The organism is Kaistia sp. MMO-174 (genome assembly GCF_037147815.1).
GTDB classification, from domain to species: domain Bacteria; phylum Pseudomonadota; class Alphaproteobacteria; order Rhizobiales; family Kaistiaceae; genus Kaistia; species Kaistia nematophila.
In genome coordinates this window covers 507,493-563,934 of record NZ_JBBCUO010000004.1, presented here as the reverse complement: position 1 = coordinate 563,934, position 56,442 = coordinate 507,493, and the positions used below count along the sequence as shown (strand labels likewise).

Here is a 56,442-nt window from a genome sequence, read left to right as displayed (position 1 = left end):
CTTCAGGCACCATGGCGATGATCGCGGTGCGCGAGTAGGGCACCGAGAAATCGAACACTTCCTGGCGCGCCGGTGTGATGTTGACGCCCGAGCAGATCATGTCGGTACGGCCGGCGGTGATGGAGGGAAGCAGGCCTTCCCAGGCGAGCACGTTGAGATCGAGCTTCACGCCGAGCTTGTCGGCGATGAGCTGGCACATGTCGACTTCAAAGCCGATCGGCTTGCCGGACGTGTCCATCGAGACGTTCGGCTTGTCGTTGCCTGTCGTCAGCGCGCGCATCGTGCCGGCGGCTTTGATGGCGGCGAGGTCGGCGGCGGAAGCCGGCATGGCTCCGGCAATGACTGCCAGGGCGGCAGCCGCTACAGTCCTGCGGAATTTTGTCATGAACCCTGTTCCCCGAATGGTGTGCCTGAGCGATTTGCCGGGCGCTGCGTGTGGCGTCATTCGCTTCCAACCCTGGCCCGGAACCGCGTGCCTTCTTTGAGCCGCTGGATCTTCTCGCCGGGAACGCATCTACGATCTGATAATATCAGTTGAAGTGTCAAGTGATATATCTATGCTCATGGGCGGCAGCGATGGCCACGCAGCATGGAGAACCCGGATGTTTTTGGTGACGTCGACCTACACGGCAACGCCGGAGGCGATCGCGGCGGCATTGCCCGCGCACCGCGACTGGGTCGCAACCCTCTATGATCGCGGCATCTTCTTTCTTTCTGGCCGCCTCGTTCCGCCGACCGGCGGTTTCATGATGGCGACCGGCGTCACAAGGGGCGAACTGGATCAGATTCTGACGGGTGATCCGTTCCGTCAGCTGGATCTGCTCACCCATGACATCGTGGAAATGAAGCCGACGCGCTGGGCGGCCGGGCTGGACGATGTGAAGGGGATATTCTGATGCGCGTCGCTCTTTTCGGCTTCGGCAACCTCGGTCGGGCATTGTTCGCGGCGCTTCAGGCGAGCCCGGACTTCGAGATCGTGACGATTATTGACGATGCGCCGGATCTTGTCGGCCATCCGGTCGCCGACGTGGTGCCGGGCACATCCTGCGACCTCTCGATCCAGGCGACCCTGCCGCCGGCAGCCGGTCCGACGATCCTTTTTCACGCGTCGACGTCCGCGCCGGATCGGGCTACCGCGCAGATCCTGGCTGGGCTGAAGGCCGGCTATTCGGTCTTGTCGGCCGCTGAGTGGCTGTTTCACCCCTGGCTCCGATATGGGGCGGAATTCGAGGCACTGGATGGGGCGGCGCGCGCCTCCGGTACCACGGTTATGGGTTGCGGCATCAATCCCGGCTTCTGCTTCGAGACTCTGCCGATCCTTTTGTCGCGCACGCTCGTCGAGGTGACGAAGCTCGATATCCTGCGCGTCTCGAATGTCGGCGGCGTCGGCCCGGCGGATTTCGCCCATCTGGGCTTCGGGCTTTCGCCTGAGACCTTCGCCGGCCGGGTCGCTGACGGGTCCATCGAGGGCCATATGGGCTTCCCGGAATCCGTCGCGGCGGTCGCGGAATGCGTCGGCATCCCGATCGACACCATCACGGACAGCCTGGAGCCGACCTTCGCAACCACCCCGATCGTGCTGTCGCACCGCACCGTTGGGATCGGCGAGGTCGCCGGTATCACGCAGACGGCAACCGGATCGCTGGGCGGCGTCACCAGCATCGTGATGAGGCTGGAAATGTTCCTTGATCCCGCCGCCTATGGCCGCAAGCCGCAGGAGGCCGTCTCGGTCGAGGGAAGCCGGGATTTCTCACTGTCCCTCAGCCCCGCCGCGCCGCCGGTGCCGGGCGCCGCGGCGATGATGCTCCACGCGGCGCGCGGCCTGGCCGGAATGCCGCATGGCTTCGTCAGTCTGCTCGACATGCCGATCAGCGGCGGCCGCCTGTCCCGGACGCTGCGCGCCGGTCCGGCAAAGCGCAGCACTCGCGGAAGTCAGTTTGGCGTGCTCGCCGCTGACCTTCAGGGAGCCCGCCTTTCGTGATCCCGCACTGCGTGGCCATTGGCGCTCGCCCGTGGATATCGATGGGTTGAGGGCGCGCTAGCGACCTTCCATCCGTGTGAAGTCTGCATTTGCCTGCATTAATTCATTGGCGATCCGAGTGATGTCCGCGACGATCGCCGGATCCGACGCGCTCTCGAAGAACGGGCCGATCGGGCCGGTATCGGCGATCCCTGCCAAGCGGATCGCGTCATGCACGACGGGAATGGCGGAATGGGCGGCGCGGGCCGCGTCGAAATCCACGAAGGGCCGGCTGAGGCTCTCGATCGCGGCGCGGTCGCCGCGCTTCACCGCCTCCAGCAACGCCATCGAGATGTGCGGCGCCAGCAGCCCGGTGCCGGAAGTATAGCCCTGGATGCCGAACTTCGAGCTCTCGACGATGGTCAGTTCACCCGCGCCGTCGATCAGCCGCTCGGCCGAGCCGACGAGATCGAGCAGCGTGGTCAGGTGCGGCGACTCGCCGTTTTCATCCGGCACCACGCCATATTCGACGCCGCAGAGCGCGCCATCTTTCAGGAGCGCCGCGACGTCCTGCGGGTCTAGATAGTCGAGCGCCTTGAAGAACACCATCAGCGGCTTGCCATAGGCATCGGCGAGCTTGCGGATGCCGGTTGCCACGCCCTTCGGCTGCACCAGCCAGAACGGCAGCAGGATCGCCGTCGGGAAATCCCGCTCACGCAGCATCGCCACCTGGTCGATCGCCTTGCCATAGTCGCCGCCGATCGCCGGGATCATCCAGGCGTCATCGGAAGGCGCCACCGCTTCGATCAGGTCGAGCACCGCGCCATACTCGCTGAGCCTCGCATTGAACAGGTTGGCGATGCCGCCATACATGAACGAGCTGACGCCGGCCGAAGCGAGCCAGTCGACGATCTTTTGGCTTTCGCCGGGGTTGATGCCGCCGTCCGGGTTCCGGGCGATGGGCGGCAGGGCAATGATCGAGGCGACGAGATCGGCGGGCGTTACGGGCGTGGTCTTCATCGAGGAAACTCCGGATGCGGGGGAGGGATTCCGCCGGGCGTGGCCGGCGGGGAGGAAAGGGACGGGCGCGCGAAAGCGCGTCGCGCGCGCCGGGGCGCCGCGAAAGCAGGGGTGATCGCGGAAGCGTGGCGCGTGGCTAGTTGGCGTAGGCCTTGAGCACGAGGCGTTCGACCAGCCCGATCAGCGCATAGAGGAGGATGGAGAAGGCCGTCGTCAGCGCGACGCGGGCCCAGAGTCCTTCGTAGTCCGAGACGGCGGCGGTGGTGACGATGGCGTAGCCGAGCCCCTTGCCCGTCGCGAGCCAGGCCGCGAGTAGCGCGCCGGTGATCGCGAGCGGCGCGGCGGTGCGCAGCGAGGTGAACAGTGCCGGCAGGGCGCTGGGTATCTGCACCGTCATCAGCGTCCGGAAGCGCGAGGCGCCGAACACCCGCATCAGGTCGCGCGAGCGGGCCGGCGTCTGCGCCAGCGCCAGCGTCATGTTCACCAGCGTCGGGAAGAAGGTGACGATCGCACCGATCATGACGACCGCCAGCATGTTGCGGCCGAAGACCAGCGTCACCAGCGGCGCCATGGCGACGAGCGGGATCGAGCGTAGCGCGATGGCGACGCCCATGAACGCCCGTTCGACGCCGCCCCAGAGGTTGAAGGCGACCGCGACGACGATGGCGGCGACCGTGCCGACGACCAGCCCGGCGGCGCTGTCGCGGATCGTCACTATAGCTTCGCGCATCAGCTGAATACGGTTCTGCGCGCCCATCAGCGGATCGACAAGATAGTTCCACACCTCCAGCGGCCCCTTGCCGAAGAAGGGCGGCACGGAGAAGCCGCGCAGGATCGCCCACCATACGACGAGCACAAGTCCGAGCGAACCGAGCGCCGAGGCGATCGCCATCGCCCAGCCGCCGGCGCCGCCCGAATTCGCATGCAGGCCGCTGCCGATGTCGGCGGACATTTCCCGCGCCCAGGGCGTCAGCAGGCGGGCGGCCACGCTGGTCGCGGCATAGGCGATGGCGGCCAGCACGCTGGCGACGACCGCGATCGCCCAGGTTCTCGGGATTTCCATCGCCTGCTGCGAATTGACCAGCATCAGCCCGAGGCCGGTTTCGGTGCCGCCCATATATTCGCCGACGATGGCGCCGAGGACGGCGGCGGGCGCCGCGATGCGGAGCGCGGCGAAGAGATGCGGCAGGGCGGATATCAGCCGGACCTTGAACAGCTTGTGCCGGGTGCCGCCGCCGAAGCCGTGCACGAGGTCGAGCATGGTGCGGTCGACATGGCGCAGACCGGTCACGGTTCCGATCAGCGTGGTGAAGAAGACGGACAGGCCGGCCAGCACCACTTTGGGCGTATCGCCGGAGAACAGGATCATCATCAGCGGGCCGATCGCGACGATCGGCAGGCAGTAGGAGACGATGCCGAGCTGCAGGATCGGCCGCTCCAGAAACGGAATGGCGACGGCGACGAGGGCAAGCGTGATCGCGAGGCCATTGCCCCAGAGCCAGCCCCGCAAGGCGGCCGACACCGTGTAGGAGGCCGCGTCGGCATAGAAGCGGAAGCCGTCCGCCTGCATCTGGCGGGCAATCTGCAGCGGCGACGGGATTGTGCCGTTGCCGGACGAGATGAAGGCGACAGCGAGCTGCCAGAGCAGCAGGACCACGACAAGCCCGGCCGCGCCATGGAGGAAGCCGGAACCGTTCAGGGCGCGGAGACGGTCGAGCGGGCGAAGCGCGAGCGCGGTCATGACGCCCCCTCCAGTTCCTCGATCTTCGATCCGAACAGGAGCTCGCTGAAGCGATCGCAGAGGCGGTGGAACTCCGGCGTGCGCATCATTTCCGGTGTGCGGGGGCGCGGCAGGTCGATCGCCAGCGTCTCGACGATCCGCCCCGGCCGCGCGGTCATCACTGCAACCATGTCGGACAGGAACACCGCTTCCGGGATCGAGTGCGTCACAAGCACGGTGGTCGTGCGTCTCTCCATCCAGATCCGCTGCAGCCCGAGATTGAGCCGCTGGCGCATCATGTCGTCGAGCGCGCCGAACGGCTCGTCCAGCAGCAGCGCCTTCGGCTGGTTGACGAGCGAGCGGGCAATGGCGACGCGTTGGCGCATGCCGCCGGAAAGCTGCGCCGGCCTTGCCTTCTCGAAGCCCTGCAGGCCGACCAGCGCGATCAGGTCGCGGATGGCGGCGTCCTGCCCCTTCATGCCGCTGATCTCGAGCGGCAGGCGGATATTGTCCTCGACCGAGCGCCAGGCGAGCAGGGAGGCGTCCTGGAAGGCAATACCGATCTCGTGGTTGGCGCGCGAGACGCCGGGCGACTTGCCATGGATGAGCGCGCTGCCATCGGTCGGCACGTCGAGATCCGCGAGGATGCGCAGGATCGTCGACTTGCCGCAGCCCGAAGGGCCGAGCAGCGACACGAAGGAGCCCGCCGGCGTGCGCAGATCCGCATCGTGCAGCGCCGTGACGGTGCGGCCCTGCAGCGAGAAGGTCTTGGAGAGGCCATAGAGCACGATGCCGCTGGCATCCCCGGCCGGACGCGACGAGGGGGTCGCATTCGGCTTCAGCTCGGACTTCACGTTGGACATCTCCATCGGAGGGTGCCTTTCGGTCGGCGGATGGCGCGGCGGCGGATGCCGGACGCGCCATGCCAGAATCAGGCCGGAGTCTTGGTGCGGAGCGTGTTCAGATAGTCGAGGTACTTGCTGTCGACACCTTCGAGCATGTTTTCGAGATCGCCGCCGCCGGCAGTCGTCCAGTGCTCCGGACCGCGGCCGAGCTCGACGCCGCGACGGGTGTGATAGTCCACCATGAAATCCTGGATCTCGAACTGCCGCTCGCCGCGCGACGTCACCTCGATCGCCCATTGCGCCAGCTGCGGCGCGGTTCGGTCCTTCTTGTTGGTGACGATGATGCGGATCGCCTGGACCGCGTAGATCCAGCGCTCGGTGCGATCGGCATAGCGCTGCCGCTGGGCATTCAGCGCCTCGATGATGGCGGGCGCCGTCACCAGGCCGAAGCCGACTTCCTCGGTGGCGATGATCTCGATCCGCCGCCAGAGCAGTTCTTCCGTCTCGAGGCCGCTCAGGTGCAGCTCGTAGGCGGCGAGGATCGCCTCTTCCAGCCAGCCGCGCCGGACGGACTTCTGGAAGACGGAGCGGACCTCGTCGACGGGATAGCCGTTGATGGTCTTGGTGCGGGACCAGACGTCCGCGCTCTGGTAGTTCTGGGTCATGCTGGGTTCCTGTCGAACGAAGGCCGTCGCTCCCCGGACAGGCAGGTCCGGGGCTTCGATCGTGGGCGGCCTGGCCGCCGCCGTGTCCTGGGGGAGGGTCCGGGGCGTTCCGGCATGCGCCGGACCGCCCCGGAACAAGGGTCTCAGAGCGTGGTCTTGCCCTGGAAGGCCTCTTCGAGGATCTCGTTGGTGAAGAGATCCTTCTTGGCGACGATGCCCGCCGTCGCCAGCGTGGCGATGGTCTCGTCGACAGCCTTGTCCGTCATCCAGAACAGGCCGTGCTTCTCGGTATCGGGCGTGACCATCAACTCGTTGGTCGCCGCGGCGGATTTCTCCTGCGCCGCCTGGTCGAGGCCGTTGCCCTTGCCATAGACGTCGACGGTCAGCTGCGCCGACAGCGCCGGGTTCTTGACCGCTTCCTGCCAGCCGCGGATGGCGCCGCGCATGAAGGCGACGACCTGGGCGCGCTTCTCCTTGTCCTTCAGCGTCTCCTCGGTCACGAGGTAGTTGCAGTTGAACATCGGGTAGCCGTAGTCGGCCATCAGCAGGTAGCTGACGTCCTGGCCCTTTTGACGCAACTGCACGACGTCGTCATTGGAGAAGCCGAAGAACGCGTCGAGTTCGCCGGAAACCAGCGGCGTGAAATCGTGCTGGGCGGGGACCGTGTTGACGCTGGCGGGATCGATGCCGTTGATCTTCAGGAAGGCGTTCCAGACGACCTGGTTGTTGGCCTGGATGCCGACCGTCTTGCCGACCAGGTCCTTCGGCGCCTTGAGGCCGGTCTTGGTCAGCGAGATGATGGAGGACGGCGACTTCTGGTAGTTGGTGCCGATGATCTTCAGCGGCGCACCCTTGGCAACCGCATTCGCCGTGTTGTCGGTGCTGTTCTGCCCGACCAGCGCCTTGCCGGAGATGACGATCGGCTCGGCCGAGACGCTGGGGCCGCCGGCGAGCAGGTCGACCGCGATGCCTTCCTGCTCGAAATACTTGTTGGCATCGGCGATGTATTCGCCGGCGAACTGGAAGTTCTTCACCCAGCCGAGCTGATAGGCGATCTTGCCAAGCTTCGGTGTATCGGCCAGGGCTCGCGATGTCACAAGGGCCGGAGCCGCCAGAGCGGCAGCGCCGATCTTGATGAAAGTCCGTCTATCCATTTCCACAGGCTCCGAAGGATGATGTGCGTTCGACGAGGAGTAGTCAGGGGTAGAGAAGATGGGCTTCATCGCCCGGAAATCAGCCCGTTCCGGCCGGCAATGAACATCCTGTTACAGAAAGACTGTCACGGCGTTCTAATTTGTACAATTGGGTCGGCTGCTGAAATGGTCGTCACGCGGAGCGTGGAAAACCCAAGCGAAAACAATGATCGTAGTCGCGCTGCCTAGCGAGGCGAGGCGCGGCTGATCATTCAGGCATCACTGTCTGTCGGGGCTGCGGGCGGGCTATTGGCCCGGGCGCTCCAGCCAGGGCAGTTCTAGCGTCGTATATTGTTCCGCGAGTTCCACGGCCCGCTTGGTGCGGTGGGCGACGGCGGCGACCAGCGCCTCGATCAGCGTGATGGCGGCGGCATTCGACATCGAGCCGAACTGGCGTTCGGCCCGGCAGAACAGGTTGATGTCGGCCAGCGGCGCAAGGGGCGACTGGTGGCTGTCGGTGATCGCCAGCACCTTCGTGCCGTGCGCGCGGGCAAGGCTCGCCAGCTGGATCACGTCGCGGATATAGTTCGGAAAGGCGATGGCGATCGCGAGATCGTCGCGGCCGAGCTCGGTGAACTGCCGCGCCACGCCGATCGCGCCGCCATAATTGGCGATCGAGGTGACGTTGCCGCGCAGCCGTTGCAACTCGTTGCACAGGATCGCCGCGCAGCTGGCGCCATTGTCGAGCCCGAACACGATGACGTTCCTGGCGGCAAGCACGGCATCGACCGCCTGGTTGGCGCGCTCGTCGCTGAGCCCGTCCATGGTGGTCTGGACGTTGGCGATGTCCTCGTTCATCGAGGCGCGGAACACGTCGAGGCTGGTCGAGGTGCGCGACACCTGCACCTGCAGCCGCTTGACCGGGTCGAAGGCCGGTTCGAAGCTGCGGATCAGTTCGGTGCGGAATTCGGCATAGCCGGAATAGCCGATGGCGCGTGCGAAGCGGTTCGCCGAGGCGACGGAAACATCAAGGTCCTTGACCGCCTCATGGATGCTGATCCGCGCGACCTTCACCGGCTCTGCCAGTACGAAATCGGCGAATTTCTGCAGCGCGCCCGTCATGTGCGGGTATTTCGAATGGATCCGTTCGGCGATCGAAATCAAGATGGCTCCATCGCACCTGCAATGCGCTCGCCGGCAGGAGCAAGCGCTACGGGTCCACTGTACGCTGCCGTACAAGGAATCGACCCGTCAATCCGTAGCGACTGACCAAGCAAAATCCAAGCCGGCGCGGATCCAAATCGGATTCGGAGCAGTCGGCCTGAACCCCAGCAAGCGGCGTTTCGTGGTCACCATGTGGTCACCATAATGAACGCACCAATTCAGCGCTGAAGCTGCGTGGTGAAATTATCAATGATTTCAAGGAGGTTGGTGGTGCCGCTTACAGGATTCGAACCTGTGACCCCATCATTACGAATGATGTGCTCTACCAGCTGAGCTAAAGCGGCGTACCCGGGGATTCTGGTGGCCCCGCGAGGGGTGCCGTGAAATCCACGGGGTTCATAGCCACATTCGATCCGGGTTTCAAGCCTCCCCGATCGTTCTCCACCGCCTCACTGCAGACGCAGACGATCGGCCGGTTCGGTGTCGCGGTCCTCAACGCCCGGATCGTCCGGAATCGGCGCCACGACCGTCGCCGCGGGGCCGGCGGGACCGCCGTTCTTCGCCGCTGCCGGCGGGGTCGGCGCGGGCGCCCTGGCTGATTCCGGCGCGGGGGCGGGCGGCGCGGCGGGTTCCGGCGTCGGCGTGGGCGCTGGCACGGGGCTCGCCTCGATGACGAGCGGCTCGGTCGCTTCCGGCTCCTCGACGTCGAGCTCGATCGCCGGGCGCTGGTCGGCGGCGAGCGCCACCGTCGGCGTCCGCCACTCGAAGGCGTCGAGGCGGCCGGTGATGGGCGAAACCGGCGCCCAGGCCGGGAAGACATAGCCGTCGGCGGTCCATTGCGGATCGCGCGGCGCGCGCACGGCGCGCGTCAGCCATTCGCGCACATGGCCGCGATTGCCGTCCGGCCCTTCCTCGATCTCGGCCATCAGCAGGCAGAAGCGCTCGGTGCGGGCGGTATCGGGGATCGCCGCCAGTTCGCGGCGGGCCAGCGCCCAGTCGCGCGCGTCGATCGCGGCGCGCGCCACCGCCAGGCGGCTCTCGACATGGCCGGGACGGAGCGCGGCGAGCTTTTCGGCCCGCTTCAGGCGCTCCTGCGCGGCGTCGCCGGGGCGGACATTGGCGTAGGCCTCGGCGAGTTCCGGATGCGGCTCGAATTTCCAGCTCGTCTCGATGACGCGAGCGGCGCGCTTGACGTCGGCCTGGCGGGCAAAGAGCCGGGCGGCCAGGGTCGCGGCCGGAACCAGGCCGGGCGCCAGCTTGACGGCTTCCTGCGCGGCGGCGCGCGCCTCTTCCGGATCGGAGGCCTCGATCTCCATGCCGCGCGCGGTCAAAAGCACGGCGCGCAGGCGATGCGCCGCGCCGCGCTCGATCAGCTTGGCATGCAGGTTGGAGCCGAGCGTCGAGAGCGCCGCCGACCATTCGCCCTTGGCGGCCTGGTCCTCGAACAGGGCGTTGCCGGCCCAGGCGAGGCTCGGCGCCGCCTTAGCGGCTTCCTCGGCATAGTGGCGAGCGGCCGCGTGCTCGCCGCTCCGCTGCGCCTCGACATAGAGGCCGCGCAGGCCGAGCAGCCGCGTCTCGGGATCGTCCAGCATGGTCTCGAAGGCGGTGCGCGCGCCGGCGCCGTCGCCGGTCAGCTGCGCCGCCTGCGCCGCGAGCAGCAGCGTCAGTGGCTCGTCCTTCAGGATCTTGCGCGATTCGACGGCGAAGCGCTTCGCCCGCTTCACGTCGCCGGCGCCGATCGCGATCATGCCGCGCGACAGCGCCCGGTAGCCGCGATCGCGTTTGCGCCCGGACAGCCAGCCGCCGAACAGCTTTGGCGCACGAAAGACGGTGGCAATGATCCAGAGCAGGATCGCCAGCGCGACGAACAGGGCGGCGAGGCTGACTGCGGCGACCATCAGGCTGGTCTGGTAGTCATAGCCCTGCCAGGTCAGCACGACATCGCCGGGCCGGTCGGCAAGCCAGGCGAAGCCCGCGGCGATCGCGAAGACGAGGGCGACATAGACGAGGATGCGGATCATCGTCGCTCCGTCAGTTGGGAGAATTCGCGGCGCCGAGGCCGGCGAGCGCGGTGTCGATGGTGATGCGGTTGCCGGCCTTGGCCGCCCAGTCGGCGAGCGGCGCCCGGGCGATAGCGTCGAGAGCTTCGCCCTCGCGCAGCGCTTCGGCGAGGTTGCCTTCCTTCACCGCCGCTTCCATGCGCGAGACGATGGCGGTGGCGGAAGGGCCGGCCATCGGGCCCGACGGCTTGACGCTGACCAGCGAGCTTGCCGAAGCCGCGAGCCGGTCGACCAGGCTGGCGCCGGGATCGACCTTGGCGGCGGCGATGCGGATCTGTTCGGCGACGGCCGGGAAGCTCGCGGCAAGCTCCGCCTTCGACGGCGCGCCGGTGGCGGCCAGCGGCTGCAGCGCGGCGAGCCTGCCGTCGTCGCTGCCGAGCGCGATGGCGGCGGCGAGCTCGTCGGTGAACGGGCCGGAACCCGTGGCCGCCTGGCGCAGCGCCGTCACCGCGATGACGCGGGCGGCGGCTTCCGTCTTCGGGTCGGCCGGCGGATGCGCCTCGACGGCGTCGAGGCGGCCGGTCAGGGCATCGAGGCGCGATTGCAGCGGCGACAGGTCGACGGGCGGGGCCGCCGGGGCTGCCGGCGCCGCTTCCGGCCGGGCTTCCAGCGCGGCGAGCCGGCTTTCGAGCGGGCCGAGGTCCGGCGCCGGGGTCGTGGCGACGGGGGCCGGCGCGTTCGCGGCGGCCTCCTTCAGCGCGGCGATTTCCTTTTCGAGACTGGCGAGGCGGGCGGGATCGACGTCGGGAGTCGCCGTCGGTCTGGAGGCGGTTTCGCTGGCGGCCGCCTCGACGCGGTCGAGGCGGGCCGACACGGCGGCGAAGCGCGAATCGAGGCTGGCGCTGGCGACTGGGTCCGTGCCGGTCGAGGAGGAGAGCAGGGCGACGAGCAGGCCGCCGATGACGCCGCCGCCAAGAGCGGCGAGCGCCGGAATGACGAAGCGCGCGCCAGCCGATTCGCGCGGCGTGGATTCGAGCGCGGGCGTCGGTTCGGCAACGCCGACTTCCGGCTCATAGGCAGGTGGCGGAGGCGCGGCGGGCTCGGCCGTCGCGGCAGCGTCCGTGGCCGCCGGCACGTCGGCTTCCGTTTCGGGCGCGGGCTTCGTCGTGCTCGATTCGGCCTCGAGATCGATCGTCACGGGAGGCCGCTTGCGGCGGGGGGCGGACGATGCGCCTGCCGGATTGAAGGTGTCGTCGTCGCTCATGTCACCTCGATCTCGTCGGTCGCTTGGACCCAGTATAGACCAATGCGTTAACGGACGCCTGAAGGCGATGTTCCCATGCCCGGCGGGATCCGCGCCAGCAGGGCGTCGTCGGTCGGTTCGTCGGCAATAAGCACGCTACCGAATGTCAGGACGGAGGCGACGTTTGCCGAAAGCGCATAAATCGACAGGTGGTCGAGCGGCGGCTGTGGATCAAGCCGCGCCACCAGCCCGACGAAGGTCTTCGCCGTGCGCGGCGAATAGAGCAGCACACCGTCGAGCCTGCCTTGATGCAGATCATCCGCGACCGGATCCGGCAGCGCCGCGACCGGATCCATGCGGTAGGTCTCGACGAGGGAGATCGTGAAGCCGGTGGCCGTCAGCTTGTCGGGCCAAAGGCCGGCGCGATCGATGGCGGCCGGGTAGAGCAGCGTCCCGGCGGCGGGATCGAGCGTGGCGATCGCGAGCGACGCCAGCGCCTCGCCGTCGCCATCGGCCGAACGCACGTCTCGGAAGCCTGCCTCCCGCGCCGCCGTGGCGGTACGGTCGCCGACGGCGAGCACGGGTATGTCGAGCCAGGCGCGGAAGTTCGGCCAGCGCAGCAGGCCGCGCAGGCCGTTGCCGCTGGTCAGGAGAATGGCGGCGGGCCGGAAGCCGGGTGGCGGGGGGGCGAGAAAGACGGTCTCCAGCAGCGGCGCCAGCACCGGCTCGTGCCCGAGCGCGCGCAGCCTTTCGGCCGTTCGTGTCGCCTCGGGCTCCGGCCGGGTGACGAGCAGCCGCATGGCGCGCCTCAACCCGTCGCGAAGAAGGTCTTGCCGCCGCGGCCGATCAGTTCGTCGGCGGCGGTGGTGCCGATACGCGCGGCATCGGCAAGCGGCGCGGTCATCCGGGTGGCTTCCGACTGGCGGCCATCCGGCGACAGCACGATGCCGCGGAAGAGCAGCGCGTCGCCCGAAAGCGTCGCAAGGCCGCCGATCGGCGTGCGGCAGGAGCCGTCAAGCCGGGTCAGGAAGGCCCGTTCCGCAACCAGTGCCGTCTCGGTCGCCGGATCGTTGATCGCGGCGAGCAATTCGCGCACGCGAACATCGTCGGCGCGGCCTTCGACCGCGACGGCGCCCTGGCCGACGGCGGGCAGGAAATCGTCGAGATCGAGGATCGAGGTGGCGAGCTCGGCGCGGCCGAGCCGGCGCAGGCCGGCGAGCGCCAGCAGCGTGCCATGCGCGACGCCGTTTTCGAGCTTGGCGAGCCGCGTCTGCACATTGCCGCGAAACTCGACGACGACGAGATCGGGCCGGACGCGCAGCGCCATCGCCCGGCGGCGCAACGACGAGGTGCCGAGCAGCGCGCCCTGCGGCAGGTCGCGGATCGAGCCGGCGACCGGCGACAGGAAGGCGTCGCGTACGTCCTCGCGCGGCAAAAAGGCGATCAGCGTCAGCCCTTCCGGCAGGAAGGTCGGCACGTCCTTCGAGGAATGGACGGCGATGTCGATCGCGCCGCTGAACAGCGCTTCCTCGAGTTCCTTGGTGAACAGGCCCTTGCCGCCGGCCTCCGACAGCGACCGATCCTGGATCCGGTCGCCCGACGTCTTGATGACGACGATCTCCATCGACGCCTCGTCGAGGCCGTGGGCGACGGCGAGCCGGGCGCGCGTCTCATGCGCCTGGGCGAGCGCAAGCGGGCTGCCGCGCGTACCGATGCGGAGGACGGGAGTGGAGGCTTCGGATTGCACGGGGTCGGGTCCGGATGTTAGGGCCTGTCGGATCAATGCCCGTCAGGGCAGAATTCGGCGCCAGTCTAGCCACGACGCGCCCATCCGCAAGCAAGCCGCCCGATACGCGGCGAAAGGCCCCGGTGTGACTGCTACCGTCCTGGTTCTGGGTATTGAGACGAGCTGCGATGAAACGGCGGCCTCCGTCGTGTCGCGCGACGCCGGGGGGCGCGGCGAGATCCTTTCCAATGTCGTGCTGTCGCAGATCGACGACCATGCCGCCTTTGGCGGCGTCGTGCCGGAGATCGCCGCCCGCGCCCATGTCGAGGCGCTCGATCGCATCGTGCAGGCGGCGATGGACGAGGCGGGCGTCGGCTTCGGCGATCTCGACGCCATTTCGGCGACAGCGGGCCCCGGCCTGATCGGCGGCGTCATCGTCGGGCTGACGACGGCCAAGGCGCTGGCGCTCGCCGCCGACAAGCCGCTGGTCGCGATCAACCACCTGGAGGGCCATGCGCTGACGGCGCGGCTCACCGACGGCATCGCCTTTCCCTATCTGCTGCTGCTGGTCTCCGGCGGCCATACCCAGATCCTGCTGGTGCGCGGCGTCGGCGATTATGAGCGCTGGGGCACCACCATTGACGATGCGCTGGGCGAAGCCTTCGACAAGACGGCGAAGCTGCTTGGCCTTCCCTATCCGGGCGGCCCGGCTGTCGAGCGCGCCGCCGCCCGCGGCAATCCCCATCGCTTCTCGCTGCCACGGCCGATGTATGGCCGGCCCGGCGCCGATTTCTCCTTCTCCGGCCTGAAGACGGCGCTGCGCATTGAGGCCGAGGCGATCGCGCCGCTGTCGGAGACCGACGTCGACGATCTCTGCGCCGCCTTCCAGCAGACGGTGACGCTGGTGGTGTGCGACCGCATCGGCCATGCGCTCGACCGGTTCCGGGCCGAGTTCCCGGATCTTGCCGACCCGACCCTGGTGGTGGCCGGCGGCGTCGCCGCCAACAAGGCGCTGCGCGCCGGCCTCGACGCCGAGCTTTCCGCGCGCGGCTTCCGCCTGGTGGCGCCGCCGCATGCGCTCTGCACCGACAATGGCGCGATGATCGCCTGGGCCGGAGCGGAAAGGCTGGCACTCGGCCTGCACGACGATCTCGCTGCGCCGGCGCGGCCGCGCTGGCCGCTCGACCAGATGGCGGCGCCGATGCTCGGCTCCGGCCACAAGGGAGCCAAGGCGTGAGCGACGCCGTCATCCGCAAGAGCAAGGTCGTGCTCTATGCCACCTGGCGCGGCAGGCTGCTCGTCTTCCGCGAGCCGGATTTTCCCGAATATGGCATCCAGGTGCCCGGCGGCACGATGGAGCCGGGCGAGACGCCCGAGCAGGCGGCGCGGCGCGAATTCCTGGAAGAGACCGGGTTGGTCGCGCCGGATGCCATGACGCGGCTCGGCGAGCGCGACTATCGCTACGCGCCGGAGGGCGGCCCGGAGCGGCAGCACCGGCGCTGGTTCTTCCATCTGCCGCTCGAAGGCGACTTCGCCGAAAGCTGGGAGCAGCTGGAAATGCACCCGGATGCCGGCGGCCCGCCGATCCGCTTCGCGCTCTATTGGCTCGACCTGCCGCTCGGCGAGGCGCTGTTCGGCGAACTGGATGCGCTGCTCGACCGATTGCCCGCGCTGGAGATGGCATCATGACGATCGACCATATCGCCGTCGTCGGCGCCGGCGCCTGGGGCTCGGCGCTGGCGCTCGCCGCCCACCGCGCCGGCCGCAGGGTCACGCTCTGGGGCCGCAACGCGGCCGACATGGCGGCGTCGCGCGAGAACGCCGCCCATCTGCCGGGCGTAAAACTGCCGGACGCGATGCTGGTTACGGACCGGGTCGAGGCGGTGCTTTCCGCCGACGCGATCCTGCTGGCGACGCCGGCGCAGACGGTGCGCGAGGTCGCCGGCCGTCTCGAGGCCATCCGCGAGGACACGCCGGTCGTGCTCTGCGCCAAGGGGCTGGAGCGCGGCACCGCCAAGCGGATGACCGAGGTGCTGGCCGAGGCGCTGCCGCCGGCCGCTCCCGCCGTGCTGTCGGGACCGAGCTTCGCCGTCGACGTGGCGCGCGGCCTGCCGACCGCCGTCACCATCGCCGCGACGGAGCTGAAGCTCGCCATGGCGCTCTGTCACGCGCTCGGCTCCGCAAGCTTCCGCCCCTATGCCGAGACCGACATGCTCGGCGTCGAGATCGGCGGCGCCTTCAAGAACGTGCTGGCGATCGCCGCCGGCATCGTCGCCGGCCGCGAATTCGGGGCCAGCGCGAGTGCTGCCGTGATCGCGCGCGGCTTCGCCGAATTGCGCCGGCTCGGCGAGGCGCAGGGCGCGCTGCCGGAAACGCTGATGGGCCTTTCCGGCCTCGGCGACCTCGTCCTCACCTGCTCGTCGGTGCAATCGCGCAATTTCGCCTATGGCCATGCGCTTGGCAGCGGCGCCGCTCTGCCGCCGGCCCTCGCCGAGGGAGCCGCCACCGCGCCGGTGGCGCGCGATCTCGCCCGCCGCCTCGGCGTGCCGATGCCGATCACCGAGGCGGTGGCCGCCATTCTCGACGGTACGCTGTCGATCGACGCGGCGGCGGAAGCGCTGATGCTGCGGCCGCTGAAGCGCGAAGTCGATTGAGGCGCGCCGGCCCGGAGCCGTTCGACCGCTATCCCCTTTCGCGTTGAACACCGCCCTTTACGTGTGCCCGCCCGCCGCCTACCGTGCGGCCCGCATTTGCTGGAGGTCCTCATGCATTTTGTTGCCATCCTGAACGATCGCGATGACGGCCTGCCCGTCCGTCTCGAGAACCGTCCTGCCCATATCGAGTGGCTCAAGGAAGCCGGCATCGCCATCGCCGGTCCGTTCCTGAACGACAAGGGCGACATGTGCGGTTCGCTGCTGATCCTCGAGGCCGAGGACGAAGCGGCGGCGCGCGCCGTGCTCGCCGGCGATCCCTATGCCAAGGCGGGCCTGTTCAAGTCGACCGAAGTCCGGCCGTGGCGCTGGGCAGTCGGCAAGCCGGCCTGACCGGCACACCGGCTTTCATCGTTTCCATCGGAGCGTCCCATGGCCTACTGGCTCTTCAAGTCCGAACCCGACGTGTTCTCCTTCGACGATCTGGCGAAGAAGGGCGCGGCCGGCCAGGAATGGGACGGTGTCCGCAACTACCAGGCGCGCAACAACATGCGCGCCATGCAACTCGGCGATCGCGGCTTCTTCTACCATTCCAATATCGGCAAGGAGATCGTCGGGATCGTCGAGGTGGCAAAGCTCGCCCACCCGGATTCGACCGATGACAGCGGCCGCTGGGAATGCGTCGACCTGCGCGCCGTCCGGCCCGTCCCAAAGCCCTATTCGCTGGAGATGGCCAAGGCCGAGCCGCGGCTTGAGGGCATGGCGCTGGTCGGCAATTCGCGTCTTTCCGTGCAGCCGGTCGGCGACGCGCACTGGAAGCTGATCTGCGAGCTGTGCGGGCTCGATCCGGCCGCGATCTGAGCCCGGATTGATCGCCGATCCCGCGCGCTTCGTCGTCGAGCAGACCCGGCTGGCGCCGGTCGCCTTCGTTCCGGAAATTGAGCTTTATCAAGCGGATGAGGCAACCGCGCTTTGGCATCTGACCGAAGCGGCGCTGGATCGCGCCGACTTGCCGCCACCGTTCTGGGCCTTCGCCTGGGCGGGCGGGCAGGGGCTGGCGCGGCATGTTCTCGACCATCCGGAACTCGTGCGAGGCAGGCGCGTGCTGGATTTCGCCTCCGGTTCCGGGCTGGTTGCGATCGCCGCCGCCAGGGCCGGCGCGAGCCATGTCGCCGCCGTCGACATCGATCTCTTCGCAGTTGCAGCAATTTCTTTGAATGCTGCAGCAAACGGCGCGACGATCGACGCCCGGCAGGCCGATGTGATCGGATCCGCGGCCGGCGATTTCGACGTGCTGCTCGCCGGCGACGTCTTCTACGATTCCGGTTTCGCGGCGCGGCTGATGCCCTGGTTGGCGGCGCTCGCCGCGGCGGGCGTGACGGTCATCGCCGGCGACCCGGACCGGACCTACCGGCCGAGGATCGCGGTGCGCGATCTCGCCGTCTACCAGGTCCCGGTTCATCCCGCGTTGGAGGACGCGGCGGTGAAGCGGGTGCGGGTTCTTGAAGTCGGCTTTTGCGAACCGCTCCAGACTGGCTTGCCGGAAGTGCCGGGATTCGCATAATGCCGCCTGCATAAGGGCGTGCACCGCCACAAGCGGGGCTGCCAGGGAGGAATGAAGATGCACGACAAGATCTATCCGGTCTCGGACGACTGGGCGAAGAGCGCACAGATCGACGAGCCGACCTATCGCGCCATGTATCAGCGCTCGGTCGAGGATCCGGATGGCTTCTGGGCCGAGCAGGCCAAGCGGATCGACTGGATCACGCCGTTCACCAAGGTGAAGAATACCTCGTTCGCGCCGGACAACGTCTCGATCAAATGGTTCGAGGACGGCGCGCTCAACGTCTCGGCGAACTGCGTCGACCGCCACCTCGCCAAGCGCGCCGAGCAGGTGGCGATCCTCTGGGAGGGCGACAATCCCACCGAAAGCCGCTCGATCACCTATCGCGAGCTTTCCGAGCAGGTGAATGTCTTCGCCAATGTGCTGAAGGAGATGGGCGCCAAGAAGGGCGACCGGATCACCATCTACATGCCGATGATCCCGGAGACGGCCTTTGCGATGCTCGCCTGCACGCGCATTGGCGCCGTGCATTCCGTGGTTTTCGGCGGCTTCTCGCCGGACAGCCTCGCCGGCCGTATCGAGGATTGTGGCTCGAAGCTGGTGATCACCGCAGACGAGGGCTTGCGGGCCGGCAAGAAGATCCCGCTGAAGGCCAATGTCGACGCGGCGCTCGCCAAGCTCGGCGGCGACGTGAAGACGCTGGTCGTGCAGCGCACCTTTGCCGATATCCCGATGCAGAACGGCCGCGACGTCTTCTACAACGATCTCGCCAAGACCGTGTCGCAGCACTGCGAGCCGGAGGCGATGAACGCCGAGGACCCGCTGTTCATCCTCTATACGTCGGGTTCGACCGGCAAGCCGAAGGGCGTGCTGCACACCACCGGCGGCTATCTCGTCTATGCCTCGCTGACGCACAGCAAGGTGTTCGACTACCGCGACGGCGATATCTACTGGTGCACGGCCGATGTCGGCTGGGTCACCGGCCATTCCTACATCGTCTATGGCCCGCTTTCGAACGGCGCCACCACGCTGATGTTCGAGGGCGTGCCGAGCTATCCGACCAACTCCCGCTTCTGGGAGGTGATCGACAAGCACAAGGTCAACATCTTCTACACGGCGCCGACGGCGATCCGCGCGCTGATGCAAGCCGGCGACGAGCCGGTCAAGAAAACCTCGCGCGCGTCGCTGCGCCTGCTCGGCTCGGTCGGCGAGCCGATCAATCCGGAAGCGTGGGAGTGGTATCACCGCGTCGTCGGCGACGACCGCTGCCCGATCGTCGACACCTGGTGGCAGACCGAGACCGGCGGCATCCTGATCACCCCGCTGCCGGGCGCCATCGCCCAGAAGCCGGGCTCGGCGACGCTGCCCTTCTTCGGCGTCCAGCCGGCGATCGTCGACGGCGAGGGCAAGGTGCTGGAAGGTGTGGCCGAGGGCAACCTCATCATCACCGACTCGTGGCCGGGCCAGATGCGCACCGTCTATGGCGATCACGACCGCTTCGTGCAGACCTATTTCTCGACCTACAAGAACGCCTATTTCACCGGCGACGGCTGCCGCCGCGACGCGGACGGCTATTACTGGATCACCGGCCGCGTCGACGACGTGCTCAACGTCTCCGGCCACCGCATGGGCACGGCCGAGGTCGAGAGCGCGCTGGTGGCGCATGAGCATGTCTCGGAAGCCGCCGTCGTCGGCTACCCGCACGACATCAAGGGCCAGGGCATCTACGCCTATGTCACGCTGATGGCGGCGGTCGAGCCGACCGACGCGCTGCGCAAGGAACTGGTCGCCTGGGTGCGGATGGAGATCGGCCCGATTGCCTCGCCCGACCTGATCCAGTTCGCGCCCGGCCTGCCGAAGACGCGCTCGGGCAAGATCATGCGCCGCATCCTGCGCAAGATCGCCGAAGGCGAATTCGGCAATCTCGGCGACACCTCGACCCTGGCCGATCCGGCCGTCGTCGACGACCTCGTCGCCAACCGCCAGAACAAGCGGTAGTCGATTTCGGGAGGCCGGCTCAGTAGCCGGCCTTTCTTTGATGTCTCGTCATCTCCTGGCTCGATGGGTGCAACATCCTCGGCGTCATCCCGGGCTTGACCCGGGATCCATCCATCCGCTGTCTCGTTCGTAGTCGTTTGACGAAGGCTCGTCATCGCGCCGACGGCCTCAGGCCACGGCGGCACGGATCCCGGATCTCCGCTTCGCTGCGTCCGGGATGACGGAGCCTGGGGGATTACGGCCTTGGCAGCCGCATCAGAAGTCGCTGGCGATGCCCTTGTTCTCCCAGTCGCCGTAGCGCACCGGTTCCGGGCCGGCGCGGCCGAGGATCTCGCGCGGGCGCCTCGTCGCGGCGTCGATCTCGGCGCGGCGCGCTTCCGCTTCGGCGAGCGCGCGGCGGGCGACGTCGCTGAGCGGGCGGGGCGGGTGTGCGGTTTCGGCTTCGTCGCTCATCGGGGCCTCGAAGATGGGGCGCTGGGGCGCAAATGGCGCGGATTCCCGCGCCCGGGGCCGGCGCCGCAACTTGCAGCTCGACCGGTACCCTCCCATCATATAGGTCGAACCCGCCGGCCGCCGCAACGCGCCCGGCCATCGCGGCCAATCGGGAGTGATCGATGAACGTCATGCGCACCGCCATGCTGATCGCGGCCTTGACCGCCCTGTTCATGGGCGTCGGCTACCTGATCGGCGGATCGAGCGGCATGATGATCGCGTTCGTCATCGCCGCCGGCATGAACATCTTCAGCTACTGGAATTCCGACAAGATGGTGCTGTCGATGTACGGCGCCCACGAGGTCGACGAACGCAGCGCGCCGGAGTACTACGGCATCGTCCGGCAGCTGGCGCAGCGCGCCGATCTCCCCATGCCGAAGGTCTATGTCATCGACTCCGCCCAGCCCAACGCCTTCGCCACCGGCCGCAACCCGCAGAACGCGGCCGTCGCGGCCTCGACCGGGCTGCTGCAGGTGCTGACGCGCGACGAGATCGCCGGCGTGATGGCGCATGAGCTGGCGCATGTGAAGAACCACGACACGCTGACCATGACGATCACGGCGACGCTGGCCGGCGCCATCTCGATGCTGGCGAACTTCGCCTTCCTGTTCAGCGGCAATCGCAACCGGGAAGGCGGCGGCATCGGCATGATCGGGACGATCGTCATGATGATCGTCGCCCCGATGGCGGCCATGCTGGTGCAGATGGCGGTCAGCCGGACGCGCGAATATTCGGCCGATCGCCTCGGCGCCGAAATCTGTGGTTCGCCGCGTTCGCTAGCGAGCGCCCTTGCCAAGATCGCGCGCGGGGCGCACGAGATCCCCAACGAGGCGGCCGAGGCGAATCCCGCCTCCGCGCATCTCTTCATCATCAATCCCCTATCCGGGCAGCGCATGGACAATCTCTTCTCGACTCATCCGGACACGGAAAACCGGATCGCCGCCCTCATGGCCATGGAGGCGGAGCGCGGTGGCTCCGGCGGCGGCGCGCGCCCGGCTGCCCGTGTCGACCTGCCGGGAGGCTTCCGCTCCAACCGGCCCGCCGCGTCGGAGCCGCGCGGTCCCTGGGGCGGCGCCAATCCGGACTCCGGTTCCTCCGGCAGGGGGCCGTGGGGTTGAGCCAGAAGTCGAAGTCCGGCAAGCCGTCGGCAGGCAAGTCATCCACCGGTAAGTCGTCCACCGGCAACCGTCCCGCCCGCAACGCGCCGCGCAAGCCGCGGCTCGCTCCCGGCGTCGCCGCCCGCCTTGCCGCGACCACGGCGTTGATGGCGGTGCTCGCCGATCATCGCGCCCTCGACAGCGCGATCGACGCCACCGACGGTCCGTTCGAGGCCCTCGACCCGCGCGAGCGCGGTCTGGCCCGCGCCATTCTCGGCATCTCGCTGCGCCGGCGCGGCCAGATCGAGGATGCGCTCGGCCGCTTCCTCGACAAGGCGCTGCCGCGCAAGTCGGGTCCGCTGCCGGCGATCCTGCATGTCGCCGCGGCGCAGATCCTGTTCATGGATGTCCCCGACCACGCCGCCGTCTCGATCGCCGTCGACACCGCTGAGGCGGATCGCGACGCGCGTCATTTCAAGGGGCTCGTCAACGCCGTGCTGCGGCGGCTGACCGAGCAGCGCGACGCCATCCTCGCCGCGCAGGACGAGGTTCGCCTGAATACGCCCGACTGGCTCTATGAGCGCTGGGTGATGGACTACGGCGCCGCCACCACGGCGGCGATCGCGGCGGCCCATCTGCTGGAGCCGTCGCTGGACCTTTCGGTAAAGTCCGATCCGGCCGGCTGGGCGGAGAAGCTCGGCGGCATCGTGTTGCCGACCGGCAGCGTCCGGCTGATTGCGCACGGACCGATTGACGCACTGCCGGGCTTCGGCGAGGGCGAGTGGTGGGTGCAGGACGCCGCCGCCGCGCTCCCCGCGAAGCTGCTCGGCAAGGTCGACGGGCTTGACGTCGCCGACCTCTGCGCGGCTCCGGGTGGCAAGACGGCGCAGCTCGCCGTGGCCGGCGCCCGGGTGACGGCGGTGGATGTCAACGAGGCGCGCCTGCTGCGCGTTCGCGAGAATCTCGGCCGCCTCGGGCTGGAGGCCGAAACCGTCGCCGCCGACGTCGCGAGCTGGCAGCCGGACCGTCTGTTCGACGCCATCCTGCTCGATGCGCCCTGCTCCGCGACCGGCACGATCCGCCGCCATCCCGACGTCGCCGTGCTGAAGCGACCGTCCGACATCGACACGCTTGCCGCATTGCAGGCGTCGCTGCTGGCGCGCGCCGCCGCCATGCTGAAGCCGGGCGGGACGCTGGTCTATTGCACCTGTTCGCTCGAGCGGGCCGAGGGCGAGGATCAGGTTGCGCAGGCACTGGCCAGCCTACCGCTGGTTTTGGAGCCGGTCCGGCCGGAAGAGGTCGGCGGCGTCGACGCGATTTGTCGCGACGGCTTTCTGCGCACCCTGCCGTCGGACCTTCCCCATGCGGAGCCGCGGCTTTCCGGCCTCGACGGCTTCTTCGCCGTCCGCTTCCGGCGCCTTTAGGGCGCCGGGAACGGTTTCAATTTGTGCGAATCCGCAATTAGATTGCTCGAATCGCCGGCCGACTGATTCGTTTCGAGCGTTCGAAAATCCGGTCAGCACGAATTCAGCAGTAGATGAGGGAGCGAGAGAGTATGGCGCTCGGAGCAGGATCCGGTCGGGGTCGGCTCGTCCGCTTCGCGCTCGCGTCCGCATGGCGCCGGGTGCGCTATGCGTTCCATGCCAGCCCCCTCTATCGGTGGAAATATTCGGGCCAGGTGCCGGAGCGGCTGCTGATCGCGCCGACCGACCTTCGAACCGCCGACCCGACCATCGCCAACGACATCTATGCCGGCCGCTTCGTCTTCGCCGGCGAGGTGGTCGATGTCACCGGCTTCTCCGTGTTCGAGATCGAGGCGCCGTCTCGCGCCTGGGCCGAGCGGCTACACGGCTTCGGCTGGCTGCGCCACCTGCGCGCCTCCGACCTCGCCGTCTCGCGCTCCAACGCCCGCGCGCTGCTCGACGAATGGATCAAGTTCCAGAAGAGCCATGATCCGGTCGCCCGGGATCCCGACGTCATGGCGCGCCGGATCCTGTCCTGGCTAGCGCAGACGCCGCTGGTGCTGGAAGGCTGCGACCACGGCTTCTACCGCCGCTTCATGCGCTCGCTCACCAAGCAGGTGCGGCATCTGCGCCGCGTTGCGCGCGACGTGCGGCCCGGCCTGCCGCGGCTGCGGGTGATGATGGCGCTCGCCGCCGCCGGCCTGTCGCTGTCCGATCAGCCGCGCCTGGTGCGCCAGGCGTCGCGCTGGCTCGACCAGGAACTGGCGAAGCAGATCCTGCCGGATGGCGGCCATGTCGGCCGCAATCCCGGCACCATGCTGGAAATCCTCGTCGACCTGCTGCCGCTGCGGCAGGCGTTCACCGCGCGCGGCCAGCAGCCTTCCGCCGTGCTGCTCGGCGCGATCGACCGGATGATGCCGATGCTGCGCTTCTTCCGGCACGGCGACGGCTCCTTCGCCCGCTTCAACGGCATGGGCGAAACGCAGCTCGGCCTGCTCGCCACCGTGCTCGCCTATGACGACGCGCGCGGCAACCCGTCGAAGAATGCGCCCTATGTCGGCTACCAGCGGCTCGAGGGCGGCGACACGGTCGTGCTGGTCGACACCGGCCCGCCGCCGGAACCGGTGCTGTCGCTCGACGCGCATGCGGGCTGCCTTTCCTTCGAGATGAGCGCCGGCCGCCAGCCGCTCATCGTCAATTGCGGCGTGCCCGGTCCAGGCGCCACGGCGCTGCGGCGCATGGCGCGCACCACGGCGGCGCATTCGACCGTGACGCTGAACGATTCCTCGTCCTGCCGTTTCCTGACCGGCACCTATCTCGCCGACAAGCTGGGCGAGGCGATCCTTTCCGGCCCGACGCGCGTGGAGGTCCAGCGCCAGGACCATCGCAACGAGACGGTGCTGAGCGCGTCGCATGACGGCTATCTCTCTCGCTTCGGCATCCGCCATGAGCGCCAGCTGGTATTGTCGGCCTATGGCGACAGGCTCGACGGCGTCGATTCCTTCACGGCGCCGAGCGGCAAGCGCGGCGGTCGCGACGCCTTCGCGCTGCGCCTGCATCTGCATCCTTCCGTCGAGGCGACCCGGATCAACCACGGCCATGGCGTCTTCCTGGCGCTGCCCGACGGTTCGGCCTGGCAGTTCGACACGCAGGGGCTGGAAGTACTGCTCGAGGAGAGCATCCGCCTTTCCGACATCAGGGGCAGCCGGCGCACCGAGCAGATCGTCGTCTATGGCCGCGCGCTGCATCAGGATTCGATCGAATGGACCCTGCACCGCGTCGTCGAGCCGGGCGGTCGCCAGCGCCATCATGACGATCCCGGCGACGATCTGCCGCTCGGTGCGTAAAGCGGGCTGCGTCCCCAGAAAAAACGTGGTATCGCGCGGGCCTTCACTTATCGAACCCGCGAGGATGCCATGGCCGTACCGCCGTCAAAGGTCGCCCTTCCCGAACTCGTTCCGATGAAGCGCGCGCTCTTTTCGGTGTCGGACTCAACCGGGCTGATCGACTTCGCCCGGGCGCTGCATGAGCGCGGTGTCGCCCTCGTCGCCACCGGCTCGACCTGCAAGGCGCTGATCGACGCCGGCCTGCCGGCGACCAATGTCGCCGACGTTATCGGCTTCCCCGAGATCCTCGGCGGCCGGGTCAAGACGCTGCATCCGAAGATCCATGGCGGCCTGCTCGGCATCCGCAACGATCCCGTCCACGCGGCCGAGATGGAAGAGCACGGCATCGAGGGTTTCGACCTCGTCGCAGTCAACCTCTATCCGTTCGAGAAGACGATCACCGCGACGGAAGACTACGCAACCGCCGTCGAGAACATCGATATCGGCGGCCCTGCGATGACGCGCGCCGCGGCCAAGAACCATGGCTTCGTCTCGATCGTCGTCGATCCCGCAGACTATGCCTCGGTGCTGGAGACGCTGGACGCGAATGCCGGCTCGACGCCGCTCGCCTTCCGCAAGCGCCTCGCCGGCAAGGCGTTCGCCCGCACGGCGGCCTATGACGCGGCCGTCTCCGGCTGGTTCGCCCGCGTGCTGGAAGAGCCGGCGCCGGCCTGGCGCTCGTTCGGCGGTTCGCTCCGCGAGGTCATGCGCTATGGCGAGAATCCGCACCAGCAGGCGGCATTCTATGCCACGGGCGAGGTGCGCCCCGGCGTCTCGACGGCGAAGCAGCTGCAGGGCAAGCAGCTCTCCTACAACAACATCAACGACACCGACGCCGCTTTCGAGCTGGTCGCCGAGTTCGATCCCGCCGAGACGGCGGCGGTCGCCATCATCAAGCACGCCAATCCCTGCGGCGTGGCGACGGGCGCGACGCTGGGCGAGGCCTATGACAAGGCGCTGCGCTGCGATCCGGTCTCGGCTTTTGGCGGCATCGTCGCGCTGAACCGCACGCTCGACGCCGAGGCGGCGAAGAAGATCGTCGAGATCTTCACCGAGGTGATCATCGCCCCGGATGCCACCGACGAGGCAGTCGCCATCGTCGCGGCGAAGAAGAATCTGCGCCTGCTCGTCACCGGCGGCCTGCCGGACCCGGCCGCCAGGGGCACGACGGTCAAGACGGTCGCCGGCGGCCTGCTGGTGCAGGACCGCGACGCCGGCCGGGTCAGCAAGGCCGATCTGAAGGTCGTGACCAGACGCGCGCCCTCGGACGCCGAGCTGGACGACCTTCTCTTCGCCTTCCGCGTCGCCAAGCACGTCAAGTCGAACGCCATCGTCTATGTGAAGGACGGCGCCACGGTCGGCGTCGGCGCCGGCCAGATGAGCCGCGTCGATTCATCGACCATCGCCGCCAAGAAGGCGGCCGACGCCGCCCGCACGGCGGGATTGCCGGAGACGCTCGCCAAGGGTTCGGTCGTCGCTTCCGACGCGTTCTTCCCGTTCGCCGACGGTCTGCTGGCGGCGGCCGAGGCGGGCGCGACGGCCGTGATCCAGCCCGGCGGCTCGATGCGCGACGACGAGGTGATCGCCGCCGCCGACGAAGCCGGCCTCGCCATGGTCTTCACCGGCATGCGCCACTTCCGCCACTGAGCGGAACGGTCATCTTCGAAATCACTAGAACGCGGCCTCCGGGCCGCGTTCTTTGTTTCTGGACGGCGCCGCGCCTCCACCATGGTGGAGAAACCGAAAATCGGATCCGAGGACTCAGTCCATCCCGGCGCGCAGCGCGGCGGCGCCGGCGACGGGGCCGATCACGGCGCTTGCCAGCGTCAGGGCGATCAGGATCAGCATCGGGTTCAGGACCGGCATGCCGACCGTCGTCGCGGCGGTGATGGTGCTGACGCCGAAGATCAGCACGGGAATGGTGAAGGGCAGCACCAGGATGGCGACCAGCAGGCCGCCCCGGCGCAGCGCCGTGATCAAGGCGGCGCCGATCGCGCCGATGAAGATCAGCGCCGGCGTGCCGATCAGCAGCGTCAGAGTCACCAGGCCGATCGCCTGCGCTTCCATGCCGAGGATGAGGCCGAATACAGGCGCGCCCAGCACCAGCGGCAGGCCGGTCGCCAGCCAGTGGCCGATCGCCTTCGCCAGCACCACCAGCTCCAGCGGCAGCCCGGAGAGGATGAACTGGTCGAGGCTGCCGTCGTCGCGGTCGTCCTGGAACAGCCGGTCGAGCCCGAGCAGGGTGGCGAGCAGGGCGGCGATCCAGAGCATGGCCGGGCCGATGCGGGCGAGCAGCTTCATGTCGGGTCCGACGCCGAACGGCACCACGGCGACCACCGACAGGAAGAAGATCAGCCCGACAAAGGCGCCGCCGCCGGCGCCGAGCGACAGGCGCACCGTCCGTCCGATCAGGCCGAAGAAGAAGCCGGTCATGCGGCACCGAGAGCGAGCGTCGCCGAGCTTGCGACGGGGAGGGGACGATGTGTCGCGGCCAGGGCCAGCCCGCCGCCGGCGAGATGCCCGGCCAGCAATTCCCCGAAGGTCGCCTCGGAGCGGGCATCGAGCGCGGAGGTCGGTTCGTCGAGCAGCCAGATCGGACGGCGCACGACGAGCAGGCGGGCGAGGCTGGCGCGCCGCCTTTGGCCGGCGGAAAGATAGCCGGCTGGCAGATCGTCGAGGTGATCGAGTTCCACCTGTTCGAGCGCTTCCCGCGCCGGAAGGCCCGGCTCGCCGGCGACGCGGGTCCACAGCGCCAGGTTGTCGCGCACGCTAAGCGCCGGCTTCAGCCCGTCCAAATGGCCGAAATAATGAGCATTTTCGCTGATGCCGGCGTCGCTTTCGCGAGCGGCATCGAAGCGGAGGCTGCCGGCCGCGAGCGGCAGCAGGCCGGCGACGGCGCGCAGGAGTGTTGATTTGCCGGCTCCGTTGGCGCCGGTGACGGCGAGCAGCTCGCCTGCGCCGATCATGAAGCTGATCTGCGCGAAAATGGTGCGCCCGCCACGACTTACGGCAAGATCCGTCGCGGATAACCGGTTAGCGGCGCGGTTCATGCGCGGATCCCACCGTGAGGTGACGCCGCGTCCGATTGCGTTTGAGCAGCTTTGAAAGATTCCAAGCGCGGCGACTTTCGTTGATCTGGCTTCTCCTTACGAAATTCATTATAAGGCCTGCAACCCGGCGCGCCGGTCGCGCCGCGGTCAGGACCTGCGTCACCACCCCAGGGATGGACCGCGTGCCGAGCGAAACTCCGCCGCCACCTTGGGTGCGCCTGACCGGGTCGGGCACGCTTCGTGCATCGACTTCGGCCATGCGTTTCCGCGACAGAAACGAGGACGATCCGTATCGTGAGCAACGAGCATCCCGACAGCTTTAAATCCCGCAAGATTCTCCAGGTCGGCGCGGAAAGCTATGTCTATTTCAGCCTGAAGGACGCGGAGCAGAACGGGCTTCCCGGCATCTCCAGCCTGCCTTTCTCGCTGAAGGTTCTGCTCGAGAACCTGCTCCGTAACGAAGACGGCCGCACCGTCACCAAGCAGGACATCATCGCCGTCAAGGACTGGCTGGTGTCGCGCGGCAAGGATGAGCGCGAGATCGCCTATCGCCCGGCTCGCGTGCTGATGCAGGACTTCACCGGCGTTCCGGCCGTGGTCGACCTCGCCGCCATGCGCGACGCGATGGTCAATCTCGGCGGCGACCCGAAGCGCATCAACCCGCTGGTGCCCGTCGATCTCGTCATCGACCATTCCGTCATCGTCAACTTCTTCGGCAACGCCCAGGCGTTCGGCAAGAACGTCGACGAGGAATACAAGCAGAACCAGGAGCGTTACCGCTTCCTGAAGTGGGGCCAGTCGGCCTTCGACAATTTCCGCGTCGTGCCGCCGGGCACCGGCATCTGCCACCAGGTCAATCTCGAATACCTGGCCCAGACCGTCTGGACCAAGACCGAGAACGGCGAGACCGTAGCCTATCCCGACACCTGCGTCGGCACCGATAGCCACACCACCATGGTGAACGGCCTCGGCGTGCTCGGCTGGGGCGTCGGCGGCATCGAGGCCGAGGCCGCGATGCTCGGCCAGCCCGTCTCGATGCTGATCCCGGAAGTGATCGGCTTCAAGCTGACCGGCAAGCTGAATGAGGGCATCACCGCCACCGACCTCGTGCTGACCGTCACGCAGATGCTGCGCAAGAAGGGCGTCGTCGGCAAGTTCGTCGAGTTCTTCGGCCCCGGCCTCGAGCACCTGTCGCTCGCCGACCGCGCCACCATCGGCAACATGGCGCCGGAATATGGCGCCACCTGCGGCTTCTTCCCGGTCGACGGCGAGACCATCGCCTATCTCGACGAGACGGGCCGCAAGGCCGAGCGCATCGCGCTGGTCGAGGCCTATTCGAAGGCGCAGGGCATGTGGCGCGAGCCCGGCCTCGCCGATCCGGTCTTCACCGACGTGCTCGAGCTCGACATCTCCTCGGTGCTGCCGTCGCTCGCCGGCCCGAAGCGCCCGCAGGACCGCGTGCTGCTCTCCGACGCCAAGGCCGGCTTCCTCACCTCGCTCGAGGGCGAGTTCAAGAAGCCGGGCGAGGCCGACAAGCGCGTCGCCGTCGCCGGCACCGACTACACGGTCGGCCATGGCGACGTGACGATCGCCGCCATCACGTCCTGCACCAACACCTCGAACCCGAGCGTGCTGATCGCCGCCGGCCTGCTCGCCCGCAACGCGGTCGCCAAGGGCCTGAAGTCGAAGCCGTGGGTGAAGACCTCGCTGGCGCCGGGATCGCAGGTGGTCGAGGAATACCTCGCCTCCGCCGACCTGCAGAAGGACCTCGACGCCCTCGGCTTTAACCTCGTCGGCTTCGGCTGCACCACCTGCATCGGCAATTCCGGCCCGCTGCCGGAGGACATCTCCGTCGCCATCAACCAGGGCGACCTGGTCGCCGCCGCCGTGCTGTCGGGCAACCGCAACTTCGAAGGCCGAGTCAATCCGGACGTCAAGGCGAACTACCTCGCCTCGCCGCCGCTGGTCGTCGCCTATGCGCTGGCCGGTTCGCTGCAGATCGACCTGACCACCGAGCCGCTCGGCACCGGTTCGAACGGCCAGCCGGTCTATCTGAAGGACATCTGGCCCTCCAACCAGGAGATCGCCACCTTCATCCGCGAGAACGTCACCAAGAAGATGTTCCAGGCCAAGTATGCCGACGTCTTCAAGGGCGACGCCAACTGGCAGAAGATCGCGGTGCCGCAGGGCGAGACCTATGCCTGGGACGGCCAGTCGACCTATGTGCAGAACCCGCCCTATTTCGTCGGCATGGAGCGCGAGCCCGAGGCCGTGACGGATATCCTCGGCGCCCGCGTCATGGGCCTGTTCCTCGATTCGATCACCACCGACCACATCTCGCCGGCCGGTTCGATCAAGGAAGCCAGCCCCGCCGGCAGCTATCTGCGCGATCACCAGGTCCGCCCGGCCGACTTCAACCAGTACGGCACCCGTCGCGGCAACCATGAAGTGATGATGCGCGGCACCTTCGCCAACATCCGCATCAAGAACCAGATGCTGGGCGGCAAGGAAGGCGGCTTCACCAAGCATTGGCCGGACGGCACCGAGATGCCGATCTATGATGCCGCGATGAAGTACAAGGCCGAGGGCGTTCCGCTGGTGGTGTTCGCCGGCAAGGAATACGGCACCGGCTCGTCCCGCGACTGGGCGGCCAAGGGCACCAAGCTGCTCGGCATCCGCGCCGTCGTCGCCCAGTCCTTCGAGCGCATTCATCGCTCGAACCTGGTCGGCATGGGCATCGTGCCGCTCGTCTTCGAGGAAGGCACCTCCTGGCAGACGCTCGGCCTCAAGGGCGACGAGACGGTGACGATCAAGGGCATCGCCGGCGACCTGAAGCCGCGCCAGATGCTCGACGCGGAAATCACCTTCGCCGACGGCACCCGCAAGGTCGTCCCGCTGCTCTGCCGAATCGATACGCTCGACGAGCTCGACTACTTCAAGAACGGCGGCATCCTGCAGTTCGTGCTCCGGAAGCTCGTTGCCTGAGCCCAATAGTATCGAGTTACGAACAATTTCGTGATTCTGCCGCGCGGCGATTTTCTTAATTGCCGCGCGGGTTTAGCCGGACAGAGGCTGTGGATGACCGGTACCGATTCACAGCCGGTCACCCTTAATTGAATGGCTTACGATCAATCCCGGATCTAGCTTTTCGACGGCACGCACGGCGTGCGGTTGTCTCGGCGATCAGGATAAGTTTGCGGGCATGTTCGTTCCGAAACCCACTTGGATTGTCTTGGCCATTGGCCTGGGCATCATCCCGGCTATCTCGGCTTGGGCCAGCGAGCCCGGCAGCGAGATAAAGACCGAACCGAAAATCTCCGCGGTGCTGGAATTGTTCACCAGCCAGGGCTGCGCTTCCTGTCCCCCGGCGGACGAGGTGCTGGAGGGCTTCGCCGAACGCGACGACATCGTCGCCCTGTCGCTTCCCGTCGATTACTGGGACTATCTCGGCTGGAAGGACACGCTCGCCAGCCACGAATTTACCGCCCGCCAGAAATCCTACGCCAATGCCCGCGGCGACCGGCAGATCTATACGCCGCAGATGATCGTCAACGGCACGCAGCACGTCGTCGGCAGCGACAAGGCGGCGATCGAGGCGGTGCTGAAGTCGGAGCCGCCGCTGGCCGTTCCCGTCGCCATGGAGATGGCCGGCGACGCGATCCGGGTGAAGATTGGCCAGACCGCGGACCGGGCCATCCCCCGTGTGCGCAAGGCGACGATCTGGCTGGCGCTCTATAAGCGCCATGTCGACGTGCCGATCCGCACCGGCGAAAACCAGGACCGCACGCTCGCCTACTACAACGTCGTCACCAAGCTGCGCCCGATCGCCATGTGGCGCGGCGAGGCGGTCGACGTCGATCTGCCGATGAGCGAGTACCACCAGGCCAATGCGGATGGCTGCGCCATACTGCTGCAGGCCGAGAACGAGCGCGGGGAGCCCGGTCAGATCCTGGGAGCCGCGTTTTCTGAAAAGGGCGCCGACTGGTAGCCCTGCCGCAGCGAGGCCGGAAGATCCCGACCGCCCGGCCGATCCATCGCCATTGCCATAACCATGATCACGCGCCGGCCGCATAGCGTCCGGCGCCGATCATCTGCCCTCCCGGCAGCGCCGGCCTGGCGGTGTCGCGGCCCGGTCTTTCCGCCCGATCGGGGCAGCAAGGCCGGTGCCCGTCTTTCAGCCGATGGTCTTCTCCATCAGGCCCGCAAGCGCCCTGGCGAAGGCGGCCGGCTCGTCCGGCGCCTCGCCGTCGAGAATGCGCGCCAGGCCGAAAATCAGCGGCGCGGCCGCGTCGACCCGCTCGGCAGCAGCTCCGCCCGCCGCCGCCTGGGCGGCGAGGCCGGCCACCAGCGGATGGGCCGGATTGAGCTCGAGGATCTGGGCGGCGCGGCCGCCGGCCCCGTCGCGGCTCGCCAGGATCTTTTCCAGCTGCCTGTCGGGCCCGAACTCCGGCGCCACCAGGCAGGCCGGGCTGGTCGCCAGCCGGTTCGAGCCGCGCACCTCGACGACCTTGTCGCCGAGCGCCTGCTTGAGGCGCAGCGTCAGCGCGGCGAGCGCCGCTTCGGAGGCGGGCTTCTCCTCGCTGGCGGCGTCCTTGGCGGCCTCCGCTTCCAGCACCGGGATCAGGTCGAGGCTGGCGGCGCCCTGCGTTACCGACTGGAACGGCTTGCCGTCGAAGCCGAGCGCGGTGCGGACCCAGAAGGCGTCGACCGGGTCGGCGAGCACCAGCACCTCGACGCCGCGCTTGGCGTAGCCCTCGAGATGCGGGCTGGCGGCGATGGTCGCCGCGTCGTCGCCGAGCGCGTAGTAGATCGCCGTCTGGCTGGGCCGGAAGGCGGTGACGACCTCGGCGAGGCTGCGCCAGTTGTCGCCGCCAGTCGTCGTCTTGAAGCGCGCCAGCTTGAACAGCGCGTCGCGCCGGTCGGGCGCCTCGTAGAGGCCCTCCTTCAGCACGGCGCCGAAGGATTCCCAGACCTTGGCGAAGCTGTCGGCATTGTCGGTCGCGAGCTTGTCGAGGTCGGCGAGGATGCGGTTGGTGACGCCCTTGCCGATCGCCTCGATCACCGGGTTCTTCTGCAGCATCTCGCGCGAGAGATTGAGCGGCAGGTCTTCCGAATCGATGACGCCGCGCACGAAGCGCAGCCAGGGCGGCAGGATCTCGGCCTCGTCGGTGATGAAGACGCGGCGGACATAGAGCTTTACCTTGCCCTGCCGCTCCGGCTCGAACAGGTCGAACGGCCGCGACGACGGCACGAAGAGCAGCACGGAATATTCCGTCCGGCCCTCGGCGCGATAGTGGATGGTGACGGCCGGCTCGTCGAAGCGGCCGCCGACATGGCCGTAGAAGTCCTTGTATTCTTCCTCGGTGACCGAGGCCTTCGACTTCCGCCACAGCGCGCTGCCGTCGGCGAGTTGCTCCTCGCTGCCGTCGGCGAGCTTCAGCACGATCGGAACCGGCACATGCGCCGAATAGGCGGTGACGATGCGCTCGATTGTCTCCGTCTCGGCATAGCTGGCATTGTCGGGGTTCAGGTGCAGCACGATCCGCGTGCCGCGCGCAGGCGCTTCGGCCAGGTCGACGGGCTCTATCTCGTAGGCACCCTTGCCGTCGGAATGCCAGCGCCAGGCCTCGTCGGAACCGGCCTTGCGCGAGAGGACGGTGACGCTGTCGGCGACCATGAAGGCGGAGTAGAAGCCGACGCCGAACTGGCCGATCAGCGCCGAACCCTTCGCGCCCTCGCCGGCCTGCTCGAGGAAGGCGCGGGTGCCGGACTGGGCGATGGTGCCGAGATTGTCGATTAGCTCCTGCCGGTCCATGCCGATGCCGTTGTCGGAGATGGCGAGGCTGGGCGCTTTCTTGTCGGCCTCGATGACGATCCGGAAGGCGTCGCCGCCCTCGGCGATGGCCGGATCCGACAGCGAGAGCGTGCGCAGCTTCTCGCAGGCGTCGGCGGCGTTGGAGATCAGTTCGCGCAGGAAGACGTCGCGATTCGAATAGACCGAATGCACCATCATGTGCAGCAGGCGGGAGACCTCGGCTTCGAAAGTGCGGGTTTCGGCGGCTGGCTTCTGTTCAGACACGCTTCTCTCTCCGGTATTTTCGTCCCGTCGCCACGGGCCATCGGCAGGCGGGGAACGCGATCGGCATCAGGCCGGCGCAGGCGCGGCGGCGCTGATATCGCCGGTTGGCAGCGGAGATTCAAGGCCGGAGGGCCGCGCCCGTCCCGCAGGCAAAGAAAAAGGCCGGCGGGGGCCGACCTCAGGGGACTTTTTGGGAGGGGGAATGCAATTCGACGTCTGCTTCGAAGGTGGTCCGGCTCGACTGAGGACCCCGGGGGGCTGGGGGGCTGAGAAATTCCGAAGCCTTGGCCAAGCCGGACCGTTCGAAGCGATGATGAGATATTGCCGGGCCAATGCGGCCGGTGCCGGGCCGAAAAAGGGCGGAATAAAGGAATTTTTAGGCTTAACTTCAAAGCGGCGTGATGATTGCGGCGAAATCGCGTTTGCCGGCTCCGGAATGCCGGCGGACCGCCGTTCCGGGCCGAATCGTTCGCGAGCCTTGCCAGTCGTGTCGATCGGAGCGATCATGACGCTTCGATGACGGAGCGGCTCGTAACAGGAGGCGCCATTGAGCGAAGGTGACGAGAAGGCGTCGGCCGGCGGCAGCGCGACGCTGGTCACGCTGAAACCGCCGGAAGCGACGAAGGTCGCGCCCCTGATTGCTTTCAACCGACTGGAGCTGAACGAGATCCTGCGCGTCTATGGGCGCATGGTCGCCGCCGGCGAATGGCGCGATTATGCGATCGACCATCTGCGCGACAAGGCGGTGTTCTCGATCTTCCGCCGTTCATCCGAAATGCCGCTCTACAAGGTGGTGAAGGACCCGGAGCTGCGGAACCGCCAGGGCGCCTATGCGGTGATCGCGGCGGGCGGCTACATCATGAAGCGCGGCCACGACCTGCGGCAGGTGCTGGCGGTGCTGGATACGAAGCTGAAGCTCGTCCAGGGCTGAGCCGTCCTAGATCGGCTTGGCGGGTCTATTGGTGCTGATTGGAGATCTCGTCGGCCTCGCATCGCGCATAGTCATATGCCTCTCGCGCGAACCGGCTGGCTTGCTGCGACAACGCATTGGCCTCGCTGACAAACGAGTTCAGCTTTTCGATATATTCCTCGACCTCGCGCTTGTAGCTATCGATTTCCCAGCTATCGCACTCATGCTTCCCTGACCATTTATAGCTGGAGAGGCAGTAGGGCACATCGGGACGGTCGAACCTGCCGGGTGCACTCGGAGCGGAAAAACGGCCGTATGGCTCGGAGCAGAACGCATGGGCGTTGCCCGCTCCCGCCAGCATAATCCCCAACGCAGCGGCGAAGCGCTTCACGGCACCTTCCCTCTCATCTGATATCCCTTCGCTATATCTGAAGGTCGGGGGCACTAGAAGGGATGCCCGGCGGCGCGTCGCTGCCGGCGCCGAGGGCGCGCTGCATCAGCACGCTGTCGATCCAGCGGCCATGCTTCCAGCCGACATTCTCGAAGATGCCGACGAGGCGGAAGCCGAGCGCCCGGTGCAGGCGGATCGACGCCTGGTGGCCGGAATCGCCGATGACGCCGACCATCTGGCGGAAGCCGGCCTCCGTCGCGGCCTCGATCAGCGCCGCCAGCAGGCGGCGGCCGACGCCGCGCCCCTGCGCGGCCGGGCTCAGATAGATCGAATCCTCGACCGTGTGGCGGTAGGCAGGCCGGGCGCGATAGGGGCCGGCATAGGCATAGCCGAGCAGCTCGTTGCTCTCGGTCGCGACCAGATAGGGATGGCCGCCGGCGAGCAGCGCGTCGTGGCGCCGCCGCATCTCGTCGAGGTCGGGCGGATCGAGCTCGAAGCTTGCCGTGCCGTGCAGCACCGAATGCGCGTAGATCGCCGTGATGGCGGCGAGGTCGTCGAGGGTGACGGGGCGGATTTCGATGGGGTCCGGCGTGGCATGCATGGCGCTGTCTCGCATTGAGCGGGGCGACCATAGCGACGGCAAGGGCGCTGGCAACGAAAATGCGCGCCGGCAATAAAAAAGGGCGCGGCCTAGGCCGCGCCCTCGCTATCCGCTGGATGCCCCGCCTTAGCGGCGGTCGCCGAACAGGCGCAGCAGCATCAGGAACAGGTTGATGAAGTCGAGGTACAGCGTCAGCGCGCCCATGATCGCCTTGCGGCCGGCCACGGTGCCGTCGTCGCCGACATAGTACATTTCCTTGATCTTCTGCGTGTCATAGGCGGTGAGGCCCACGAAGATCAGCACGCCGAGGACCGAGATCGCGAAGCCGAGCGCCGACGATCCGATGAAGATGTTGACGATCGAGGCGATGATGATGCCGATCAGGCCCATGAACAGGAACGAGCCCATTCCGGTCAGGTCGCGCTTCGTCGTGTAGCCATAGAGGCTCATCGCGCCGAAGGTGGCGGCGGTGATGAAGAACACCTGCGTGATCGACTGCGCCGTGTAGACAGCGAAGATCGACGACAGCGAGACGCCCATCAGCGCCGCATAGCCCCAGAACACGAGCTGGGCGGTCGACGTCGACATCTTCTGGATGCCGAAGGACAGCCAGAACACGAGCGCGACCGGCGCGAGCACCAGCACCCACATGATCGGGCCGGTGTAGATCGCGGCGCCGAGGCTGGTCAGCATCAGGCCGTTCTGCATCTGGCCGACGGCCTGCGCCGGGTCGCTGGTGACGGCCAGCTTGAAGATACCGAGCGCGGCTGCGCCGGTGATCATCAGGCCGATCGCCATGTAGTTGTAAACCTGCAGCATGTGGCTGCGCAGGCCCTGGTCGATAACACCGGTTTCGGCACGCGCTGCGCCAAACGGTGAGACGCGATTGTCGAAATCTGCCATCGAGCTCCCTCTCCGAACCAAAAAATCCGCGGACTTTCCGCCGCGAAACCCCCGTTTCCATCATCCGGCGTCAGAAACCCTTTCGGTTCCGCCGGGCGATAAGCCCTCGGGTGCACATGCGATATGGGCACCCCGATCGCACCCCGCAAGAGATCGCCGAACGAATTCGGGACCTCGCGTGGCCCAACTATCGCAATGGTACTGGACGATGGCTTCTGCGCCTACAGGTTTCTAAGGACGGGAGCCGCCTTCTGTCCGAGGAGCCGCCAGGTGCCGGCGAGGCCGAGGCCGATCGTCAGCGCCACGGCGACGAAAGCGGCGGCGAGCGCCGTCATCGGGAAGACGGCGAAGGGCTGGCCCATCACCCCGGCGACGACGCCCCAGGCGGCGATCGAGCCGGCGAGCACGGCGAAGACCGCCGTCGCCAGCCCGAGCAGGCCGTATTCCAGCCCGAACGCCTTCAGCAGCTGGCCGCGCGTCGCACCCAGCGTCTTCAGGATCACCGCATCATAGAGCCGCTGCCGGTGGCCGGCGGCGAGCGCCCCGGCGAGCACCAGCACCGAGGCGGCGAGCGCGATCGACGAGGCGACGCGGATCGCCAGCATCAGCTGGTCGAGGATCGACGAGATGCGGTCGAGCGCCTCGCGGACCCGGATCGCCGTCACGGAGGGAAACTGCGCGCCGGCGTCGCGCATCAGCTTCGCCTCGGCCGCCGGGTCGGCGGGGCCGGGATGGGCGAGGGTGGCGAGCACCGAATAGGGCGCCCCGGCGAGGTCGACGGCGAGAACACCATCACGAAGTTGATCGCCAGGCTTTCCCACTCGACCTCGCGCAGATTGGCGATGGTCGCCGTGATCTCGCGGCCGAGCACGTTGACGGTGATGGTGTCGCCGGTCTTCAGCCCGAGCCCGCGCGCCACGCCCGCCTCCATCGAGACGAGCGGCGGGCCGGCATAGTCGGGCGCCCACCATTCGCCGGCGGAAAGGCGCGAATTCTTCGGCGTGGTGGCCGAGAAGGTGACGCCGCGATCGCCCTTCAGCACCCAGGCGACCTCAGGCGTCGGCGTCGCCTGTTCCGCCGGCGTCTGGTTGAGCGCGATGATGCGGCCGCGCAGCATCGGCACGCTTTCGACCGTCGCCTCGGGAATCTCCTTCTGGAGGAAATCCATGAAGGCGGGCGCCTCCGCATTCTGCACGTCGAGGAAGAAGAAGCTCGGCGCGCGGTCGGGCAGGGATTGCGTCAGCTGGCGGTGCAAATTGCCATCGATCAGCGCGATCGTCACCAGAACGGTCAGGCCGAGCCCGAGCGACAGCACGACCGAGCCGGTCAGCGCGCCCGGGCGGTGGATGTTGCCGACAGCGAGCCGCCATTCGGTCGAATTGGCGCGCGGCGCGCGGCGGGCGATCGCCGTCACCGCCCAGGCGACGAGCCGGAGCAGCAGGAAGGCGGCGGCGACGCCGACGACGAAATAGAGCGCGATGCGGCGGTCATAGGCGAGCAGGATGGCGAGCCCGGCGAGGACGACGGCCGAGCCGATCGCCGCCGCCAGGAAGACGAGGCGCGGCCGCACCCGGCCGAAGGCGCTCGCATCGCGGAACAGCGCCGTCGGCGCGATGTCGCCGGCGCGGCCGAGCGGCACCAGCGCGAAGGTGAGCGCCGTCAGCAGGCCATAGAGCGCGGCATAGCCGAGCGCGGCCGGATAGAAGCCCGTCTGGGCGCCGACCGGCAGCACGTCGGCCAGGAAGCGGAGCGCCAGCACCGGCACCAGCGCGCCTATTGCCAGGCCGATGACGACGCCGAGCAACGCGATCATCAGGATCTGGGCGAGATAGAGCTGGGTGACGAGGCTCGCCGGGGCGCCGAGCGAGCGCAGGGTGGCGATCACCGGCCGCTTCAGCTCCAGGAAGGCGCCGACGGCATTGGCGACGCCGACGCCGCCGACGATCAGCGCGGCGAGGCCGACCAGCGTCAGATATTGCGCGAACTGGGAGATGTTGCGCTTCAGGCCCGGCGAGGCGTCGTCGCGGCTGCGCACCTGCCAGCCGGCCTGCGGCAGCGCCTTGTTGGCCGCCTCGACGAGGTCGACGACGGCGCTGTCGGGCGCCTTGTGCGGCAGCCGCAGCCGATAGCTCCACTGCACCAGGCTGCCGGGCTGGACGAGGCCCGTGGTCTCGAGCGTCGGCTTCGAGATCAGCAGCCGCGGCCCGAAGCCGAGGCCGGTGGCGAGCTTGTCGGGCTCGTCGGCGATCTGGCCGGCCAGCGTCAGCTTCGCCCCGCCGACCTGCACCGTATCGCCGATCTTGACGCCGAGGCGGGTGAACAACTCGGGATCGGCCAGCGCGCTGCCGGCATTGAGCGCGGCGGTGGCGTCGACCGCCTCGCCGGCCTTGAGCGTGCCATAGAGCGGATAGGCGCTGTCGACCGCCTTGATCTCGACCAGCGTCTGGTCGGAGCCGTCGGCGAGCCGGGCCATGCCGCGCAGGGTCGCGACCTCCGAGACCATGCCGTGCTTTTCGAGATACTGGCGCTCCTCTGCCGTCGCCTGGCGCTGTACCAGCGTGAAGGCGACGTCGCCGCCGAGAATGGCCTGACCCTCGCGGGCGAGGCCGTCGGTCATGGCGCGCGACACCGAGCCGACGGCGGCGATCGCGGCGACGCCGAGCGCGATGCAGGCGAGGAAGACGACGAAGCCGCGCAGGCCGCCGCGCAGTTCGCGCAGCGCGAAGCGGAAGGGGAGCGGCAGGTTCGATGCCGTCATTCCGCCGCGCTCCTGAGCGGGCTCGCCTTGGCCTGGCGCGGGTCGACCACGCCGGAATGGATGCGGATCATGCGGTCGCAGCGGCCGGCGAGCGCATTGTCGTGCGTGACCAGCACCAGCGTGGTGCCGCGCTCGGCGCAGGTCTGGAACAGGAGGTCGGCGATCTCGCGGCCGGTCGCCTCGTCGAGATTGCCGGTCGGCTCGTCGGCGAACAGGATCGCCGGCTCGGCGACGAGGGCGCGGGCGATCGCCACGCGCTGCTGCTCGCCGCCGGAGAGGGCGGAAGGATAGTGGTTCATCCGGTGGCCGAGGCCGACCAGCTTCAGTTCTTCCTCGGCGCGCGAAAACGCGTCGCGGCGGCCGGCGAGTTCCAGCGGCACGGCGACGTTCTCCAGCGCCGTCATGTTGGGGATGAGGTGGAACGACTGGAAGATGATGCCGACATTGCGGCCGCGGAAACGCGCCAGGCCGTCCTCGTTCAGCGAGGCGAGGTCGGTGCCGGCGACGCGCACGCTGCCCTTGTCGACGCGCTCGAGCCCGGCCATCGTCATCAGCAGCGTCGACTTGCCGGAGCCGGACGGACCGACCAGTGCGACACTTTCGCCGCCGTCGATCGTCAGCGAAATATTGCGGAGAATATGGACCCGCGCGGCCCCGACGCCGAGCGCCAATTCGACCGATGAGAGCCGGATGACGGCATCGGAACTGTTCGGGACTGTATCCACCACGCGCGCGAACCCTATATCGTGCGACGGGCAGGCTCGTCGCTCGGCGGAAGCCGTCGAACGCCAGCGTCCTGCCGATCGCGGCGCGTTCGGCTCAATATGGTGGCTCGGTTCGGAGGATAAAGACCTGTACATGATGAAGAATTGGGCGCTGGCCGTTCTGTTCGCCGTGGCCGCCGTTTCCGCCGGCGCCGCCAGGGCCGACCCGCTCCGCCTGGTCGTGCTGGGCGACAGCCTCTCCGCCGGCTATGGCCTCGGCCCCGGTGAGGGCTTCACCGACCAGTTGCAGAAGGCGCTGACCGCCAGGGGCCTGGACGTCGCCGTCGTCAATGCGGGCGTTTCCGGCGATACGGCAGGCGGCGGTCTGGCGCGGCTCGACTGGTCGGTCGGGCCGGATGCGCAGGCGGTTCTGGTCGAGCTCGGCGCAAACGACATGCTGCGCGGGCTCGATCCCTCGGTGCCGCAGCAGGCGCTCGACGCCATCCTGACCCGGCTTGGCGCGCGCAAGCTGCCTGTCCTGCTCGCCGGCATGCGCGCCGCGCCCAATCTCGGCCCCGACTACGCCAAACGTTTCGACGGCCTCTATCCGGATCTGGCCGCGAAGCACGGCGCGATGCTATATCCGTTCTTCCTCGACGGCGTCGCGGCCGAACAGGCCCTGCTGCAGGCCGACGGAATGCATCCGAACGCGGCCGGTGTCGCGGTCATCGTCGAGAAAATCCTTCCCGCCGTGGAGGATCTGGTCGCGCAAGCCCGGCGCTGACCGGGCCTCCGCACGCCTGCCAATCCGCTTCCGGCCTCGCCGCGCCCAAAATTCTCGGAGCTTTTCGCCATGGAATATCGTTCGCTCGGACGGACCGATCTCAGCGTGTCCTCCATCTGCCTCGGCACCATGACCTGGGGCCAGCAGAACACCGAGGCCGAGGGCCACGAGCAGATGGACTACGCCTTCGAGCAGGGCGTCAATTTCCTCGACACCGCCGAACTCTATTCGATCCCGCCGAAGCCGGAGACGCAGGGCTCGACCGAGCGGATCATCGGCAACTGGATGAAGGCGCGCGGCAACCGCGACAAGGTCATCCTCGCCTCCAAGGTGGTCGGCCGCAACGGCCTCACCTGGTTCCGCGACGGCGCCAAGCCGACTCTTTCTCGCGCCCATATCCGCGACGCGATCGAAAAGAGCCTGAAGCGACTGCAGACGGACTATATCGACCTCTACCAGTTGCATTCGCCCGACCGCCACGTCACGCAGTGGGGCTCCAATCCGACCGTCTACCGCCATCCCGAGCCGGCCGCCGACGAGGTGCCGATCGAGGAGACGCTGGCGGCGCTCGGCGAACTGGTCCAGGAAGGCAAGGTCCGCCATGTTGGCCTGTCGAACGAGACCGCCTGGGGCACGACGCGATTTGTCGCAGCCTCGGAAGCCGGCAAGGGACCGCGCGTCGTCTCGATCCAGAACGCCTACAACCTCCTGAACCGCACCTTCGAGGTGAACCTCGCCGAGGTCGCGATGCGCGAGCAGGTGGGGCTCCTGGTCTATTCGCCGCTGGCGCAGGGCTACCTGTCCGGCAAGTACCAGAAGGGCGCCCGCCCCGCCGGCGCGCGCACGACGCTGTTCAAGCGTGGCGACCGCTATGAAACGCCCGGCGCCGAAGAGGCGATCGACGCCTATCTGGCGATCGCGCGCGATTTCGGCATGGATCCGGCGACGCTCGCAAACGCCTTCGCCACCAGCCGCTGCTTCGTCACCTCGAACATCATCGGCGCCACGACGATGGAGCAACTCAAGGTCGACATCGCCGCCGCCGACGTCGCGATCACGCCCGAAATCGAGGCGCGGATCGATGCCGTCCACCAGTGGCGCGGCAATCCCTGCCCCTGAGGCGGGCGGCCGGTGCCTGGGGAAAGGGCTTTACAGCCGCCCGGCAAACCGCGAACCTGATCTTCCGTCCCACCGATAGAGGAGGGCGATCATGCCGCGCCTGTTCACCGGTCTCGAGATTCCGGCCGACATTGCCCAACGGCTCTCGCTCCTGCGCGGCGGCATTCCCGGCGCGCGTTGGATCGACGCGGAGAACTTCCACGTCACGCTGCGCTTCATCGGCGACATCGACGATCGCACCGCCGACGAGGTCGCCGACGCGCTGGCGCGCGTGCGGCGGAACGAGCTCGACCTGCAGTTCTCCAGCCTCGATTCGTTCGGCAATGCCAAGCCGCATTCGATCGTGGCCCGCATCGCGCCCTCGCGCGCGCTGAGCGAATTGCAGGCCGAGCACGAGCGGATCCTGCAGCGGATCGGCCTGCCGCCGGAGGGCCGCAAATACACGCCGCATGTGACGCTCGCCCGATTGCGCAACACCCCGCATCGCGACGTCGCCGCCTATCTCGCCGTGCGCGGCGGGCTGCTCTCGGCGGCGTTTCACGTGACACGCTTCGTGCTGTTCTCGTCGAAGGCGTCGAAGGGCGGTGGTCCCTACATCGTCGAGCAGGCCTACCCGCTCGCCGAACTGGTGGAAACACGGCCATGATCGAGAAGCTGGAACCGGCCGAGCGCCAGGCGGCGCTGGCGAAGCTCGATGGCTGGACCTCGGTCGAGGGCCGCGACGCCATCACCAAGGTATTCACCTTCGGCGATTTCCAGGAGGCGTTCGCGTTCATGACGCGCTCGGCCCTGCTGGCGGAGCGGATGAACCATCACCCGGAATGGAGCAACGTCTACCGCACCGTCACGGTGACGCTGGCGACGCATGTCGTCGACGGGGTGACGTCGTTCGACATCAAGCTCGCCGAGGGCATGAACCGCTTCGCGGGGCAGGGCGGTTAAAGAATACCCTCATCCCAACCCTCTCCCGCAAGCGGTAGAGGGCGCGCTTCGTGCTCGCACGGGCGTCGGAGCCACTCCGGCGAAAAGCCCTCGCCCGCTTGCGGGAGAGGGTTGGGGTGAGGGCCTTCGCTTCGCCGAAAGCTACCGCGTCATTTCCACGGCAGCTCGAGGCTGGCGGCGCCGCAGAGATGGCCCTGGATGCGGCTGACGCCCCATTCCGCCAGCATCGCCGCCGTTTCCTCGTCCTGCACCCATTCCGCCACGGTCTCGATGCCGAGATCATGCGCGAGCTCCACCAGCCTGCGCACGAAGATCTGGTCGTCGCGACTCCTGGGCAGGGTGGCGATGAAGCTGCCGTCGATCTTGACGATGTCGACCCGGAGCTCCCGCAGATTGCGGAACGAGGTGAAGCCGGCGCCGAAATCGTCGATGGCGAGGCGGGCGCCGAGATCGTGGATTGTCGAGACGAAATAGGCGGTGTCGTCGAGGCTGCGGATGGCGCTCGTCTCGGTGATCTCGACGATCAGGCGCTGGCCGAGATCGGGGCGCTGGTCGAGCGTGTGGGCGAACTTCGCCAGCCAGTCAGGTCCGGCCGCGGTTTCCGGCGAGACGTTCATCGACAGATGCGCGTCGGGATGGCGGATCAGCGTCTCCAGCACCTGGTCGAGCACGGCGAGGTCGAACAGGCGCGACAGGCCGAGGCGCTCGGCGAGCGGTACGACCTGGCCGGCCGAGACGATGGTGCCATCGGGATGCGCCAGCCGCAGCAGCGCCTCGTGGAAGCCGACCTTGCGGGTGTGGATGTCGACCACGGGCTGGAAGGCGAGGCGCACGCGCTGTTCCGACAGAGCGCCGATCAGTTGCTGCGACAGCGCGATGTTGGACTGGCGCTCGGCCTCCCGCTCGGCCGAGGGGGCGTAGGCGAAGAAGCGGCCGCGGCCGGTATCGCGCGCGAAGCCTAGGCTCTCCTGCGCGCGCTCGATCGCCTCGTCCGGCGTCTGCGCGTGGCGGGGCAGCGAGACGCCGCCGATCGAGATGGTGACCGAGGCGGCGCCGTCGGGCGTGGCGACGACGTCGTCGCGGATGGCGGCGAGGAACCGTTCGGCCGCGAACGGCATCTCGTGCTCGTCGCAGTTCATCAGGATCAGGCCGAGCTTGTGGCCGGAGAAGCGGCCGATGGCGTCGCCGTCGCGCAGGCGGCCGCGTATGCGCCGCGCCACCGCCGCGAGCACGCGGTCGCCGATGCGATAGCCATAGGCGTCGTTGATCAGGTGGAAATCGTCGATGGCGATGACGAGGAAGGCCGCCGCCGTGTCGAGCTTTCGCGTGCTCGTGATCGTCTCGTCGAGCAGGTCGAGCAGGTAGGAGCGGTTGTAGAGGCCGGTGACGTCGTCATGGCGCGACAGGAAGGCGAGGCGTTGCTCGCGGGCGTGGCGCTCGTTGATGACGCGCAGCACCCCTTCGGCGCGCACCGCCTCGCGGCCGCCATCGGCATACCAGCGGCCGGTATCCTCGACCCAGAGGATCGGGCCCCTGGCGCCCTTCGGCCGCAGGGCATACTCGATCTGATAGGGTACGCCGTCGCCGGTGTCGGTGCCGGCCAGAGCTTCCTGGCGCGCGAGCTGGCCCGGTTCCTCGACGAGCTCGGAGAAGGCGGCGCCGGTCGCGACCGATTCGGGCGAGGCGAGGCCGAACAGGGCGGCGGCGTCGCCGTTCCATTCGATGCGGTCGTCGGCCTGCGACCAGCGATAGACGACTTCGCCGATCGTCGAGAGAATGGCCGCCGTCCGATCGGATCCCTGGTGACGCGATTCATGGATCGCCATGCCGCCGTTCACCTCGTTTTCCACTGCGGGCATTCCTTTGCACGAGACGTCTCGATATCGCGGGCCGGACCCGGCACCAGCCGGATCTATTGCGCCGTCGGATCCGCGAGGGGTCTCTCCGTTCGGTGGCGACAACAGCAGCAAATCGCGCAAAAGAAAAGGGCCGGCGCGGCGCCGGCCCTTGAACGTCGATCCGGGGCGGAAAACTCCGCCTGGCGCGCGGCGTGTGCGCCCCCGAAATCAGCCTTCGCTCTTCGGCGTCAGGATCTGGCGACCGCGATACATGCCGGTCTTCAGGTCGATGTGGTGCGGACGGCGCAGCTCGCCCGAGTTCTTGTCCTCGGTGTAGGTCGGCTGGGCCAGGGCGTCGTGCGAACGGCGCATGTTGCGCTTCGACGGCGACGTCTTTCGCTTCGGAACTGCCATTTTACTCTTCCTTCGTCATATGCCGTCGAACCGGCGGCGCGCCGCCCGGCTGGGCATAGCAATCCAATCTGAATGCGGCCTTATACAGAGATCACCGGGCCTTGACCAGTCAGGGCCCGGCAAAAAGATTCAGCCGCGAAACGCGTCATTCTCAGGCCGAAAGGAGGTCGAGCTCCTTGAGGATGGCCGCGCCCATCTCCTTGGTGCCGACCTTCTGCGTGCCCTCGGTATAGATGTCGCCGGTGCGCAGACCCTTGCTCAGCACGCTCGAAATGGCGCGGTCGAGCAGGTCGGCTTCCTCGACCAGGCCGAAGGAGTAGCGCAGCGCCATCGCGAAGGACGCGATCATGGCGATCGGGTTGGAGATGCCCTTGCCGGCGATGTCGGGAGCCGAGCCGTGCACGGGCTCGTACATCGACTTGCGGCGGCCGGTCACCGCGTCGGGGGCGCCGAGGGCGGCCGACGGCAGCATGCCGAGCGAGCCGGTCAGCATCGCCGCGACGTCGGAAAGGATGTCGCCGAACAGGTTGTCGCAGACGATGACGTCATACTGCTTCGGCCGGCGGACGAGCTGCATGGCGCAATTGTCGGCGAGCACATGCTCGAGCGCGACATCAGGATACTCTTCCTTGCCGACCTTGGTGACGACCTGGTTCCAGAGTACGCCCGACTTCATGACGTTGCGCTTCTCGGCCGAGGCGACGCGGCTCGAACGGGTCTTGGCGAGGTCGAAGGCGACGCGGGCGATGCGCTCGATCTCGGAGGTCGTGTAGAGCTGGGTGTCGACGGCGCGCTTCTGGCCGTTCTCCAGCGTGACGATCTCCTTCGGCGAACCGAAATAGACGCCGCCGGTCAGCTCGCGCACGATCAGGATGTCGAGGCCTTCGACCAGCTCGCGCTTCAGCGACGAGGCGTCGGCGAGCGCGGGGTAGCAGATCGCCGGGCGCAGGTTGGCGAACAGCTCCAGATCCTTGCGCAGGCGCAGCAGCGCCGCCTCCGGACGGACGTCGTAGGGGACGCTGTCCCACTTCGGGCCGCCGACCGCGCCGAAGATCACGGCGTCGGATTCCTGCGCCAGCTTCATCGTCGCTTCGGAGATCGCCTTGCCGTGCGCGTCATAGGCAGCGCCGCCGGCCAGGTCCTGCTCGCTCTCGAACGACGCGACGCCCCGTTTGCCGAACCAGTCGATGACCGTCTTCACTTCGGCCATGATTTCGGTGCCGATGCCGTCACCGGGAAGGAGAAGGAGCTTGTAGGTGGTCATGTCGCGGGTTCTCTTGTCGAGCGGGTCTGCGGGCGGGGTCGTTGCGAGCGAGCGATAGCGGCGCGAAAGCCTTGATGCAAGCCGAACCGCACGTCTCGCGGCCGCGAGGGCAAGCGAAGGCCGGTCCCGGCGTCCCGGGATCGGGCCAGTCGGCCCGGCAGCGGCCGGCCGGGAATCAGACCTTCAGGGCCGTGACCTCGATCTCGACCTTCATCTCCGGGCGAATCAGGCCGCACACGGTCATCGTCGCTGCCGGCCGGATATCGCGGAAATGCGCGCCGACGACGAGGAACACCGCGTCGGCGAAGGACGGGTCGGTGACATGATAATGCACGCGCACGACGTCGCGCATCGAGAAGCCGGCTTCCTCCAGCGCCGCGGCGATGGTCGCCATGGCGTTTTCGGTCTGCTCGGCGACGCTGTCGGGCATCGTCATGCTGGAATAGTCGTAGCCGGTCGTGCCGGCGACGAAACACCAGGGGCCCTGGGCCACGGCGCGGGAATAGCCGGCGGCCTTCTCGAAGGGGGATCCGGTAGAAATCAGATGGCGCGTCATCGGTTTCTCCTGGTTGCTGCCGCCCGGGCCGGCTTCCCGCCCGGCGGTCGCCGGTTCGATCGCGGCGACCGATAGAACGCTTCCGTAGGATTGCCAAAATGGGGCATGATGGCAATCGTGCCGCACGGCGCCCGAAAAAAGCGCGCCGCCTCACCCAGCGTCATGCAAAAGACCGTTTTGACCGCGTCGCACAATGGGGTTAGAACCGGTCCAATCTCTCTACCCTAAATGCTTACGTTTACGTAAGCGATTGAGGATGAACGCAATGTCGAATGCCGAGGCGAAGACGGGCCGACCGCTCTCCCCGCACCTTCAAGTCTATCGCTGGCCGATCACGATGACGATGTCGATCCTGCATCGCGTCACCGGCGGCGCCCTGTATTTCGGCACGCTTCTCCTCGCGTGGTGGGTGATCGCGGCGGCGGCCGGTCCCGGTCCCTTCTCGGTGGTCTCCTGGGTCTTCGGCTCCTGGATCGGGCTCCTGGTCCTGTTCGGCTACACCTGGGCGCTGATCCATCACCTGCTCGGCGGTCTTCGTCATTTCGTCTGGGACGTCGGAGCCGGCTTCACCAAGCCGGCGCGCGACAATCTCGCCTGGGCCAACATCATCGGCTCGGTGGCGCTGACGATCCTGATCTGGATCGTGGCGCTGGTCATTCGCTGAGGGGCATCAAGATGCGTACACCGCTCGGCCGCGTTCGCGGGCTCGGTTCCGCCAAGGACGGCACGGATCATTTCTGGCACCAGCGCCTCACCGGCGCGGCGCTCGCCATCCTCACCGTGATCTTCGTCATCCTGGTCATCGTCCTCGCCGGCAAGCCCTATCCGGAAGTCGTCGCGGCGCTCGCCAATCCGTTCGTCGCGCTGATCATGATCCTGATGATCGGCACCGGCGTCTGGCATATGAAGCTCGGCATGCAGGCCATCATCGAGGACTATGTGCATGGCGGCCTGAAGATCATCGCCGTCCTCGCCAACACCTTCTTCTCGGTCGCCGTCGGCGCGGCGGCCATCCTCGCCCTTCTCAAGATCAGCTTCGGAGGCTGAAGCCATGGCTGAAGCCAACGCCAGCGTGTCCGTCAACGGCCGCGCCTATTCGTTTGTCGACCACACCTTCGACGTCGTCGTCGTCGGCGCCGGCGGCGCGGGCCTCCGCGCCACGCTCGGCGCCAGCGAGGCCGGCCTGAAGACCGCCTGCATCACCAAGGTGTTCCCGACCCGCTCGCATACGGTCGCCGCCCAGGGCGGCATCTCTGCGGCGCTCGGCAACATGGGCGAGGACGACTGGCGCTTCCACATGTACGACACCGTCAAGGGGTCGGACTGGCTCGGCGACCAGGACGCGATCGAATATCTCGTCCGCAACGCCCCCGCCGCCGTCTATGAGCTCGAGCATTTCGGCGTGCCGTTCTCGCGCACCGAAGAGGGCAAGATCTACCAGCGGCCTTTCGGCGGCATGACCACGAACTTCGGCAAGGGCATCGCCCAGCGCACCTGCGCCGCCGCCGACCGCACCGGCCACGCCATCCTGCACACGCTCTATGGCCAGTCGCTGCGCCATTCGGCCGAGTTCTTCATCGAATACTTCGCCATTGACCTGATCATGGAGGATGGCGCCTGCCGCGGCGTCGTGGCGCTCTGCCTTGAAGACGGCACGCTGCACCGCTTCCGCGCCGCCAAGACCATCCTCGCCACGGGCGGCTATGGCCGCGCCTATTTCTCCGCCACCTCGGCCCATACCTGCACCGGCGACGGCGGCGGCATGGTGCTGCGCGCCGGCCTGCCGCTGCAGGACATGGAATTCGTGCAGTTCCACCCGACCGGCATCTATGGCGCGGGCTGCCTGATCACCGAGGGCGCGCGCGGCGAGGGCGGCTACCTGACCAATTCGGAAGGCGAGCGCTTCATGGAGCGCTATGCCCCCTCGGCCAAGGACCTGGCCTCGCGCGACGTCGTCTCGCGCGCCATGACGATGGAGATCCGCGAGGGTCGCGGCGTCGGCAAGGCGAAGGACCACATCCACCTGCATCTCGACCATCTCGATCCGGCGCTCTTGCATGAGCGGCTGCCAGGCATTTCCGAGAGCGCCAAGATCTTCGCCGGCGTCGACCTGACCAAGGAGCCGATCCCGGTCCTGCCGACCGTCCACTACAACATGGGCGGCATCCCGACGAACTATCACGGCGAGGTGCTGAACAAGGTCGGCGGCGATCCGGACCAGGTCGTGCCGGGCCTGATGGCCGTCGGCGAGGCCGCCTGCGTCTCGGTGCACGGCGCCAACCGCCTCGGTTCCAACTCGCTGACCGACCTCGTCGTGTTCGGCCGCGCCGCGGCGCTGCGTTGCGTCGAGACCGTGCAGCCGAACCAGGCGCAGAAGGAACTGGCCAAGGGTGCCGGCGAGGACGCGATCGCTCGCCTCGACCGCCTGCGCTACGCCAATGGCTCGACCTCGACGGCCGAGATGCGGCTGAAGATGCAGAAGGTGATGCAGTCGAATTGCGCCGTGTTCCGCACCGGCGAAGTGCTCGACGAGGGCCACGAGCTGATCCACCAGGTCTGGAAGAACTCGGACGACGTCAAGGTCACCGACCGTTCGCTGATCTGGAACTCGGACTTGGTCGAGACGCTCGAATTCGAGAACCTGATCGTCCAGGCCGTCGTCACCATGGACTCGGCGCAGAACCGCAAGGAATCGCGCGGCGCCCACGCCCGCGAGGATTATTCCGAGCGCGACGACGTGAACTGGATGAAGCACTCGCTCGCCTTCATCGACACCGAGAACAAGACGGTGAAGCTCGACGACCGGCCGGTGCACACCTACACGATGTCGAACGACATCGCCTATATCGAGCCGAAGGCTCGCGTGTACTAAGGGCGGATGATGGCCGCAGCCACGCTTCCTTCGGCCGGCTATTCGGGGCGCACGCTTCCCGAAAAGCTCGGCTTTAGGGCCGGCATGGACGTGGCCTTCGTCGCGCTGCCGACGGAGCTGGAGGCGCTGGCCGACAGCGTCGCCTTCGGCCAGGTCGTGCGCACGGAAGGCTGGGCGGCGCCGCTCGGTCCGGATCGCGCGCTCGACGCGGTCCACGCCTTTACGAAGAGCCGCGCCGAGGTCGAGACCGGCCTGTCGCGGCTGCAGGACGCCATCCGGCGCGACGGCATGATCTGGGTGTCGTGGCCGAAGAAGGCGTCGAAGGTCGCGACCGACGTGACCGAGGATGTCGTGCGCGACGCCGCGCTCCGCCTCGATCTCGTCGACATCAAGGTCGCGGCGATCGACGCCACCTGGTCCGGTTTGAAACTCATGGTCCGCAAGGACCGCCGCTGAACGAATCTTACGCCCGAGGACGCTCACTATGGTCCAGCTGACCCTTCCGAAGAACTCGAAGCTGACTGAAGGCAAGGTCTGGGACCGCCCGGCCGGCGCCAACAATGTGCGCGAGTTCCGCGTCTATCGCTGGAGCCCGGACGACGGCAAGAACCCGCATGTCGACACCTACTTCGTCGATCTCGACGATTGCGGCCCGATGGTTCTCGACGCGCTCATCAAGATCAAGAACGAGATCGACCCGACGCTGACCTTCCGCCGCTCCTGCCGCGAAGGCATCTGCGGTTCCTGCGCGATGAACATCGACGGCTCGAACACGCTCGCCTGCACCAAGGGCATCGACGAGGTGAAGGGCCCGGTCGCGATCTACCCGCTGCCGCACATGGAAGTGGTCAAGGACCTCGTCCCCGACCTGACCAATTTCTACGCCCAGCACCGCTCGATCGAGCCCTGGCTGAAGACGGCGACGCCGGAGCCGCAGAAGGAATGGCTGCAGAGCCATGCCGACCGCGAGAAGCTCGACGGCCTCTACGAGTGCATTCTCTGCGCCTGCTGCTCGACCTCCTGCCCGAGCTACTGGTGGAACGGCGACCGCTATCTCGGCCCGGCCGTGCTGCTGCAGGCCTATCGCTGGCTGATCGACAGCCGCGACGAGGCGACCGGCGAGCGGCTCGACAATCTGGAAGATCCCTTCCGCCTCTATCGCTGCCACACCATCATGAACTGCGCGCAGACCTGCCCGAAGGGCCTGAACCCGGCCAAGGCGATCGCCGAGATCAAGAAGATGATGGTCGAGCGCCGCGTCTGACCGGCGCTGCCCTTTCTTTCAGCAGAACGGCGCGGAACCCTTCCGCGCCGTTTTCGTTTGCCCGGACCGATCGCGTTTTCGGAAGGAGACGACCATGACCATCAAGCAGGATCTCGAAGCGACCTGGACGATCGAGGCGATCGATCGGCTGCGCGAGCTCGCCGTGGAACATGTTCCGGCCGAGCTGATCGCGACGGCGATGCACCGGCCCGAGGAGCAGATCCGCCAGAAGGCGGCCGAACTCGGCCTGTCGCTCGAGATCGGTTCGACGACGCACTGATTTTCCGCCGGGCGGCGCGGCTGCGCGGTCCGGCAGGCTTTCGTTCGCGCGCAGCGGGGCGGCGGCCATGCGACCGCCGCTCCGTTTTCGCGGGCGAGGACGACCGCGGGCCGACGGCTTACTTGCCGTAGCGCTCCATCGCGGCGCGGATCAGGCCCTTCGCCGCTTCCGGGCTGTCGAAGCCCTTGAGTTCGATGACCTTGCTGCCTTCCGGCAGCTGCTTGTAGACGCGGAAGAACGACGTCAGCCGATCCTGCTCGATCTTCGGCAGGTCGGCGAGGGTCTGGATACCGTCATAGGTCGGGTCGACCTTGGAGACGGGAACCGCGACGATCTTGTCGTCGATGTCGCCGCCGTCGATCATCTTCAGCACGCCGATCGGGCGGACCTTGATGATGACGCCCGGATGCAGCGGCGCGCGGGTATAGACGATGACGTCGAGCGGATCGCCGTCCTCGGCGCTGGTGCGGGTGATCGAGCCGTAATTGGCCGGATAGACGACCGGCATCGACTGGAAGCGGTCGACGACGATGAAGCCGGTGTCGACGTCGGTCTCGTACTTGGTGAAGCTGCCGGCCGGGATCTCGATGACCGTGTTGATCTCGTCCGGGGCCTTGTCCGACTGCTTGAACGACAGGACGTTGTCGGCGAGGGCCGGTAGGGCGGTCAGGGAGGCGAGGGCGAACGCCGCGGCGGCGAGGGTCTTCTTCACGTGCAATTCTCCTGGAGTGAGGAACGGAAGAAGCGCTACGGTCGTCGCGCGACAGGCTTATGACATGGCAGACCGCCGTGGCGGCTGGGAGCATGCGGGGGCAGCATAGGGGGCAGCATGGGCGTTCTGGATCACATCGGCATCACGGTCAGCGACCTCGATCGCGCCATTGCCTTCTACAGCGCGGCTTTCGCGCCGCTCGGCGTCAGCGAGCAGATGCGGGTGCCGGGCGAGCTCACCGGCTATGGCGACGTCGTCGGCTATGGCGCTGCCGGCAAGCCGGAGATCTGGCTGAGCGGCGGCGCCCGCACCGAGCCGCATGTCCATATCGCGCTCGTCGCGCCGAGCCGGGCGGCCGTCGACGCGTTCTATGCGGCGGCGATGGCGGCGGGCGGCACCGACAATGGCGGGCCCGGCATCCGGCCGCACTACCACGCCAATTACTACGGCGCCTTCGTTCTCGATCCGGACGGCCACAACATCGAAGCCGTCTGTCACCGGCCGGAATAGGCGCAATCGCAACACGTCGCGCTTTCTTCGTTAACGGGGTGTTAACGAGACTTGTCGCGCCCGGCGATATGCCGTATTGCGCCAAGTAAGATAGGCTGCGGAATATCGAGTGATCTCCCGTCATTTTCCTCCCGTCCAGATCGACCGGTCCGTGCCTTTGGTGCGGCCGCCGATGCGGTTTGGCGTGCGGAATGGTGTTTTTCCGCCTGCCTCAAAGCGGCTCGATTGTGTGCGTATGCTGATGCGGCACCGAGGATTTCGATGATGGAGAAGCTTATGTCCCGACGTCTCGCGCCGATCGGCCTGGTCGCCCTGATGGCGGCCGCCTTGAGCGGCTGCGGCTCGTTCGGGGCCATCGGCCTGGGGCCGATGGAGCGTTCGGCCAAGCCGGTCGAAAGCGACACGCTGCCGCCGGTCGCCTCGGCGCCGGTGACCCGCAATACGCTGCCGCCGCCGCCGGTCGACCCCAACGCGCAGACCGCGCCGATGGCCGAGCAGGGCACGCTGCCGGGCGCGACGCCGATCGAATCCACCCCGTCGGCCCCGCCGCCGGTTTCGACCGCCTCCGGCGCCGAAATCGGCCGCACCGACCTGCTTGGCGGCTGGACCCTGCAGTCGGGCGGCGAGAGCTGCCAGCTGTTCATGACGCTGACCAGCTGGACCGGCGGCTATCGCGCTTCGACGCGCGGCTGCCAGTCGGCGACGCTGAAGTCGATCTCGGCCTGGAGCCTCAACGGCTCGCAGGTCGTGCTGGCGGGAGCCAACGGCGTTTCGGTGGCCAGCCTCACCTCGTCCGGCAAGACGCAGTTCAACGGCCAGCTCAACAGCGGCGGCGCCGTTTCGTTCTATCGCTGATGGATGCAGCCCGGCCTCGGTCGAGGACGGGGTAGGGGTGTTCGGGTGAGCCAGGGTCTGCCGGTCGTATCCCGCGTCGCGGATGCCTATCGCGAACGCCTCGCCGCGGGCGAGATCGAGGAAGATCCGGCGCAGCAGGCGCTGGTCGCCAGGTTCGACGCCCTCAATGCCCGCCTGGCGGAACGCCGGCTCGCCCGCAAGTCGAGCGCGCTCGGCTGGCTGTTCGGCAAGCGCGAGGCGGTGACGCCGGAGATCCGCGGCCTCTACATCCATGGCGATGTCGGTCGCGGCAAGACCATGCTGATGGACCTGTTCTTCGAGCGCGCCGCGCCGCAGCGCAAGCGCCGGGCCCATTTCAACGACTTCATGGCCGACGTGCATGCCCGCATCTTCCGGATGCGCGAGGCGATCAAGGCCGGCACCGTCTCCGGCGAGGATCCGATCCCGCCGGTCGCCGACGAGATCGCGGCGGAGACGCAGCTGCTCTGCTTCGACGAATTTACCGTCACCAACATCGCCGACGCGATGATCCTCGGCCGCCTGTTCACGCGGCTGTTCTCCCGCGGCGTCGTTCTGGTCGCGACCTCGAACGTCGCGCCGGACGATCTCTATGCGGGCGGCCTCAACCGCACCCTGTTCCTGCCCTTCATTCAGCTGCTGAAGGAGCGGGTGGAGGTGGTCCGCCTCGCGGCGCGGACCGATTACCGGCATGAGAAGACCTCGCGCGCGCCGGTCTATCTGAGCCCGCTCGGTCCCGATTCGGACGCGGCCATGGACGCCGCATGGCTCCGCCTGACGTCAACGTCATCGGGCGAGCCGATCACGCTCGAGGTGCTCGGGCGCGATGTGGTGGTGCCGCAGGCGGTCGATGGCGTCGCCCGTTTCAGCTTCGCCGATCTCTGCGCCAAGCCTCTCGGCGCCAGCGACTATCTCGCCATCGCGCATGCCTTCCACACGGTGCTGATCGATCACATCCCGGTGATGGGCGAGGCGCGCCGCAACGAGGCCAAGCGTTTCATCACGCTGATCGACGCGCTCTATGACGGCGCGGTCAAGATCGTCGTCTCGGCCGATGCTGAGCCGGAGCGGCTCTACACCGCCGACAGCGGTCTGGAGGCTTTCGAATTCGCGCGCACGGCGTCGCGGCTCACCGAAATGCGGTCGGAAGAATATCTTGCCAAGCCGCATCGGGGTTTCATCGTAGAGACATGACCTTTACGTAAGGTGCTGCCCGAATTGGCGGATTGCCGCCACGTCAGGTGCTGCGACGACTTGCACCGGGCGCGCAATGGGGTTAGACCACCCGCGTTCCGACAGAGTCAAGCTGTCGCATTACGTTTAGGTAAACCTCCATCGGGAGACCTGCACATGGCACGAGCCAAGATTGCTTTGATCGGTTCCGGTCAGATTGGCGGCACGCTCGCCCTTCTCGCCGGCATCAAGGAACTGGGCGACATCGTCCTCTTCGACATCGCTGACGGCGTTCCCCAGGGCAAAGCACTCGATATCGCCGAAGCCGCTCCGGTGGAGGGTTTTGACGCCAGCCTTTCGGGCGCGTCCTCCTACGCTGCCATCCAGGACGCCGACGTCGTCATCGTCACCGCAGGCGTGCCGCGCAAGCCGGGCATGAGCCGCGACGATCTTCTCGGCATCAATCTCCAGGTCATGGAGCAGGTCGGCGCCGGCCTGAAGAAGTACGCCCCGAACGCCTTCGTCATCTGCATCACCAACCCGCTCGACGCGATGGTGTGGGCGCTGCAGAAGTTCTCCGGCCTGCCGGCGAACAAGGTGGTTGGCATGGCCGGCGTGCTCGACTCGGCCCGCTTCCGTTATTTCCTGGCCGAAGAGTTCAAGGTCTCCGTCGAGGACGTGACGGCCTTCGTGCTCGGCGGCCATGGCGACACCATGGTGCCGCTGACCCGCTATTCGACCGTTGCCGGCATCCCGCTCACCGACCTGGTCAAGCTCGGCTGGATCGAGAAGGATCGCCTGGAAGAGATCGTCCAGCGCACGCGTGACGGCGGCGCCGAGGTCGTGAACCTGCTCAAGACCGGCTCTGCCTTCTACGCGCCCGCCGCTTCGGCGATCGTCATGGCCGAGAGCTACCTCAAGGACAAGAAGCGTGTCCTGCCGGCGGCAGCCCTGCTCGACGGCCAGTACGGCATCAAGGGTCGCTACATCGGCGTGCCGATCGTCATCGGCGCCAACGGCGTCGAGCGGATCATCGAGATCGAGCTGAACAAGTCCGAGCAGGCCATGCTCGACAAGTCGGTCGCCTCGGTCGAGGGTCTGGTCGAGGCCTGCGTCAAGATTGCCCCGGCTCTCGGCGCCTGATCGTCCGAGCCCGCACCAGAGACAACAGCCCCAAAAGGCGGAACGTCATCGATGAATATTCATGAGTATCAGGCGAAGGCGGTGCTGAAGGAATTCGGCGCCCCCGTATCGCGCGGCATCGCCATCTTCACTCCCGAGGAAGCCGAGGCAGCCGCCAAGGAACTCGGCGGCCCGCTCTGGGTCGTCAAGTCGCAGATCCATGCCGGCGGTCGCGGCAAGGGCAAGTTCAAGGAAGCCGCGGCTGGCGAGAAGGGCGGCGTCCGCCTCGCCAAGTCGATCGACGAGGTCAAGGCCTTCGCGGGCCAGATGCTCGGCAACACGCTGGTGACCATCCAGACCGGCCCGGCCGGCAAGCAGGTCAACCGCCTCTACATCGAGGACGGCTCTGATATCGAGAAGGAGTTCTACCTCTCGCTGCTCGTCGACCGCGAGACCTCGCGCGTCGCCTTCGTCGTTTCGACCGAAGGCGGCATGGACATCGAGGAAGTCGCCCATTCGACGCCCGAGAAGATCAAGACCTTCTCCGTCGATCCGGCGACCGGCATCATGCCGCATCACGGCCTGACCGTCGCCAAGGCGCTCGGCCTCAGCGGCGCGCTCGCCAAGCAGGCGAACGACGTCGTCGCCAAGCTCTATGCGGCCTTCGTCGCCAAGGACATGGCGATGCTCGAGGTC

54 protein-coding genes, 1 tRNA gene and 2 pseudogenes (2 of these 57 cut by a window edge) are annotated in these 56,442 nt (G+C 67.6%); 31 read left to right on the top strand and 26 right to left on the bottom strand.

Annotation, left to right across the window (positions count from 1 at the left end; genetic code table 11):
- Positions 1–385: the start of a substrate-binding periplasmic protein gene (locus WFK98_RS17615; protein WP_266339028.1), read on the bottom strand. Its footprint begins 431 nt before the window's first position; the window shows 385 of its 816 coding nt (coding positions 1–385); the start codon lies at positions 383–385; its stop codon lies off the left edge, out of view.
- A 226-nt stretch (positions 386–611) separates the two neighbouring features.
- Between WFK98_RS17615 and WFK98_RS17610 the strand changes: the two genes are divergently transcribed.
- Together WFK98_RS17610 and WFK98_RS17605 are read left to right on the top strand one after the other, a co-directional pair.
- Positions 612–896 carry a YciI family protein gene (locus WFK98_RS17610; protein ID WP_336801146.1) on the top strand — a complete coding sequence of 95 codons (285 nt, stop codon included), beginning with the start codon at positions 612–614 and terminating at the stop codon, positions 894–896.
- Positions 896–1,981 carry a hypothetical protein gene (locus WFK98_RS17605; RefSeq protein ID WP_336801145.1) on the top strand — a complete coding sequence of 362 codons (1,086 nt, stop codon included), beginning with the start codon at positions 896–898 and terminating at the stop codon, positions 1,979–1,981. Before WFK98_RS17610 ends, WFK98_RS17605 begins: the two co-directional genes overlap by 1 nt.
- Positions 1,982–2,038: 57 nt before the next feature.
- Here WFK98_RS17605 and WFK98_RS17600 read toward each other — a convergent pair whose 3' ends face one another.
- From WFK98_RS17600 to hemC, 11 genes are all read right to left on the bottom strand, one after another.
- Entirely contained in the window at positions 2,039–2,980 is a 942-nt protein-coding gene (locus WFK98_RS17600; RefSeq protein ID WP_336801144.1) for a dihydrodipicolinate synthase family protein, read from the bottom strand.
- 136 nt (positions 2,981–3,116) lie between these two features.
- Positions 3,117–4,721, bottom strand: a complete 1,605-nt coding sequence (locus tag WFK98_RS17595; protein ID WP_336801143.1) for an ABC transporter permease — start codon at positions 4,719–4,721, stop codon at positions 3,117–3,119.
- Positions 4,718–5,569 (bottom strand): ABC transporter ATP-binding protein, encoded by an 852-nt coding sequence (locus WFK98_RS17590; protein WP_336801142.1) that lies wholly within the window; start codon positions 5,567–5,569, stop codon positions 4,718–4,720. Before WFK98_RS17590 ends, WFK98_RS17595 begins: the two co-directional genes overlap by 4 nt.
- A 62-nt stretch (positions 5,570–5,631) precedes the next feature.
- Positions 5,632–6,210: an AAA family ATPase gene (locus WFK98_RS17585; RefSeq protein ID WP_266339023.1), complete on the bottom strand. Its 579-nt coding sequence runs from the start codon at positions 6,208–6,210 to the stop codon at positions 5,632–5,634.
- A 143-nt stretch (positions 6,211–6,353) separates the two neighbouring features.
- Entirely contained in the window at positions 6,354–7,364 is a 1,011-nt protein-coding gene (locus tag WFK98_RS17580; RefSeq protein WP_266339022.1) for an ABC transporter substrate-binding protein, read from the bottom strand.
- 285 nt (positions 7,365–7,649) lie between these two features.
- Positions 7,650–8,507, bottom strand: coding sequence for a MurR/RpiR family transcriptional regulator (locus WFK98_RS17575; protein ID WP_266339021.1), 858 nt, complete (start codon positions 8,505–8,507; stop codon positions 7,650–7,652).
- Positions 8,508–8,775: 268 nt separating this feature from the next.
- A tRNA-Thr gene (locus tag WFK98_RS17570) sits at positions 8,776–8,851 on the bottom strand.
- A gap of 105 nt (positions 8,852–8,956) precedes the next feature.
- A complete protein-coding gene (locus tag WFK98_RS17565; RefSeq protein WP_336801141.1) occupies positions 8,957–10,528 on the bottom strand; it encodes a heme biosynthesis protein HemY in 1,572 nt (523 codons plus the stop codon).
- A 10-nt stretch (positions 10,529–10,538) separates the two neighbouring features.
- Positions 10,539–11,771: a COG4223 family protein gene (locus tag WFK98_RS17560; RefSeq protein WP_336801140.1), complete on the bottom strand. Its 1,233-nt coding sequence runs from the start codon at positions 11,769–11,771 to the stop codon at positions 10,539–10,541.
- A 47-nt stretch (positions 11,772–11,818) separates the two neighbouring features.
- Complete coding sequence (locus WFK98_RS17555; RefSeq protein ID WP_336801139.1) at positions 11,819–12,550, bottom strand: uroporphyrinogen-III synthase; 732 nt, start codon at positions 12,548–12,550, stop codon at positions 11,819–11,821.
- Between the two features lie 8 nt (positions 12,551–12,558).
- Positions 12,559–13,497: a hydroxymethylbilane synthase gene (gene hemC / locus WFK98_RS17550; protein ID WP_336801138.1), complete on the bottom strand. Its 939-nt coding sequence runs from the start codon at positions 13,495–13,497 to the stop codon at positions 12,559–12,561.
- A gap of 124 nt (positions 13,498–13,621) precedes the next feature.
- Here hemC and tsaD point away from each other — a divergent pair, with 124 nt between their 5' ends.
- The 7 genes from tsaD to acs all read left to right on the top strand — a co-directional run bounded on the left by tsaD (position 13,622) and on the right by acs (position 19,689).
- Positions 13,622–14,713 carry a tRNA (adenosine(37)-N6)-threonylcarbamoyltransferase complex transferase subunit TsaD gene (gene tsaD, locus WFK98_RS17545; RefSeq protein WP_336801137.1) on the top strand — a complete coding sequence of 364 codons (1,092 nt, stop codon included), beginning with the start codon at positions 13,622–13,624 and terminating at the stop codon, positions 14,711–14,713.
- Positions 14,710–15,165 carry an NUDIX hydrolase gene (locus WFK98_RS17540; RefSeq protein WP_336801136.1) on the top strand — a complete coding sequence of 152 codons (456 nt, stop codon included), beginning with the start codon at positions 14,710–14,712 and terminating at the stop codon, positions 15,163–15,165. Before tsaD ends, WFK98_RS17540 begins: the two co-directional genes overlap by 4 nt.
- Complete coding sequence (locus WFK98_RS17535) at positions 15,159–16,130, top strand: NAD(P)H-dependent glycerol-3-phosphate dehydrogenase (protein ID WP_336801182.1); 972 nt, start codon at positions 15,159–15,161, stop codon at positions 16,128–16,130. Before WFK98_RS17540 ends, WFK98_RS17535 begins: the two co-directional genes overlap by 7 nt.
- Positions 16,131–16,241: 111 nt before the next feature.
- Positions 16,242–16,520 (top strand): YciI family protein, encoded by a 279-nt coding sequence (locus tag WFK98_RS17530; protein ID WP_266339014.1) that lies wholly within the window; start codon positions 16,242–16,244, stop codon positions 16,518–16,520.
- Positions 16,521–16,559: 39 nt separating this feature from the next.
- Entirely contained in the window at positions 16,560–16,988 is a 429-nt protein-coding gene (locus WFK98_RS17525) for an EVE domain-containing protein (protein ID WP_266339013.1), read from the top strand.
- A gap of 7 nt (positions 16,989–16,995) precedes the next feature.
- Complete coding sequence (locus WFK98_RS17520; RefSeq protein ID WP_266339012.1) at positions 16,996–17,691, top strand: class I SAM-dependent methyltransferase; 696 nt, start codon at positions 16,996–16,998, stop codon at positions 17,689–17,691.
- Between the two features lie 57 nt (positions 17,692–17,748).
- On the top strand, positions 17,749–19,689 hold the full coding sequence (gene acs, locus WFK98_RS17515; protein ID WP_266339011.1) for an acetate--CoA ligase: 1,941 nt from the start codon (positions 17,749–17,751) through the stop codon (positions 19,687–19,689).
- Positions 19,690–19,944: 255 nt separating this feature from the next.
- On the opposite strand, the gene WFK98_RS17510 is transcribed toward acs, so the two are convergent.
- Complete coding sequence (locus WFK98_RS17510; RefSeq protein WP_266339010.1) at positions 19,945–20,142, bottom strand: DUF1674 domain-containing protein; 198 nt, start codon at positions 20,140–20,142, stop codon at positions 19,945–19,947.
- A gap of 161 nt (positions 20,143–20,303) precedes the next feature.
- Here WFK98_RS17510 and htpX point away from each other — a divergent pair, with 161 nt between their 5' ends.
- The 4 genes from htpX to purH all read left to right on the top strand — a co-directional run bounded on the left by htpX (position 20,304) and on the right by purH (position 26,274).
- Complete coding sequence (gene htpX, locus WFK98_RS17505; RefSeq protein WP_336801135.1) at positions 20,304–21,299, top strand: zinc metalloprotease HtpX; 996 nt, start codon at positions 20,304–20,306, stop codon at positions 21,297–21,299.
- A 146-nt stretch (positions 21,300–21,445) separates the two neighbouring features.
- On the top strand, positions 21,446–22,702 hold the full coding sequence (locus WFK98_RS17500; protein WP_442907447.1) for an RsmB/NOP family class I SAM-dependent RNA methyltransferase: 1,257 nt from the start codon (positions 21,446–21,448) through the stop codon (positions 22,700–22,702).
- A 131-nt stretch (positions 22,703–22,833) separates the two neighbouring features.
- Positions 22,834–24,588, top strand: a complete 1,755-nt coding sequence (locus WFK98_RS17495) for a heparinase II/III family protein (RefSeq protein WP_266339007.1) — start codon at positions 22,834–22,836, stop codon at positions 24,586–24,588.
- A gap of 69 nt (positions 24,589–24,657) precedes the next feature.
- Positions 24,658–26,274, top strand: a complete 1,617-nt coding sequence (gene purH / locus WFK98_RS17490) for a bifunctional phosphoribosylaminoimidazolecarboxamide formyltransferase/IMP cyclohydrolase (RefSeq protein ID WP_336801133.1) — start codon at positions 24,658–24,660, stop codon at positions 26,272–26,274.
- Between the two features lie 114 nt (positions 26,275–26,388).
- Here the strand turns inward: purH and ccmB are convergent, their stop codons facing one another.
- Positions 26,389–27,060 carry a heme exporter protein CcmB gene (gene ccmB / locus WFK98_RS17485; RefSeq protein ID WP_336801132.1) on the bottom strand — a complete coding sequence of 224 codons (672 nt, stop codon included), beginning with the start codon at positions 27,058–27,060 and terminating at the stop codon, positions 26,389–26,391.
- Complete coding sequence (gene ccmA, locus WFK98_RS17480) at positions 27,057–27,677, bottom strand: heme ABC exporter ATP-binding protein CcmA (RefSeq protein WP_336801131.1); 621 nt, start codon at positions 27,675–27,677, stop codon at positions 27,057–27,059. Before ccmA ends, ccmB begins: the two co-directional genes overlap by 4 nt.
- A gap of 294 nt (positions 27,678–27,971) precedes the next feature.
- Here ccmA and acnA point away from each other — a divergent pair, with 294 nt between their 5' ends.
- Together acnA and WFK98_RS17470 are read left to right on the top strand one after the other, a co-directional pair.
- On the top strand, positions 27,972–30,662 hold the full coding sequence (acnA, locus tag WFK98_RS17475; RefSeq protein ID WP_336801130.1) for an aconitate hydratase AcnA: 2,691 nt from the start codon (positions 27,972–27,974) through the stop codon (positions 30,660–30,662).
- A 217-nt stretch (positions 30,663–30,879) separates the two neighbouring features.
- Positions 30,880–31,533 (top strand): annotated as a pseudogene (locus WFK98_RS17470) (DUF1223 domain-containing protein); the annotation flags it as partial.
- A gap of 318 nt (positions 31,534–31,851) precedes the next feature.
- Here WFK98_RS17470 and htpG read toward each other — a convergent pair.
- Positions 31,852–33,756 carry a molecular chaperone HtpG gene (gene htpG, locus WFK98_RS17465; protein WP_336801129.1) on the bottom strand — a complete coding sequence of 635 codons (1,905 nt, stop codon included), beginning with the start codon at positions 33,754–33,756 and terminating at the stop codon, positions 31,852–31,854.
- Positions 33,757–34,303: 547 nt separating this feature from the next.
- On the opposite strand from htpG, the gene WFK98_RS17460 reads away from it, so the two are divergent.
- A complete protein-coding gene (locus WFK98_RS17460; RefSeq protein ID WP_420909622.1) occupies positions 34,304–34,687 on the top strand; it encodes a DUF2794 domain-containing protein in 384 nt (127 codons plus the stop codon).
- A gap of 25 nt (positions 34,688–34,712) precedes the next feature.
- On the opposite strand, the gene WFK98_RS17455 is transcribed toward WFK98_RS17460, so the two are convergent.
- The 5 genes and pseudogenes from WFK98_RS17455 to WFK98_RS17435 form a co-directional block, all read right to left on the bottom strand.
- Positions 34,713–35,057, bottom strand: a complete 345-nt coding sequence (locus WFK98_RS17455) for a hypothetical protein (RefSeq protein ID WP_336801128.1) — start codon at positions 35,055–35,057, stop codon at positions 34,713–34,715.
- Positions 35,058–35,088: 31 nt separating this feature from the next.
- The gene (locus WFK98_RS17450) at positions 35,089–35,658 is read right to left on the bottom strand and encodes a GNAT family N-acetyltransferase (RefSeq protein WP_336801127.1); all 570 of its coding nucleotides are present in this window, start codon (positions 35,656–35,658) and stop codon (positions 35,089–35,091) included.
- Positions 35,659–35,784: 126 nt separating this feature from the next.
- On the bottom strand, positions 35,785–36,561 hold the full coding sequence (locus WFK98_RS17445; RefSeq protein ID WP_266338998.1) for a Bax inhibitor-1/YccA family protein: 777 nt from the start codon (positions 36,559–36,561) through the stop codon (positions 35,785–35,787).
- 221 nt (positions 36,562–36,782) lie between these two features.
- A pseudogene (locus tag WFK98_RS17440) lies at positions 36,783–39,319 on the bottom strand (ABC transporter permease).
- Positions 39,316–40,047 carry an ABC transporter ATP-binding protein gene (locus tag WFK98_RS17435; protein ID WP_336801126.1) on the bottom strand — a complete coding sequence of 244 codons (732 nt, stop codon included), beginning with the start codon at positions 40,045–40,047 and terminating at the stop codon, positions 39,316–39,318. Before WFK98_RS17435 ends, WFK98_RS17440 begins: the two are co-directional and overlap by 4 nt.
- 130 nt (positions 40,048–40,177) lie before the next feature.
- Here WFK98_RS17435 and WFK98_RS17430 point away from each other — a divergent pair, with 130 nt between their 5' ends.
- The 4 genes from WFK98_RS17430 (at position 40,178) to WFK98_RS17415 (ending at position 42,868) form a co-directional block, all read left to right on the top strand.
- Positions 40,178–40,807, top strand: a complete 630-nt coding sequence (locus WFK98_RS17430) for an arylesterase (protein ID WP_336801125.1) — start codon at positions 40,178–40,180, stop codon at positions 40,805–40,807.
- Positions 40,808–40,876: 69 nt separating this feature from the next.
- Entirely contained in the window at positions 40,877–41,926 is a 1,050-nt protein-coding gene (locus WFK98_RS17425; protein ID WP_266338994.1) for an aldo/keto reductase, read from the top strand.
- A gap of 91 nt (positions 41,927–42,017) precedes the next feature.
- A complete protein-coding gene (gene thpR / locus WFK98_RS17420) occupies positions 42,018–42,572 on the top strand; it encodes an RNA 2',3'-cyclic phosphodiesterase (RefSeq protein ID WP_266338993.1) in 555 nt (184 codons plus the stop codon).
- A complete protein-coding gene (locus tag WFK98_RS17415; RefSeq protein WP_336801124.1) occupies positions 42,569–42,868 on the top strand; it encodes a 4a-hydroxytetrahydrobiopterin dehydratase in 300 nt (99 codons plus the stop codon). The genes thpR and WFK98_RS17415 overlap by 4 nt, the downstream gene beginning before the upstream one ends.
- 149 nt (positions 42,869–43,017) lie before the next feature.
- Here WFK98_RS17415 and WFK98_RS17410 read toward each other — a convergent pair whose 3' ends face one another.
- The 4 genes from WFK98_RS17410 to WFK98_RS17395 form a co-directional block, all read right to left on the bottom strand.
- On the bottom strand, positions 43,018–44,718 hold the full coding sequence (locus WFK98_RS17410) for a putative bifunctional diguanylate cyclase/phosphodiesterase (protein WP_266338991.1): 1,701 nt from the start codon (positions 44,716–44,718) through the stop codon (positions 43,018–43,020).
- A 216-nt stretch (positions 44,719–44,934) separates the two neighbouring features.
- Complete coding sequence (gene rpmF / locus WFK98_RS17405) at positions 44,935–45,120, bottom strand: 50S ribosomal protein L32 (protein ID WP_266338990.1); 186 nt, start codon at positions 45,118–45,120, stop codon at positions 44,935–44,937.
- A 151-nt stretch (positions 45,121–45,271) separates the two neighbouring features.
- Entirely contained in the window at positions 45,272–46,384 is a 1,113-nt protein-coding gene (gene leuB, locus WFK98_RS17400) for a 3-isopropylmalate dehydrogenase (protein ID WP_266338989.1), read from the bottom strand.
- A gap of 175 nt (positions 46,385–46,559) precedes the next feature.
- Positions 46,560–46,940 (bottom strand): RidA family protein, encoded by a 381-nt coding sequence (locus tag WFK98_RS17395; RefSeq protein WP_266338988.1) that lies wholly within the window; start codon positions 46,938–46,940, stop codon positions 46,560–46,562.
- Between the two features lie 265 nt (positions 46,941–47,205).
- Here WFK98_RS17395 and sdhC point away from each other — a divergent pair, with 265 nt between their 5' ends.
- From sdhC to WFK98_RS17365, 6 genes are all read left to right on the top strand, one after another.
- On the top strand, positions 47,206–47,604 hold the full coding sequence (gene sdhC, locus WFK98_RS17390; protein WP_266338987.1) for a succinate dehydrogenase, cytochrome b556 subunit: 399 nt from the start codon (positions 47,206–47,208) through the stop codon (positions 47,602–47,604).
- 11 nt (positions 47,605–47,615) lie between these two features.
- The gene (gene sdhD, locus WFK98_RS17385) at positions 47,616–47,987 is read left to right on the top strand and encodes a succinate dehydrogenase, hydrophobic membrane anchor protein (protein ID WP_266338986.1); all 372 of its coding nucleotides are present in this window, start codon (positions 47,616–47,618) and stop codon (positions 47,985–47,987) included.
- Positions 47,988–47,991: 4 nt separating this feature from the next.
- Positions 47,992–49,812 carry a succinate dehydrogenase flavoprotein subunit gene (gene sdhA, locus WFK98_RS17380; protein ID WP_336801123.1) on the top strand — a complete coding sequence of 607 codons (1,821 nt, stop codon included), beginning with the start codon at positions 47,992–47,994 and terminating at the stop codon, positions 49,810–49,812.
- A 9-nt stretch (positions 49,813–49,821) separates the two neighbouring features.
- Complete coding sequence (locus WFK98_RS17375) at positions 49,822–50,268, top strand: DUF3052 domain-containing protein (protein ID WP_420909621.1); 447 nt, start codon at positions 49,822–49,824, stop codon at positions 50,266–50,268.
- A 28-nt stretch (positions 50,269–50,296) separates the two neighbouring features.
- A complete protein-coding gene (locus WFK98_RS17370; RefSeq protein ID WP_266338983.1) occupies positions 50,297–51,076 on the top strand; it encodes a succinate dehydrogenase iron-sulfur subunit in 780 nt (259 codons plus the stop codon).
- Positions 51,077–51,170: 94 nt separating this feature from the next.
- Entirely contained in the window at positions 51,171–51,356 is a 186-nt protein-coding gene (locus WFK98_RS17365; RefSeq protein ID WP_336801122.1) for a hypothetical protein, read from the top strand.
- 118 nt (positions 51,357–51,474) lie between these two features.
- Here the strand turns inward: WFK98_RS17365 and WFK98_RS17360 are convergent, their stop codons facing one another.
- A complete protein-coding gene (locus tag WFK98_RS17360; RefSeq protein WP_336801121.1) occupies positions 51,475–52,068 on the bottom strand; it encodes an inorganic diphosphatase in 594 nt (197 codons plus the stop codon).
- A 117-nt stretch (positions 52,069–52,185) separates the two neighbouring features.
- Between WFK98_RS17360 and WFK98_RS17355 the strand changes: the two genes are divergently transcribed.
- The 5 genes from WFK98_RS17355 to sucC form a co-directional block, all read left to right on the top strand.
- Entirely contained in the window at positions 52,186–52,578 is a 393-nt protein-coding gene (locus WFK98_RS17355; protein WP_336801120.1) for a VOC family protein, read from the top strand.
- Positions 52,579–52,854: 276 nt separating this feature from the next.
- Positions 52,855–53,433, top strand: a complete 579-nt coding sequence (locus tag WFK98_RS17350) for an AprI/Inh family metalloprotease inhibitor (protein ID WP_336801119.1) — start codon at positions 52,855–52,857, stop codon at positions 53,431–53,433.
- A gap of 45 nt (positions 53,434–53,478) precedes the next feature.
- On the top strand, positions 53,479–54,645 hold the full coding sequence (zapE, locus tag WFK98_RS17345; RefSeq protein ID WP_336801118.1) for a cell division protein ZapE: 1,167 nt from the start codon (positions 53,479–53,481) through the stop codon (positions 54,643–54,645).
- 156 nt (positions 54,646–54,801) lie between these two features.
- On the top strand, positions 54,802–55,767 hold the full coding sequence (mdh, locus tag WFK98_RS17340; protein ID WP_266338977.1) for a malate dehydrogenase: 966 nt from the start codon (positions 54,802–54,804) through the stop codon (positions 55,765–55,767).
- Between the two features lie 51 nt (positions 55,768–55,818).
- Positions 55,819–56,442: the 5' portion of an ADP-forming succinate--CoA ligase subunit beta gene (sucC, locus tag WFK98_RS17335; RefSeq protein WP_266338976.1), read on the top strand. 576 nt of this gene lie beyond the right edge of the window; only the first 624 of its 1,200 coding nucleotides appear in the window; it begins with the start codon at positions 55,819–55,821; its stop codon lies off the right edge, out of view.

Excerpts from the sequence above, each read along its gene's own strand:
- WFK98_RS17605 (WP_336801145.1), top strand. The coding sequence starts at position 896 with ATGCGCGTCGCTCTTTTCGGCTTCGGCAACCTCGGTCGGGCATTGTTC.
- WFK98_RS17600 (WP_336801144.1), bottom strand. The coding sequence starts at position 2,980 with ATGAAGACCACGCCCGTAACGCCCGCCGATCTCGTCGCCTCGATCATT.
- WFK98_RS17595 (WP_336801143.1), bottom strand. The coding sequence starts at position 4,721 with ATGACCGCGCTCGCGCTTCGCCCGCTCGACCGTCTCCGCGCCCTGAAC.
- WFK98_RS17590 (WP_336801142.1), bottom strand. The coding sequence starts at position 5,569 with ATGGAGATGTCCAACGTGAAGTCCGAGCTGAAGCCGAATGCGACCCCC.
- WFK98_RS17585 (WP_266339023.1), bottom strand. The coding sequence starts at position 6,210 with ATGACCCAGAACTACCAGAGCGCGGACGTCTGGTCCCGCACCAAGACC.
- WFK98_RS17580 (WP_266339022.1), bottom strand. The coding sequence starts at position 7,364 with ATGGATAGACGGACTTTCATCAAGATCGGCGCTGCCGCTCTGGCGGCT.
- WFK98_RS17565 (WP_336801141.1), bottom strand. The coding sequence starts at position 10,528 with ATGATCCGCATCCTCGTCTATGTCGCCCTCGTCTTCGCGATCGCCGCG.
- WFK98_RS17560 (WP_336801140.1), bottom strand. The coding sequence starts at position 11,771 with ATGAGCGACGACGACACCTTCAATCCGGCAGGCGCATCGTCCGCCCCC.
- WFK98_RS17555 (WP_336801139.1), bottom strand. The coding sequence starts at position 12,550 with ATGCGGCTGCTCGTCACCCGGCCGGAGCCCGAGGCGACACGAACGGCC.
- WFK98_RS17530 (WP_266339014.1), top strand. The coding sequence starts at position 16,242 with ATGCATTTTGTTGCCATCCTGAACGATCGCGATGACGGCCTGCCCGTC.
- WFK98_RS17525 (WP_266339013.1), top strand. The coding sequence starts at position 16,560 with ATGGCCTACTGGCTCTTCAAGTCCGAACCCGACGTGTTCTCCTTCGAC.
- acs (WP_266339011.1), top strand. The coding sequence starts at position 17,749 with ATGCACGACAAGATCTATCCGGTCTCGGACGACTGGGCGAAGAGCGCA.
- WFK98_RS17510 (WP_266339010.1), bottom strand. The coding sequence starts at position 20,142 with ATGAGCGACGAAGCCGAAACCGCACACCCGCCCCGCCCGCTCAGCGAC.
- htpX (WP_336801135.1), top strand. The coding sequence starts at position 20,304 with ATGAACGTCATGCGCACCGCCATGCTGATCGCGGCCTTGACCGCCCTG.
- WFK98_RS17500 (WP_442907447.1), top strand. The coding sequence starts at position 21,446 with ATGGCGGTGCTCGCCGATCATCGCGCCCTCGACAGCGCGATCGACGCC.
- WFK98_RS17495 (WP_266339007.1), top strand. The coding sequence starts at position 22,834 with ATGGCGCTCGGAGCAGGATCCGGTCGGGGTCGGCTCGTCCGCTTCGCG.
- purH (WP_336801133.1), top strand. The coding sequence starts at position 24,658 with ATGGCCGTACCGCCGTCAAAGGTCGCCCTTCCCGAACTCGTTCCGATG.
- ccmB (WP_336801132.1), bottom strand. The coding sequence starts at position 27,060 with ATGACCGGCTTCTTCTTCGGCCTGATCGGACGGACGGTGCGCCTGTCG.
- ccmA (WP_336801131.1), bottom strand. The coding sequence starts at position 27,677 with ATGAACCGCGCCGCTAACCGGTTATCCGCGACGGATCTTGCCGTAAGT.
- WFK98_RS17450 (WP_336801127.1), bottom strand. The coding sequence starts at position 35,658 with ATGCATGCCACGCCGGACCCCATCGAAATCCGCCCCGTCACCCTCGAC.
- WFK98_RS17445 (WP_266338998.1), bottom strand. The coding sequence starts at position 36,561 with ATGGCAGATTTCGACAATCGCGTCTCACCGTTTGGCGCAGCGCGTGCC.
- WFK98_RS17430 (WP_336801125.1), top strand. The coding sequence starts at position 40,178 with ATGATGAAGAATTGGGCGCTGGCCGTTCTGTTCGCCGTGGCCGCCGTT.
- WFK98_RS17425 (WP_266338994.1), top strand. The coding sequence starts at position 40,877 with ATGGAATATCGTTCGCTCGGACGGACCGATCTCAGCGTGTCCTCCATC.
- thpR (WP_266338993.1), top strand. The coding sequence starts at position 42,018 with ATGCCGCGCCTGTTCACCGGTCTCGAGATTCCGGCCGACATTGCCCAA.
- WFK98_RS17415 (WP_336801124.1), top strand. The coding sequence starts at position 42,569 with ATGATCGAGAAGCTGGAACCGGCCGAGCGCCAGGCGGCGCTGGCGAAG.
- rpmF (WP_266338990.1), bottom strand. The coding sequence starts at position 45,120 with ATGGCAGTTCCGAAGCGAAAGACGTCGCCGTCGAAGCGCAACATGCGC.
- leuB (WP_266338989.1), bottom strand. The coding sequence starts at position 46,384 with ATGACCACCTACAAGCTCCTTCTCCTTCCCGGTGACGGCATCGGCACC.
- WFK98_RS17395 (WP_266338988.1), bottom strand. The coding sequence starts at position 46,940 with ATGACGCGCCATCTGATTTCTACCGGATCCCCCTTCGAGAAGGCCGCC.
- sdhC (WP_266338987.1), top strand. The coding sequence starts at position 47,206 with ATGTCGAATGCCGAGGCGAAGACGGGCCGACCGCTCTCCCCGCACCTT.
- sdhD (WP_266338986.1), top strand. The coding sequence starts at position 47,616 with ATGCGTACACCGCTCGGCCGCGTTCGCGGGCTCGGTTCCGCCAAGGAC.
- sdhA (WP_336801123.1), top strand. The coding sequence starts at position 47,992 with ATGGCTGAAGCCAACGCCAGCGTGTCCGTCAACGGCCGCGCCTATTCG.
- WFK98_RS17375 (WP_420909621.1), top strand. The coding sequence starts at position 49,822 with ATGGCCGCAGCCACGCTTCCTTCGGCCGGCTATTCGGGGCGCACGCTT.
- WFK98_RS17370 (WP_266338983.1), top strand. The coding sequence starts at position 50,297 with ATGGTCCAGCTGACCCTTCCGAAGAACTCGAAGCTGACTGAAGGCAAG.
- WFK98_RS17365 (WP_336801122.1), top strand. The coding sequence starts at position 51,171 with ATGACCATCAAGCAGGATCTCGAAGCGACCTGGACGATCGAGGCGATC.
- WFK98_RS17355 (WP_336801120.1), top strand. The coding sequence starts at position 52,186 with ATGGGCGTTCTGGATCACATCGGCATCACGGTCAGCGACCTCGATCGC.
- WFK98_RS17350 (WP_336801119.1), top strand. The coding sequence starts at position 52,855 with ATGTCCCGACGTCTCGCGCCGATCGGCCTGGTCGCCCTGATGGCGGCC.
- mdh (WP_266338977.1), top strand. The coding sequence starts at position 54,802 with ATGGCACGAGCCAAGATTGCTTTGATCGGTTCCGGTCAGATTGGCGGC.